The organism is Sphingomonas rhamnosi, from assembly GCF_036663615.1.
Taxonomy (GTDB): Bacteria; Pseudomonadota; Alphaproteobacteria; order Sphingomonadales; family Sphingomonadaceae; genus Sphingomonas.
In genome coordinates this window covers 335194-392864 of the sequence record NZ_JAXOJJ010000001.1, presented here as the reverse complement: position 1 = coordinate 392864, position 57671 = coordinate 335194, and the positions used below count along the sequence as shown (strand labels likewise).

Genomic DNA, 57671 nt, shown 5'->3' with positions numbered 1-57671 from the left:
CCAGGCGCCGTAATTGTCGTGATGCGTCGCGTCCTTTCCCCCATCGCTGAACGCGAGCGGCGCGCGCGCCGGGCCGAGCGCCTCGTAGAACCGGATGCTCGCCGCGTTGAGGTCGATCACCGGCACCTGCTCCTCCGCGCCGACCACGCGGACCGCGGCGGCATAGTCGGCGAGCGTCGGCTTGATCTTGATGCCGGTCCACATCCGCCGCTCGGGCGAACTGACCAGGATCGGCGTCGCCCCGCGGCGGCGGAATTCGGCGATGAAGGTGCGCAGATAATCGCGATAGGTGCTCTCGGCCGCGGCATAGGTCTGCGGCCACTGCGCCTTCTGGTCGTTATGACCGAACTGGATCAGCGCGACATCGCCCGGCTTCACGAGTTCCAGCACCTTGGCAAAGCGCAATTCGGTCATGAACGACTTCATCGTTTCGCCGCTCTCGGCATGGTTGGCGACCGCGATGTCGGGCTTGAAGAAGCCGGTGAGCATCTGCCCCCAGCTCGCACCCGGCTCGGTCGGCTGATCGGTCACCGTCGAATCGCCGAGCAGGAACACGGTCGGCACCGTGACAGGTTCGATCGTGATGGTGGTAACGCCCGCGTTCGCGCCGAGGATCTCGAGCGTGAGCTTGTCGTCCCAGGTAAACGCGGCCTTCTCGCGCGGTTTCAGCGCCACGCTGGAGCCACCCGGCGCGTTGAGCGGCGGCGGGACGAGCGTCGCATCGCGGATGTTGACGATGAAACTGCGCGTGACGTGGCGTCCGGCCGGAACCGTGACAGCATCGAGCATCAACCGGCGGTTTTCCGCCTTGATACTGGTCTCGGTCGCGGTCTTGGGAAGCCCGAGTGTGACGGTGACGCGGTAGTTGCCGGGTGCGGCCGCGACCGAGAACAGCGTCGGACGACCGGGCTCGAAGCCATAGCCGTCGGCATAGACATGGTCGGGCGACACGCGGGCCGCGCCCGCCTTGCCCGAGTCGAACGCGAACGTGCGGACCCGCGCCACGGCCGGCGTCGCGATCAGTGAGGCTAGGGCGAACCCCGATAATGCCCGCCTCACGATGCCGCTCTCATCACCCTGCTCCGCGACGCTATGCCGTATTGTGTAACGTCATCCTATAAAACGAAACATTCGTCGAGGGGTATCTGTCTATCGCGCGACCTGCTCGGTCCGCTTGCGACCGTCCGCCAGGATCGCTTGGTGATAGGCGACGCGCGCTGCGCCGCTTTTGCCCTGCGCGCCGTCCGCGATGGCGAGCCACGCCAGCGCCTCCGCCAGCCGCGACGCCGGCTCGAGCGGAATGCGCGCGAGCTCGGTGTCGAACGGCGCGAAATAGGCGGGTTCGCCAAGCCATTCCGTGAACCGCACACGCGCGTCGACCAGCGACCAGCCGTGTAGATGAATGCCGATATCGACCAGCGCGCGGGCGATGCGGAACAGCAGCCAATGGACATGGCCGAGCTCCGCGCGCGGGTCGGCATAGGCCTCGGCGGCCAACTGTTCGGCATAGATGCCCCAGCCCTCGACGAACGCGGCAGCGTAGTCCGCGCGCAGCGGGTGCGGGGGGCGGATGCCCTCCAGCCCGAGCTGGATCATGTGCCCGGGCAGCAATTCGTGCGCGACCACGCTCGGCAACGTCCAGCTCGGACGGCGCCGGATGTCCTTCAGGTCGACGATATAGGCGCCAGGCCGCGTCGGCGTCGGCACTTCGCGAAACCCTTGGCGACCCGCGGCGATCTCCTGCGGCGTCAGCGGCCGCGTGGTCACGTCGAGCGTCCAGGCCGGGACGGCGCCGACCAGCGCAGGGACGCGGGACCGCAGCGTGGCGAGCGTCACGGTCATGTCGGCGATCGCGCTCGCCCGACCGGCATCGCTGTCAGGATAGAGATAGCGTTCGTCACGCCACAACGCCGTGTAACGCTCGGCCACGCTGCCCTGCGTCATCCCGATCCGCGCGAACAGCGTTGCGGCGCGCGCCTGTTGGCGGTCGAGTTCGGCCAACAGTCGGCGCTCTGCCGCAGCAGGGCTATGGCCGTCGCCGAGCCCCCGGTTCAGCAGCAGCGTATACCACGACTCCCCGTCGCGGAGCCGCCCGATACCAGGGTGCGACGGTGCGGTATCGCGCATGCCGGTCAGCCGCTGGATCTGCCGGTCGATCGCGGCGGCGATGTCGGGGCGGGCGGCAGCACGCGCGCCGCCCAGCGCGGTCACGGTGCGGTCGAGCGAGGCAAGCGGAAGCCGGAGTCCGGCCTCCGCATCGGCCATTAGCCCGGCGGTTTCCGCGTCGATCGCCGCGGCGTCCGGCTTGGCCGCTCGCCACGCACCTGCCAGCGGGGTGACGCGGTACGGACTGCGCCTGCCGAAATCGCGCATCAGCATCGCGTCGATCGCGAGCCCCGCACGCGCTGCGGTCAGGTCGAGCCGGTCGGCGCCGTGCAGCGTGTCCGCATCGAACCCGCCGAGCGTCCGCAACGCGGTTTCGGGCGCTTCCCCGGCGGCACGGTCGAGCGCATCGCGCAGCGGATCGGGCGCCGCGCGCGCCAGAGTCGGCGACAGCAGCGCGGCACCGATGCCGCCCAGCACCGCGCGCCGATGCGGCGTCATGGCCGCACGGGAACGCTGTTGTTCAGTCGGGTCACCTCCGCCGCGTCACCCGGCAGCGCGACGCGCACCGACAGACCCGAGGCGCGGGCCGGCATCGCCAGCGTCACGCGTGTTGTGCGCGGCCGCAGGTCGATCGGCGCGGTCATCGCCGGGATCGCCGCCTGGGCGACGATCGCGCCGCTCGCGTCGACCAGGCTGGCGGTGCCGCCCGCCGTGTCGCGCGCGCCGAGGCTGTGCACGGTGACGGTCACCGAACGTCCCTTCACCACGACGTCGTCGGTACCGATGCCCAAATCGGGTCGCGCGTCGACGGGCGTGCCCGGCGTCACCAGCGCAAAGTCGAGCACCGTCGTCGTTCCCGGCGCGAAGGTGACCGGCGTGCTCGCGCTACGCTCAAGCGTCACGGTCTGCGCGGCGCCGGTCGGGACCAAAGTCTTGCCCTCGTCGACGCTCGTCGCGGCGCGCATCGACCAGCTGCCGGCGGTGACGTTCCAGGTCGACATGATCGCGCGCTGCGCCCTGGCAGTCATGTTGTAGCCGATGATGCGGAAACGCTCCCGCGTCGCGCCGGGCACCAGGATCGCGACACTCTGCGCACCCTCGGGATCGTCGAAGCGCCAGCTGACCGTGTTGCCGGGCCAGGTCTGGTTGCGGCGCAGCGCGATCCCGCCCAGCCGCTCGCGTTGCAGGATCTCGTTGGGCTGCTCGACCCGGTCGGACCACCAATGGCCCTCGGTATACATGTATTCGTGCTGCGCCTTGTCGGCGATCGCGTCCGCGTGGAGTGCCGCGAGCGGTGCGGTATCACCTGACGCGGCCCAGGCGGCGTAGCGCGCGAACGGATCGTCGGACTTGCCCTTGGCCAGCTTCGCGCGCGCCGCGTCGCCGCCAGGCATCAGGTCGAACGCGTTCTCGTTGAATTCGGCGAGCCCGTTCGGCGCCTTGGCGACGCGACCCTGGATCGCCCGCAGATAGCGTTCGTCCCCGGTAAACCGCCACGACGCCCATGCACCCTGCAGCGGAGTCGACACCCCGCCGCCGTCGCCGGCACGCGTTGCGTCGGTGCGCCAGTTGATCTCGTTGGGATAGCTCCAGCTGCCGTCCGCGGCCTGTTTGCCATGCGCCATCCAGCCATCGGTCACGCCGGTCACCAGCCCGCGCGCCGCCGGGTTGGCATTGTACAGCCCCATCAGGATCGGCGCGTGCAGCACGGTGAAGGAATAGGGTTTCTGCCACTCCCACGCGCCCTCGCGGTACATTTTTCGCGCACCGTACCAGTTGCTGGCGAAATGCATGTGCCCGGCCGGATTCTTCAGGATCACGCCCTGCAACGCCCGCGTCGTGTCCATCAGCCGCTCGACGCTGCGCGGTTCGCCCCAGTTGAGATACAGCCGCTCGGCGTTCGAATTGAGCCCCTCCTCATAGGCATGGAGCTCGTCGGTCGTGATGTAGCCGAGGCCGTTCACGATCATGCCGTTCTTGTAGGCAGCATCCGACAGCGCACGCAGCGACGCATTGATCTTGTCCGGGTCGACGCCCATCAGCGCGAGGCCGGGCCATTGCTGGGTCAGGTCGGTATCGTCGGAAATGCCGCCGCCGAAATCGCCGTACGGCACCTGCCGCTCGTCGATCCACCAGTTCACGAAATGGCGGACGCGCTTCAGATCCTCGATCTGGCGGAACGCCCAGAGCGGCACGCCCGGCGGCGCCACCGGCTGCACGAACGCGGGCATGTTCTCGGGTCGATAGTTGATGTCGGCCCAGTATGCGCGCGCTTCCGTATTGTCGGGATCGACGCGGAGCAGGTCGGAGACATCGGCGAACACGCGGCGATACAGGCCGGCGCGCTTCGATGCGGTATGCTCTTCGACCAGGAAGCCCCAATTGTCCTTCACCTGCGCGAAACGGTCGGCGACATGCTCGGGCAACGCTTGCGCGCGCGGCTTGAAGACGAGGCGGATCTTCGCACCATCCAGGCTCTGCGCGGCGAAGTCCGGCGCGGCGCTGGCGACGCTCAGGTACAGGCTGGCGTTGGGCAGGATGCGGTCGCGCAGGTCGAGCCACAGCGTGCGCCCCTGGTTCGGGCGCACCGACACCGACAGGTCGATCATGTCGCGGCCGGGCCAGAGGGGATCCTTGACCTTGATGTTGAGCGGGATCAGTCCCGCGGCGTTGGGCTTCAGCGTTAGCGCCGGGATGTCGATTGCAATCCCGTCCAGCCCGTCATGGACGTTCTGCCAGCCAAAATCGAATGCGCGCGCCAGCGGCCGGTCGGGCAGCGCGTCGCCGAAGCTCGACGGGATCAGCACATGCACGATCGGTGCGGCATCGGCACGCCGAGCAGCGACCGCCCCCGTCCCGCCGGTACCCGCCCCGACAGCAGCCTTGAGCCCGGAGGCGGGCATCGCGACGACGGTGCTGCGCTCGTCGGGCGCAAACCGCCCGGCGATATAGGCGTTCAGGTCGCCCAGCGCGGCGAGGTCGGTCGCGGTGGCGGCATTGACGACGTAGGACAGCTTGAAGCTGCCCGCCGGTTCCGCGCCCGCGCCGACATCATAGGCCCAGATCTCCTGGATCGGCTGTTCCTGCATCACGTTGGTAAAGCGCAGCCGCCCACCGATACGCGGCGCGATCGCATCGACGCTGCGCACCACGCCCTGCGCGCGCTTGGCCAGCGGCACCGCCTTCGCGCCGTCGCTCCAGTCGAGGCTGCCATAGGCGGCGCCGCGGATTTCCACGCGATTGACGCGCTCGCCCGGCGGGATCGTCAGGTCGTAACGCTTGCCGCCTTCGACATAGGTGTTCCAGTCGGGCAGCTCGAAATAATCGTCGCGGCCGGGCAGGCGCGATCGGTTGTAGACGCCGGGCCAGGTCGTCTCGGCGATGCCGTCGACGCCCTTCCACATCCATTCCTTCAGGTCCTTCGCATCGGCGAACTCGACCTTCCGCACGCGCGTCGCCGCGGCGTCGAGTACCGGCGGCGATCCGTGGTCCCAGCCATAGCGGTGCAGCCAGGCCTTGCGCTGCGCCACGTCGTCGACCGGAGCGGTCGAGGCGGGATCGCGCTTGCCTGCGAGCGCCGCGACGTCGGGCGCGGCGAGCATGTGATCATAGACGCGGATCTCGTCGAAATCGGACCCGCGCATGAAATTGTAGCGGCTCTGCACCTGGTGCGGCGACATGACGCGGCCGGCGAGCCCGAACTGGTCGAGCCCGCTGTCGAGATCGGCGACCTGGTCCTTTCGCGCGACTTCGCGACCGTCGACGTACAGCCGCACGCCCGTCGTCTCGTCCCACGCGAACGCCATGTGCCGCCACGCGTCCGCTGCGGGCAACTGGTCGATCCTCCACGACACGCGGATCCTCGACAGGTTCGCGTCGGTGACGAAGGCGTCGAAGCCGTGGCCGTTCCAGTCGATCCGCAGGAACGCCATGTCCCAGCTCGAATGATCGGCGAAGCCGACGCGGAACAGCACGAACGGCGCTTCGCCGACCGGCTGGCGCGGCCGCCAGAAGAACGACAACGTACCGCGTTGCGCGCGGATGTTGCCGGGCGCGTTCCACGCGACATAGCCGTCGTCCGCCCACTTCGCGGCACCCCCGATCGCGCCATCGGGCACGACATCGACGTTGCTGCGGAAATTCGGCACCGGATCGCCCGCCGCGACATCAGCGGTCAGGCTCGTGTCCGCCGACATCCGGAACAACAAGCCGGTCGCGTCCTGTGCGACCGCCGGGGTCGCGGTGGCAATCGCCAGCGCGATCATCGACGTCATGCGCTTCACGGTCATTCTCCCCTGGACCTTATCCGTCACCCCGGGCTCGACCCGGGGTCCCGCTTCTTGGCGGTCGATAGCGGGACCCCGGCTCAAAGCCGGGGCGACGGGCACTTTATCGTGCCTCGACCCGCGCCAATCGCGGCGACAACAGATGCACGACGGCGATCGCGATCAGATACGTACTCCCCGCGACCGCGAAGATCAGCGTGTAGCTGCCCGTGGTCTGCAGAATGTACCCGGTGAACTTGGCCATCATCATGCCCCCGATCGCGCCCACCGTACCGCCGATCCCCACCACGGAGCCGACGGCGCCGCGCGGGAACATGTCCGAAGGGATCGTGTACAGGTTCGCCGAGAACGCCTGGTGCGCCGCGGTCGCGAGCCCGACGATGCCGACCGCCAGCCACAGATTGTCGACATATTGCGCGAAGAAGATCGGCATCACCAGGAACGCGCAGGCCAGCATCACCATCTTGCGCGCGAAATTGGCGCTATACCCGCGCCGCATCAGCTTCGACGATGACCACCCGCCGGCCACGCTGCCGATGTCGGAAATCAGGTAGATCGCGACCAGCGGCGGCCCGAAGCTCTTCAGGTCGAGATGGTACGTCTTGGCCAGGAAATCGGGCGTCCAGAACAGGAACAGCCACCAGATCGGATCGATCAGGAACTTGCCCAGCGCGAACGCCCAGGTCTCGCGATAGCCGAGCAGCTTCAGCCAGCCGATCTTCTCCGCCGGGTCCGCGGGATCGCTCTCGATATAGGCGAGCTCTTCCGCGGACACCTTGGTGCTCTCGCGCGGACGGCGGTACATCGCGATCCAGAATACCAGCCAGATCAGGCTGAACGCGCCGGTAATGACGAACGCCATCCGCCACCCAAGCCCCAGCGTGACGACAATAAACGGCACCACCAACGGCGTGATGATCGCGCCGATATTGGCACCCGCGTTGAACACGCCGGTCGCGAACGCGCGTTCGCGTGCCGGAAACCATTCGGAGACCGCCTTCAGCCCGGCAGGAAAATTCCCCGACTCGCCGATGCCGAGCACCGCGCGCGCCGCGGAAAACTGGAATGCGTTGCCGGCAAAGCCGCACAGCGTGTGGCCCAGCGTCCAGATCACGAACGCCACCGAATAGCCGATCCGAGCGCCCAGCACGTCGACGATTTTGCCGAAACTCAGATAACCGATCGCATAGGCCGCCTGGAACCAGAAGATGACGTCGGCATAAGTGGTCTCGTCCCATCCGAGATCGGCGGAAATGATCGGCTTCAGCACCCCGATCATCTGCCGGTCGACATAGTTGAGCGCGGTCGCCGCGAACAACAGGCTGCATATCACCCAGCGGTATCGCCCGACCCGCCCGGCCGCGCCGGCGACCTCCGGCATGTCCATCGTTGCCATTGGTCTTCTCTCCTATGCGGCCTCTAGCGGGCCTTGATCGTGCAGGTGACGGCGAACCGACCGTCGAACTTTGCTTCGACCCGGTCGCCGATCGCAACCTGGTGGACGCCGGTGACGGCACCGCTTGATATCCATTGCCCGGCTCGCAGCACAATCCCGCGCGCCGCCATATGCTCGAACAGATAGCGCGCCGCACCGAACGGCCCGTCGAGCATCGTCGCTGACGTCGCCGCGCCGATACGGGTGTCGTTGATCCAGAGCTCGATCGGCCACGCGTTGATGTCGCCGTCGCGCCAGCCCTCGGCTTCCGCACCGACGACCAGCCCGTTGTTGTTGCCGAAATCGGAGATCGTCGCGGTCGCGCCGTTGCTGTTGATGCCGGGGAAGGGCGAGCTGGCGATCTCGATGCCGACATGCACCGCGTCGATCAGCGCGGTCGCCTCCTCCAACGTGTAGCGCGTCTTGGCGGGGTCGGGCGCGGTGCCGATCTTCAGCAGGAATTCGGCTTCGGCTGCGGCGAACCCATCCGCGAACACTGGCATCGCAACCGGCGGTTCGGCTTGGTCATGCACGGAACCCGCGAAGATCGGGCCGCTCAACCGGTCGATGCCGTCTATCGGCGGGTTGATCCGGCCGACCTTCCAGCCGACGACCTCGCCGTCGGCGAGCGCCAGCGCATCGTCCTGCACCGCATAGGCTTCCGCGAGCGAGGTCGGCAGCGTGCCCGGATAGTCGGGCACTGCGATACCGTCGCGCCGCGCGTCCACGAAGGCGCGCGCGATCCGCATGCTGTTGTCGGTCGTATTCGGCCGTTCGCCCAAGAACCCCTCCTCTATTCTCTTTTGCCGGGGCGTAATGGAAACCGGTGTCACTGACAAGGATCAGCCGAACAGTCGGGTCCAGTTTCCGTCATGCGCATCCGTTGCGGCCGCCTGCAGCACGGTGACGAGTGCGGCGTCCCCGGCAACCGAGGCGGGGATACCCAGGCCCTGGCGGATCAGGTTGGTCACGACCTCGGCGGCGCTGCCTTCGGCGGCGATCGATGCCAGCGTCGCGCCGGCGGGGTCCACGATCGCGGCGCCGGCGCGCGCCTGGCGAATCAGGAACGCCACCCAGCACCCGATCGCCGCGACGACATGTGCCGGCATCCGGCCCGCCTGCCGGTTCGCGATCAGCGTGTCGCCCAGGCGATAGGGCAGCTTCTGCGACCCATCCTGCGCGATCTGGTCGAGCCGGTGGACGATCACAGGGTTGCGGAACCGCTGCAGCACTGCGGCGCGATACGCATCGATGTCGAGCCCGCGCACGCTGGGCAGCATCGGCGCGATATCGCGCTTGATCATCGTGTCGACGAAGCCCGCCAGCGCGTCGTCGCGCATCGCGTCGGCTACGCTGGTCGCGCCGCGCAGGAGCCCGGCATAGGCGAGCGTCGAATGCGCACCGTTCAGGATGCGCAGCTTGGCCTTTTCGTAGCCGCCGACATCGTCGGTGATCGTCGCGCCCGCGCCGCCGAGATCGGGCCCGAGCGGCTGGCCGATATCCTCGATCACCCATTGCGCGAACGATTCGCGCTGCACTGCAGCCTCGTCGGTCAGCCCGATCGTGGCCGCGACATCGGCATAGAGAGCGGCGTCGCTGGCCGGCGTGATCGAATCGACCATCGTCGACGGCACGCGCACCTCGCCCGCGATCCAGTCGGCGAGTTCGGCATCATTTGCCCGCGCAAACGCGACCAGCGCCGCGTGCAGCTTGGCGCCGTTGCTGGCGAGGTTGTCGCACGGCATCGGCACGAACGGCGCGTTGCCTGCGGCTTTGCGCGTGCCGAGACCCGCGACCAGCCAGCCGATCAGGCTGCGCGGGGTCTGCGCGCCGCCCAGGTCGTGGACGATATCGGCATGGTCCATGTCCAGCGTGCCGTCGCCGGCCAGGCAATAGCCCTTCTCTGTCACGGTCGAGGTCACGAGCTCGACCGACGGGTCCGCCAGCAGCGCGTGGATGCGCGCGGCATCCTCGGGCCCCAGGAATTCACGGTGCGCGCCGATCACGCGCATCGACGATTCCGCGTCGCGAATCGCCAGCGTGTAGAGTCCGTCCTGCGCCGCCAGTGCCTCGATCGTACCGCGCGATCGCATCGACACCGCGGCGATGCCCCAGCGCGGGTCGTCCGCCAGCACCGCGTCGATATAGGCCGCCTGATGCGCGCGGTGGAACGCGCCGGGGCCGAAATGGACGATCCCGACATGCGGCTCGGTGCGGCCGATCGGGCTCGCGACGGTCACCCGGTCAAGCGTCGCCATGGTCAGTCGATTCACAGGGTTACGCCTCGTTTCCAGATTGCGATTTCGCGTTCGCCGTTGCGCTCTGCCGCCGTCTCGGCGCCCGATGCAATCGCCATGATCCGCGCCAGCAGCGCAGCCTCGGTTGCCGGCAGCCCGTCGTCGAGCGCCGCGCCCGCATCGAAATCGATCCAGCCCGGCTTGCGCTGCGCCAGGTCGCTGTTCGACGCGATCTTGATCGTCGGCACCGGGAAGCCGAGCGGCGTGCCTCGGCCCGTGGTGAACAGGATCGCGGTCGCGCCCGCCGCCGCCAGCGCGGTCGACGAGACCGCGTCGTTGCCCGGCCCCTCCAGCATCGTCAGCCCGTCCCGGGTAATGCGCGCGCCATAGGCGATCACGTCGGAAACCCGCGCGCGCCCGGCCTTCTGCACCGCGCCCAGCGACTTTTCCTCGAGCGTGGTGATCCCCCCCGCGACGTTGCCGGGGGACGGGTTCTCCGACACCGGCTCGCCGTGATCGAGGAAATATTGCTTGAAGTCGTTCACCACGCCGACGATCCGGTCGAAGATTGCGGCATCCGCGGCGCGGTTCATCAGCAGCTGTTCGGCGCCGAACACCTCGGGGATTTCGGTGAACACCGCGCGCCCGCCCGCCGCGGTGACGCGGTCGCTGATCCGCCCGACCAGCGGGTTGGCGGTCAGCCCGGACAGCCCGTCCGACCCGCCGCATTTGACGCCCAGCACGAGCCGGTCGAGCCCGACGCGCTGCCGCGGTGTCGCCGCCAGCGCCGCCAGTTCGGCAACCAGCGCGCAGCCTTCCGCAACCTCGTCGCCGCTCAGCTGCGTGGTCAGCGTCCGGATCATGGCATGGCGCTCGGGCGGGATCGCCGCCATCAGCGCCTTGATCTGGTTCTCCTCGCACCCCAGCCCGACGATCAGGACGCCGCCGGCATTGGGGTGGCACGCCAGACTCGCCATGATGCTGCGCGTGCCGTCCAGATCGTGGCTGAGCTGCGAACAGCCATGCGGGTGCGTGAAGGCATGGACGCCGTCGACCGCGTCGCCGACCAGCGCACTGGCCCTGGCGGCGATCCGGTCGGCGGTGCGCGCGACGCAGCCGACCGTCGACAGGATCCAGATCTCGTTGCGCGTCCCGACCCGGCCATCCGCACGGACATAGCCGTCGAATGTCGCCGTCGACCCGGCAACCGGCGGCGCCGCCGGGGTCGGATCGAACCGATAGGCGAGCGTGCCGGCGAGTCCGGTCTGCAGATTGTGCGCATGGACATGGTCGCCGACCGCGATCGCCATCGTCGCCCGGCCGATCGGAAAACCGTATTTCACCACCGGCGCCAGCGCATCGATTGCGAGGATCGCGATCTTGTGCCCGCGCGGAATGTCTGCGGCGGCGGTCACCGCCGCATCGCCGACCTGCACCGTTTCGCCGCGACGGACATCGTCCAGCAGCGTCGCCACGCTGTCGCGGGGGTCGACCCTGAGCGCTCTTGCCATCGCATCCTCGATTATCGGTAAGCGGTGTCAGGTCATGCCGAGCCGGCCCGCCCAGCGCAAGGCTGTTCGTCGGCGTGGGACGCCGCTATGCCTTGGCACCATGCAGAAGACCGGCCAGCCCACGATCAACGATGTCGCCCGCCTCGCCGGGGTGTCGAAGAAGACGGTCAGCCGCGTCATCAACCGCTCCCCGCTGCTCAGCGGCGACACCCGCAAGCGGGTCGAGGACGTGATCGGCGAGATCGGCTACATCCCCAACCCGCAGGCGCGCGGGCTCGCGCTGCGGCGCAATTTCCTGATCGGGCTGGTCCACGACAACCCGAATGCGCAGACCGTGATGAACGTGCAGCAGGGCATGCTCGAGGCGTTGCGCGGCAGCGAATTCGAAATGGTGGTGCGGCCGCTCGATCGCGGCTCGGCGACGATGCTGCAGGATCTGCGGCATTTCCTCGAACGCCAGCGGTTGTTCGGCGTGCTGCTGATGCCGCCGATCAGCGAGAATGATTCGGTCGCGGCGCTGTGCGATTCGATCGGCTGTCGCTACGTCCGGATGGGCTCGGTCGCGCTCGACGATACCGAACATATGGTCGCGTCGAACGACCGCGAGGCGGTCTGCGCGGCGACCGAATATCTCATCGCGCAAGGGCATCGCCGGATCGGCCTGATCAGCGGGCCGCACGGCTTCCGTTCGGCGCGCGAACGGCGGCAGGGGTTCGAGGATGCGCTGGCGAACGCCGGCATCGCGCTGCCGCGCAGCATGATCGCCGACGGCAATTACACGTTCGATTCGGGGCTGGTCGCCGCCGAACGGCTGCTCGACCTGACCCCGCGCCCCACCGCGATCTTCTCGTCCAACGATGAAATGGCGGCGGGCGTGATCCACGCCGCGCGGCAACGCGGGCTCGACATCCCGCGCGATCTGTCGATCATCGGCTTCGACGACACCCCGATCGCCGCGCATGTCTGGCCGCCGCTGACCACGGTACGCTGGCCGATCGCCTCCATGGCCCGCTCCGCCGCGCTGAAACTCATCGCCGGCGAAGACGGAATGCACACCGAAGTTGAAGAACCCTCCCTATTCCTCTCCACCCTCATCCGGCGCGGGTCGGTCGCGCCACCGGCCGAATAATCGCGTGGGCCGCGGGTTGCGCGAACGACTGACACCGCTTACCAACGACCCCGCTGAAGACGCTGGCGATGCGCGCGGCACGAGAGGACGAGTGATGGCACGGCGACTGGAACTGCACCCGGACCGATTGTTTCCGGCCGATCCGACGACGCGCGAGATCGCCCGCGCGCTCTATGCCGACATCGCCGACCAGCCGATCGTCAGCCCGCACGGTCATGTCGACCCGGTCTGGTTCGCGGACAACGCCGCCTGGACCGACGCGACCTCGCTGCTGCTGGCGCCCGACCATTATCTGTTCCGTATGCTCTACAGCCAGGGAATCGCGCTCGACGATATGGCGATCCCGCGCGCGAACGGCGTCCCCGCGACCGATCCGCGCGCCGCGTGGCGGGTGCTGGCCGAGCATTACACGCTGTTCCGCGGCACGCCGTCGCGGATGTGGCTCGATCACGTGTTCGCCGAGGTGTTCGGGTTCGACGTCGCGCTCGACCCCTCCACCGCCGATCTCTATTTCGACACGATCGCCGAGAAGCTCGCGACCCCGGCGTTCCGCCCCCGCGCGCTGTTCGATCGGTTCCGCATCGATTTCCTCGCCACCACCGAGGGCGCGCAAGACGATCTTGCCGCGCACGCCCGGATCCGCGAGTCGGGCTGGCAAGGCCGCGTGGTCACGACCTATCGCCCCGACGGCGTCATCGATGTCGAGCACGAGGCGTTCGGCCCGGCGATGGCGCGCTTCGCCGAACTGACCGGCGAGGACGTCTATAGCTGGACCGGCTATCTCGCCGCGCACCGCAAGCGCCGCGCCGCCTTCCGTGCCGCCGGCGCCACCGCAACCGATCACGGCCATCCGACCGCCGCGACGGCGAACCTCTCAGCAGTCGAAGCCGAAGCGCTATTCGCCAAGGTCACGCGCGGCGACTGGACCCCCGCTGATGCCGAGCTGTTCCGCGCGCAGATGCTGACCGAGATGGCAGCAATGTCCGTCGAGGACGGCATGGTCATGCAGATCCATCCGGGATCGTCGCGCAATCACAATGCCGGGTTGTTCGCGAGCCACGGCCGCGACAAGGGCGCCGACATTCCGACGCGCACCGATTACGTCCACGCGCTGAAGCCGCTGCTCGACCGGTTCGGCACGAGCACGACGTTGTCGATCATCCTCTTCACGCTCGACGAAAGCACCTACGCGCGAGAGCTGGCACCCTTGGCTGGCCATTATCCGTGCCTGAAGCTCGGGCCCGCCTGGTGGTTCCACGATAGCCCCGAGGGCATGCTCCGCTTCCGCGAGCAGACCACCGAGACCGCCGGCTTCTACAACACCGTCGGCTTCAACGACGATACCCGCGCCTTCCTGTCGATCCCGGCGCGGCACGATGTCGCGCGTCGGGTCGATTGCGGGTTCCTGTCGCGCCTCGTCGCCGAGCATCGCCTCGCCGATTGGGAGGCCGCCGAGCTCGCGCATGATCTCACCACCGGACTCGTCCGGCGTGCCTATCGGATCGACGAAAAGACGGTGGGATAGCGTCCCATTATATGTAATTCAGTGCTTACTTCTTTCCCGGACGCCCCCCTTACGGCGCGTCGCATCGACCGGAGCCAACCCATGTACGACCGCACATACTACGCCACGCACCCCGACATGATGGAATGCGTCTCCAACGAGGAACTGCGCGACCGCTATCTGATCCAGGACCTGTTCCGCGACGGAGAGGTCGTGCTTAACTACACCCACGCCGATCGCATGGTGATCGGCGGCGTCGCGGTGGCGAGCGGTAGCGTCGCGCTGCCGCATCAGACCGAACCGGCGTCGGCGGCAGGCCATCCGTTCCTCGAGCGTCGCGAACTCGCGGTCGTCAATGTCGGCAAGGTTGAAGGCATTGTGACCGTCGATGGCGAGACTTTCGCGCTCGGCAACAAGGACTGCCTGTACGTCACGATGGGCGCGACCGACGTGTCGTTCTCGGGCGATGGCGCGCGCTTCTATCTGGCGTCGTGCCCCGCGCATAAGGCGTTCACCACGCGCGTCGTCTCGGTCGCGCAGTCGACCACGCTCGAGCGCGGCAGCCTCGAGGAATCGAACGAGCGCACGATCCACCAGATGGTCATCCCCGGCATCTGCGACAGCGCGCAGCTGGTGATGGGCCTGACCGTGCTGAAGCCCGGTTCGGTGTGGAACACGATGCCCCCGCACATTCATGAGCGGCGCTCGGAAATCTATTTCTACTTCGAACTGGACGATCTCGAGAAGGATCGCGTGTTCCATTACATGGGCGAGGGCGAAGCCACCCGCCACATCGTCATGGGCAACGAGGAAGCGGTGATCAGCCCTCCCTGGTCGATCCACATGGGCAGCGGCACCAAGTCCTACGCCTTCATCTGGGCGATGGCCGGCGAGAACCAGGACTATACCGACATGAACGTCCTCGACATCTGCCAGCTGGCGTAAGTCGAACGTCGAACCCCCTCCCGCTAGCGGGAGGGGGCAGGGGGTGGGCGCGCTCACCCCACTCCGCTGCGCTGGAGGAAAGCGCGAGCCCACCCCCGTCCCCTCCCGCGGGCGGGAGGGGAGGAGAAGTAAATGACCAATCCCTTCGATCTGACCGGCAAGGTCGCCATCGTCACCGGCGCGAACACCGGCATCGGCCAGGCGATTGCCGTGGCACTAGCGGAAGCCGGCGCCGACGTCGCCTGTGTCGGCCGCACGCCTGCCGAAGACACCGTCGCCAAGATCCGCGCGCTCGGCCGTAAGGCCGAGATCGTCTCCGCCGACCTCTCGACCATCGAACCCGTGCAGCGCGTCGTCGACGAGACGGTGGCGAAGCTCGATGGGCTCGACATCCTGATTAACAATGCAGGGATCATCCGCCGCGCCGATACGGTCGACTTCACCGAAGCGGATTGGGACGCGGTCGTCGACACCAACCTGAAGTCGGTCTTCTTCCTCTGCCAGGCGGCCGGGCGGCACATGATCGCGAACGGGGGCGGCAAGATCGTCAACATTGCGTCGATGCTGACTTTCCAGGGCGGCATCCGCGTGCCGAGCTACACCGCGTCCAAATCGGGCATCGGCGGCCTGACCAAGCTGCTCGCCAACGAATGGGCGAACAAGGGGATCAACGTCAACGCGATCGCGCCCGGCTATATCGCGACCAACAACACGGCCGCGTTGCAGGCGGACGAAACTCGCAACAAGGCGATCCTCGATCGCATCCCGGCAGGCAAATGGGGCGACGCGAGCGACCTCGGCGGTGCCGCGGTGTTCCTGTCGTCGGCCGCCGCAAACTATGTGCAGGGCCATATCCTCGCCGTCGACGGCGGCTGGCTGGCACGCTGATGGGCAAGTTGCTCGCGTTCGGGGAGATCATGCTCCGCCTGTCGCCGCCGGGGCGCGAGCTGTTGCTGCAGACGCCCAAATTCGACGTGTGGGTCGCAGGCGCCGAAGCCAACGTCGCGACCCAGCTCGCCAAGCTCGGCCACGACGTCGGCTTTGCCAGCATGGTGCCCGACAATGACCTCGGCCGGTCGGCGGTGACGACGCTGCGCGGCCACGGCGTCGAAACGCGCGGCATCGCGTTCGGCGGCGATCGGATGGGGCTGTATTTCGTGACTTCGGGCGCGGGCATGCGCGCCACCGAAGTGATCTACGACCGCGCCTATTCCGCGTTCGCGCAGGCGCCGGTCAGCGCCTGGGATTGGGACATGCTGCTGGACGGCGTCGATCGGCTGCACCTGTCGGGGATAACGCCGGCGCTGGGCCCGGTGCCGGCGGAAAGCGCGCTGGCAGCGGTCCGTGCCGCCAGCGACCGTGGCATCGCGGTGTCGTTCGACGGCAACTGGCGCGGCAAATTGTGGGAACGCTGGGACGCCGACCCGCGCGCGATCCTGACCGGCCTCGTCGAGCATGCCGACCTGATGTTCGGCAACCACCGCGACATCGCGCTTCTGCTCGGTCGCGAATTCCCGAGCGGTGCGGAGGATCGCCGGCGCGAGGCTGCTGAGGCCGCGTTCGAAGCGTTCCCGAGGCTGCAGACGATCGCGTCGACCGCGCGGCATGTCGAACATGTCGATCTGCACCGGCTGTCCGCACGGATCGACACGCGCGACGGCTGCGCGCAGACCGACGAGGTGATGTTGTCGGGGATCGTCGACCGGATCGGTGGGGGCGATGCGTTTGCCAGCGGGGTCTTACACGGTCTGCGTTCGGGCGGGGATATTGCCGGCGCGGCGCGAACCGGACTCGCGCTCGCGGCGCTCAAACATTCGCTGCCAGGCGACGCCTCGCTGTTTCGGCAGGCTGACATCGATGCCTATCTCGAAGGCAGTCTCGATGTCCGCCGCTGACGGCTGGACCCGCCGCGCCGCGCTCGGCGGCGTCGGCGCGACGCTGATCGCAACGCGCGCCGCCGCGGCTTCGGGGCCGGCAACGGTGCGAACGGCGGCGGGCGATTTCGCCGGTCTGCGTGAGGGCAGCGTCACCCGCTTCCTCGGCATCCGCTACGGACGCGCGCAGCGCTTCAAAGTGCCGGTCGCCGAACCCCGCGCCGCCGGAGTCGTGCAGACCACCGCCTTCGGCCCTGTCTGCCCGCAGTCCGGATCCTACACGCCGCAGTCCGAGGACTGCCTGTTCCTCAACATCTGGACCGCCGAGCCCGATGCGCGCGCGAAGAAGCCAGTGCTGCTCTACATCCATGGCGGCGCCTATTCGAACGGCAGCGTCACCGATCCGCTAAACGACGGCCAAGCGCTGGCCGCGCGCGGCGATTGCGTCGTCGTCACGGTCAACCACCGTCTGAACGCTCTCGGCTATCTCTATCTGGCGCGGCTGTCGGCGGCGTTTCCCGATAGCGGCAATGTCGGACAACTCGACCTGATCCTCGCGCTCAAATGGGTGCGCGACAATATTGCCGCCTTCGGCGGCGACCCCAACCGCGTCATGGTGTTCGGCCAGTCGGGCGGCGGCGCCAAGATCGCGACGATGATGGGCATGCCCGCCGCCGCCGGCCTGTTCCAGCGCGCCGCGACGATGAGCGGGCAGCAGGTCACCGCCTCGGGTCCTATCAACGCGACCGCCCGCGCGCGCGCTTATCTGGCGAAGCTCGGCGTCGACGAGCGGAACCTCGCGCCGCTGCTCGCCATGCCCGTCGAACGGCTGGTCGAGGGGCTGTCGGCCACCGATCCGATCCTCGGCGGCGGGGTGTATTTCGGCCCCGTGCTCGACATGACATGGCTCACCCGCCACCCGTTCTGGCCCGACGCCAACCCGCAATCGCTGCGCATTCCGATGATGCTCGGCAACACGCACCGCGAGACCGGCGGCTTTTTGAGCCCCGACACCTCGAAGGTGAAGGGGCTCGACTGGAGCAACCTCGCCGATCGGATGGCGCCCGAACTCAAGATCGATATCCTGCCCGAATGGGTCGTCGCGCAATATCGTGTGCGCTACCCCGACTGGTCTCCGACCGACGTCTTCTACGACGCGACCACCGCGGGGCGCAGCTGGCGCGGGCAGGTGATCGAGGCGGAGGCACGCGCCGCCGCGAACGCGCCCGCCTGGGTCTATCAGGTCGATTTCGCCTCGCGCACCGATCCGCGCCGCGGTGCCTTCCATACCATGGACATCCCGCTGGTGTTCGGAACGCTGGGCGCGGCGGGATCGCAGACCGGTGCGGCCGCCGACGCACGCACGGCATCCGCGGCGATGCAGGACAGCTTCGTCGCGTTCGCCGCCACCGGCGACCCCAACCATGCCGGCCTGCCGCGCTGGCCGCGCTACGATCTGCAGACTCGCGCGACGATGGTGTTCGACACGCGCACGCATCTGGAAAACGACCCACGCCGCTGGCAGCGCGAACTGTTCGCGCGCGTGCCGTACATCCAGCCCGGCAGTTAGCGCAGCGGCAACGGATAACTCACGATCAGCGCGAGCGGGGCTTTGCCGACCTGGCGGATGCCTACCGTCTCGCCCGCGTAGAGATAGGCCGCCATGCCCGGCTCGAGCGGCGCGCGGCGGTCGCCCGACGACACTTCGCCTTCGCCCTACAGCACGTAATAGACCTCGTCGTGCGCGATGACGTGCGCGCCGATCGCGGCGCCGACATGCAGCACGCGCTTGCGGAACTCCATCGTCCGGCCAGGGATCGCGTCGCTGATCCGATAGGCGGTGCTCATGCCGATCGCCGTGCGGCGGCGGTTCGTCGCGCACCGTCTGGCGTTCGTCGACGACGATCATCGCCCGGCTCTCTCGCGCGATTCCGGGCGCTGATGCCGTCGTCAGCGCCAGAAGCGCGACTGCGGTCCATGGCGTCATTGCGTGCTCCTCCAAAATCTCTGTCGATACCGGCATGTTGACACGCGCCCGATCTCGAAGCATGTGTCTGACACCGGTTACCTGCTTCGGCAAGGATCGGGAGGCCAGATCGGGAAAACCGACCGCCTGGAGAGGATGAACTGCGGGAATTCGTCGCGCAGGCTGTTCTCTTCGACACGCAAGGTCCGGTTCGACGCTCTGATGGAGATATCAGAGTAATCGGTGTCAATAAACGGTTTCGGCCGACGGGGAGTGGATGATGAAAGACTTTGCAACGGCTTCGCGGCGTCTGTCGCGCAACGTTTCGGGCGTTTCCGGCGCGGCGCTCGCGCTTTCGCTGGTGGTCCCCACCGCCGCGTTCGCGCAGGCGGCCGCGACTCCGCGAACGGTGACGCCGGGTACGCCCGCGCAGACCGCGATCGCGCCGGTCCAAGCGAACGATCCCGCCGCCGCCACCGCCCCGCAGTCGTCTGATACGGTCGCCCCGACCGAGGGTGACGCCGAGATCATCGTCACGGGTTTCCGCCGCTCGCTCGACGCCGCGCTCAACGTAAAGCGCGAATCGGTGTCCGCGGTCGACGCGATCGTCGCCGAAGACATCGCCAAATTCCCCGACCAGAACCTCGCCGAGTCGCTGCAGCGCATCCCCGGCATCTCGATCCAGCGCGACGCCGGCGAAGGCCGCGCGATTACCGTCCGCGGGCTTGGCGCGCAGTTCACCCGCGTCCGCGTCAATGGGCTGGAGACCGTCGCCACCTCGACCGACGGCGCGAGCTCGAACCGCGACCGCGCGTTCGATTTTAACGTGTTCGCCTCCGAACTCTTCAACTCGATCGTCGTCCACAAGACCGCCGAGGCGTCGCTCGACGAAGGCTCGCTCGGCGCGGTGGTCGATCTCAACACCGGCAATCCGCTCGGCGGCAAGACCGGCTTCACCGCGGTCGGCTCCGCGCAGGCCAGCTACAACGACCTCAGCAAGAATTTCGGCCCGCGCCTTGCCGGGCTGCTGTCGTGGAAGAACGACGCGGGTACCTTCGGCGTCTCGGCGTCCGCCGCCTACTCGAAAACCAACAATTTCGAACTCGGCAACAATTCCGTCCGCTGGGCACAGGGCGTGTTCGACTCGGTTGACGGGACGCGCTGCTTCACCGCGCCGAACCGCGGTGGCACCTATCTCAACAGCGCGAACTGCAACGCCGCCGCGCTCGCCTTCCACCCGCGGATCCCGCGCTACGGCTCGATCCGCCACGATCGCGAGCGACTCGGCATCACCGGCAGCATCCAATGGTCGCCAAGCGATGCGACCAAGGTCTCGATCGACGGCCTCTATTCGCGCTTCAAGGAAATCCGCGAGGAGAAATGGGGCGAGGTGCTGCTGCGCTCCAACGAGCGCTCGATCGACGTGAGCAACTACACGATCGATGCGAACAACAACCTGGTCAAGGCTACGCTCAACGACGCCTGGGTGCGCACCGAACATTATCTGCGCGAATCGAAGACCGAATTCTACCAGGTCGGCGGTAGCTGGAATCAGGACGTCTCCGACACCTTGCGCTTCACGCTGATGGGCGGGATGTCGAAATCCGATGCGACCATCCCCGTCGAGACGACCTTCGTCTTCGATGATCGCGACGCGCAGGGCTATAGCTACGACTATACCGACATGAAGCGGCCGACGCTGACCTTCGGCACCAGCGTCACCGATCCGGCGAACTTCCAGCTCGCGGAAATCCGCGATCGCCCGTCCGAAACCGTCAACAAGTTCCGCACCGCGCAACTCCGCACCGAATGGGACGTGGCCGAGGGGTTCCAGATCAAGACCGGCGGTCTCTACCGGCGCTTCACGTTCGATACGAAGGGCTTTTCGCGCGATGCGGTGGTCTGCCCAAATGCGGGCGGGCGCGACGTCGTGCTGGGCACGCTGGCCTGTTCGCCGAACACATTGTTCGGTCCGACCGCGGTGTACGGCTTCCCCGCGACGGGGCTCGGCGAGACCTTCAATCTGGGTAACGCAGGGCAGTCGTCGGCGACGACGTCCAGCTTCCTGGTCCCAAATATCGACGCGTCCGCCGCCTTTACCGGTCTGTACGGCCGTCCCGCCACCGTACTGGTCGGTGATACGCGCAGCGTGTCGGAGGAAGTGACCGGCGGATACCTCGAATTCGACGTGAAGGGCGATCTGCTCGGCCTGCGCTACGCCGCGAACGCAGGCATGCGCTATGTCCACACCGCGCAGAAATCCACCGGGCTGTCGTCCGCGACGGTCGCCGGCGTCACGGTCAACACCCCGGCGACGGTCGGCCGCAGCTATGACGATTGGCTGCCCGCGATCAACGTCGCGCTGTTCCCGGCAGAGGACGTCATCATCCGCGGCGCGATCTCCAAGGTGCTGACGCGGCCCAGCCTGGGAAGCCTGACCCCGGGCGGGTCGGTCGACGGGTTCAACTACCGCGTGACCTTCGGCAACCCGCAGCTCGACCCGTTCCGCGCCACCGCGTTCGATCTCTCGGCGGAATGGTATTTCGCGCCCCAGTCGATCTTCTCGGTCGCGCTGTTCAAGAAGAATGTCGAAAGCTTCCCGGTCTCGGCGACGCGCAGCGGGACGTTCGCGTCGACCGGCCTGCCGCTGTCGGTGATCCCGGCAAGCTCGCCCGCGGCGGGCGCGCCCGAAGGTCAGTTGTGGCAGATCACCTCGCCGATCAACGGTACGGGCGCGTCGCTCAAGGGCGCGGAAATCTCGCTGCAGACCAGCTTCCGGTTCCTGCCCGGTTTCCTCAAGAATTTCGGCGCGATCGCCAACGCGACCTTCGTCGATTCGAGCGCAAGCTATTCGCAGGGCGGACCCGCGACGACCATCACCGCCGCGGGAGCGCTCGGCGCGTTGCCGAACACCGTCCGGGACGCGACTCTCTTCGGCCTGTCGAAGCGTGCCTATAACGGCACGCTCTATTACGAGGATGCCAAGTTCAGCGCGCGCGGATCGGTCAGCTATCGCAGCCCGTACATCGACGGGGCGTCGGCGACGGGGAATTTGTTTGAGGGGTATAATTCGACGCTAAACGTTGACGCGTCGATGCGGTACAAGCTGACGCCCGCGCTGGAACTGTCGGTCGAGGGCACGAACCTGACCGACAATTACCGCAGCCGCTACACCGATCTCGATGCCAACCGGAACTACGAATATAATCACTTCGGCCGCACCTTCCTGGTCGGCGCGCGCTTCAAGATGTAGGCGAGACGATGATCACCCGCCGCCACGCAATACTGGGTACCGTGGCGGCGGGGGTCGCTGCACAGGTCGGGGCGTCGGCCGGGGCGGCCGATCCGACCGAGACGATCGATCTGTGGCCGGGCGACGCGCCGGGCATGCCCGCCGTCCGCCCGGTCGAGATCGTCGACGAACGCAGTACCGATCGCACCCGGTCCGACCGCGCGATGCGGGGAATCGCCCGGCCTCGGCTGGTCGTCTTCAGACCGGCGACCGCCAATGGCGCCGCGCTGCTGGTCGCACCCGGCGGCGGCTATCAACGCGTGGTGATCGACAAGGAAGGCTATGAGATCGGTCGCTGGCTCGCCGCGCGCGGCTGGACGGTGTTCGTGCTCTTCTATCGGCTGCCCGGCGACGGGTGGAAGGCCGGCCCCGATGTCGCGCTGTCCGATGCGCAGCGCGCGATGCGGCTGATCCGTACGCGGGCGGGGGACTATGGCGTCCGACCGGACCGTGTCGGGATGATGGGGTTTTCGGCGGGCGGTCATGTCTGCGGCGATCTGGCGACGCGCTTCGCCGCGGTGACCTATGCCACGGTCGATGCCGCCGATCGATTGAGCGCCCGGCCCGACATCGCCGCGCCGCTCTACGCCGTGCAGTCGATGAGCCTGCCCTCGGCGCATGCCGGTTCGCGCGATCGGCTGCTCGGCCCTTCGCCGTCGCCTGCGCTGGAACGTGCGCATTCGACCGCGTCGAACGTCACCGCGCACACGCCGCCCTGTTTCCTCGCGCATGCCGAGGATGATGCGACCGTCGATGTCGAGAACAGCCTGGTGTTCCGGGCGGCGCTGCGGCGTGCCGGGATCCCCGTCGAAACGCATTTGTTCGAACGCGGTGGCCACGGCTTCGGGCTGCGCGGTGCAGTGGGAACGCCCGCCGAGAGCTGGCCGCTGATGTTCGACGCCTGGGCGCGATCGCACGGCTTTGGTTGAAGGCCGGGATAAGGATCGCCTTTGGATGCGATCAATTGATCGCGCGATATCGATAGACTAGCCTTGTCGATATGGCCGGTATCGACTGCTCCTTTCGTACAATTTCAGATCTGGAGGGCATGCGATGATACCGATGCTGTCGCTGCAAAGCTTTGCCGCTGCGGTCGGCGAAGAATTCGCGATGCAGATCGGCACCGCGTCCATGCCGCTCGCGCTGGTCGAGGCCAAACCGCTCTCCCACGCTACCGGCGGATACCGGCAACCCTTTTCGCTGATGTTCCGATCGGCATCGCCCGTCGTTCTGCCGCAAAAAACCTATCCGTTGACCAACGCGACGATGGGCAACCATGCGATCTTTCTGGTGCCCGTCGGCCGCGACGCTGTCGGTGTCCTTTATCAGGCGGTGTTCAACTGACCCGCCACAGCATGGGGCGGTGCGTCGCGGTGTGGCTGTCCGCGTCGCCCTCGACGGCGACGAACCCGTGGCGGGAATAAAGCGCCGCCGCCCGTATGTTGGTGACGACGACATGAAGGTCGATTCCGCACGCGGAATCGTCGCGCGCGGATCGCTGTAGCCAGTCGACCAACGCGCTGCCGACGCCGCGCCCGCGCGCGGCCGGGCAGAGCGCGATCTCGAGCAGACGCCAAAGCGGCCGACCGCGATTCACGTACAGCCGCCCCGCCGCTGTGCCGTCAAGCTCGACGATCAAGCGATCGGTGGCGACACCCGCGGTGGTGAAATGACGGTGTTGCAGCGCGAACTGGCTTGCGACGAAGGCGTCTTTAGCGGCCGCGGTCCAGGGTAGCGGCGCCAATTCGGAGCCCCGAAGCTCGGCGTAGAGGCGGTGAAGGAATGACAGATCGTCGCTGCTTGCCGCCCGCAACACGATCCCCCGCGCAACCAACTGCGGGTCGCACGGACCCGGAACCGCGGCAATCACCCGAATTGCGGAAACACGCCACTCAGCGCGACGCAATAACTCAGCCCCAGATAGGGCTGGCTGTTCTGGTGGAGCGCGCCGGTACCCGTCGTGCCGACCGCATTGGGGTTGAGCGCGACCGTCGTGCCCGGCACGCCAAAGGCGTTGAAAGTCCCCCCGGCTGCGTATGCGATCGCCGAATTCGCGGTCGGCGTCGCGGACAGCGACTCGGTCGGCTGGTAATCGGAGAAGATGTGATTGTGCATCGGGATCTCGGCGCTGGTGAGCCCGATGCCATAGGCACCGAAGGGTTCGCCGATCGAGCGTTGCTGCAGGCCAGGCCCCTGGCCCATGCTGCACGCCTGTCGTCCGGCGATATTGGGCAACTGGAAGGTGCTGGTGCCGTTGCCACCGAAATTGACGCCGTACAGCGAAAAGAGGGCCGTATATTGCCGTAGGGGGAGCGTCTGCCCACCCGCCAACGCCCAGTTCACCGGCGCGAAGGAAAAGCCGAAAACCTGGATTTCACCGATAAAGGGTTCGGTCATCGCGGTGTCCTTATAGGGCCGAAGGGGCCGAGGGGGGCGCGTCCGGTCACGACTGGGACGGGTAGATCCCGGCGGTGGCGATGCAATATTGCACCGTCAGCGTCGGGGCGGTGTTGTCGTGCGCTTGGTTGCCGCCCGCGGGCCGGACCGTCGATGCCGGAAACGGCACGGTCGGCGCGCCCGCGGGTGATCCGGCGTAAAAGGCCTCGCCGGTGCTCGACGGCACCGTGGCGAGCACCAGATTGGCGGGAGCCAGCGACGTGCCGACGTCGGTCGACGCCAACAGGAAATGCGCGTGTGCGCCCATCTGCTGCATCGTCAGCGTGACCGATTCGCTGCCCCCGACTTCGCCGATCGTTCGCGGGGTCAGGCCGCGTCCGCTTCCCTGCTGCAGCGGCACGCGGCCGCGAAGATCGGGAACCGCGAACGTCGACTGGCCGTCGCCACCATAGGTCGTGCCGATCAGCTGGAACAGGACCTCATGCTCGCTGATCGACAACAGCGATCCGTCGCAGGCCTGCCATCCCGATGGAGCGCCGCGCGAATAGGGGAGGATCCGGATTTCACCCAAATAGCATTCGCTCATCGTCGATCCTTTCCCGTCGGCGCATGGCCGATGCTCGATTGCCGGTTGCTGTTGCGGTTCGCGTGACCCCGGCTGGCAGCGGGTCACCGCGGCAGAATTAGGTGCGCGACGGATAGATTCCGTACATCGCGATGTTGAAGTTGATCACCGCATAGGGCTGCATGTTCGCATGCGGTGCGCTGGCGCCCGCGATCGAGCTCCCGCCGCCGCCGAGCGGGATCAGATTGGCGGCGGCGCCATAGATCGTCACGCCGCCCGTCGCCTGCGCCAGGAGCATGTTGCCCTCGATATAGGGGCTGGTTCCGTCTTCCTGCGTTGCGGCGAAGCCATGCGTATGCGGCCCGTTCTGATCCGGCGTCAGCGCCACCGTCTCGACCCCGCCGACGACCCCGATCGGCAGCGTCGGGGGCTGCCAGCCCGGATCGTACGAACTGAACCCGCCGATCGGGCTACGTCCGCGCAGATCGGGCAGCATGAATGTCCTTACGCCGTCGCCACCGTAAACCGTCCCCAGCAGCGAGAAGAGCGCGGAGTTCTGTTGGATTGGCAGCAGCGCGCCGTTGCATCCCGCGAAGTTCTTCTGCGCGAACGGGAATCCGGTCATCATGACCTGACCCATGAAATAGTCCGACATCGGCATCTCCCCCCCCTACACGGTAGAGTCCTGGTCCGTGGCAGCGACTATATCGTGTGGTCTAATCTCTACTGATGACGATAACTGTCAAGCTGGCAAAACACGAAATGATGCAAGAGGCAGGAGATCCGCCGATTAGAGTGAGGCGCAAAGAAAAAATGCTTCGATATTAGAACATGATGAATAACACGAAGGCAGAGTAAGGTCTCCAAGTGGATCGGATACCGACTATTACGGTGGATTAGCGGCAAACCCGGGGCTAAGACTTGGAGGTCGCGACGTTTTGGTGGGGCGGGTCGCGGCCGTGGGGGAGCAACGCGTGGGGATCGGATCGGCGGCCCGGAAGTCGCAGGATTGCGCATGGAAAGGGGGCTGGGCGGTGATCCGTTGGATCGCGGCACGGCTTGCTTTCGCGTGGCTGCTGATCGCCGCCGCGACGGTCGCGCAGGCGCAGTCGGTCTGCACCATCACCGCCTCCGCGTCCCGCAACGACGTCAACGTCCAGGGCTCGGGCCAGTTGGCGCATCTGCGCGTGCGCGCGACCGGCGGCGAGGTCGACATCTTCGACGCGCCCGGGATCAACGTGGAGACCAATCCGAATTCGGCCGCCTATGCCTGCGCCTCGTCGACCTTGGCTTCGGTGCCGCGGTTTACGGGCAGTCTCCCCAACCCCTCCAACACCAACAACCGTGCCATCTTGGGGAACAACTGGACCTTCACCTACGCGGACGGATCGCGGCTCACCCGGGTGTCGACGATCTTGTATTTCCGCCCCGGTTCGACGTCGGGAGCCCGGTCGCTGTCCGGCCCCGGAACGCTCGTCACCACCACCGCGCAAAGCCAATATGCGCCGGGGACCTATTCGGGCACGATCGATTTTGGCCAGGGTCCGTTTTTGCCCGCCGGCCGCGATACGAACAATACCTACGACATGATCGTGACGGTGGTGCCGGCGCCGACCATCAGCGGGATCTCGCCGACCAGCGGCCCGACGACGGGCGGATCGGTGACGATCAGCGGTACCGGATTCGTCGCCAACAACGCCGTGACCTTCGGCGGTACGCTGGGCACCATCACCGCGCAGTCGGCGACGTCGATCACGGTGACCCCCCCAAACCATGCGCCGGGCAGCGTCGCTGTCGTGGTCACGACGTCGCAAGGCGATTCGGTGACCAGCGGCACCAACTACACCTATGTCGCGGCGCCGACCGTGACGGCGGCGGCGCCGACCTCAGGGCCGGCGGCGGGTCAAAACACTGTCGTCCTCACCGGGACCGGCTTCACCGGCGCGACATCGGTTCTGTTCGGCGCAACGCCCGCGGTCGGTTTCACCGTCAACGCGGCGACCCAGATCACCGCGGTCGCGCCGACGGGCACCGGGACCGTCGGGATCAGCGTCGTCGCGCCCGGTGGCACGGGGACGCTGGCGGCCGCCTATAGCTATATCAATCCGCCGACGATCAGCACGGTCGCGCCCGCGGTGGGCCCCACCGGGGGGGCGACCAGCGTCGTCATCACCGGTACGAAACTGACCGGGGCCACCGCGGTGACGGTCGGCGGAACGGCGGCCGCCGGTTTCACGGTCAACAGCGCGACCCAGATCACCGCCACCACGCCGGCCGGCACAGCAGGGGCGGTGGCGGTCGCGGTGACGACGCCGGGCGGCACGGTGACTCTCGCGAACGGCTATACCTATACCGCCGCGCCGACCGTCACCGCGGTCGCCCCGACTACGGGTCCGGTCGCGGGGGGCACCGCGGTCACGATCACCGGCACCGACTTTACCGGCGCGACCGCGGTCACGTTCGGGGGCATCGCGGGGACCGGCATCGTCGTGACCGATTCGACCCATATCGCCGCGACGACGCCGAGCGCCCCTGGCAACGCCGCGGGCGCGGTCGCGGTTGCGGTCACCACGCCGGGGGGCACGGGCTCGCTGGCTGGCGGCTTCACCTATGTGGCGGCGCCGACCGTCGCCGCGCGGAGCGTCTCGACCGGCTATGGCCAATCCGCCACCGTGGATCTGTCGGCGTCGATCACCGGCGGCTTTACCGGGGTCAATCTGGTGTCGGGGCCGACGCACGGCACGCTGACGCCGACCAGCCCGGGCAACTACCAGAGCGCGGTCTATCAGCCGACAGCGGGCTATGCCGGCCCCGACAGCTATAGCTACACCGCGACCGGGCCGGGCGGCACGTCGGCGGCGGCAACCGTCTCGATCACCGTCGGCAACCCGACGATCGCGATCGCCCCGCCCACCCTCCCGGCCGGGCAGATAGGAGCCGGCTATAGCGAGACGCTGACCGCGAGCGGCGGCACGGCGCCATACAGCTTTTCCGCGACCGGCCTGCCGAGCGGTCTGACGCTGGCGCCGAACGGCACGCTTGCGGGTACGCCGACAGCCAGCGGCAGCTTCACCGTGGACGTGAGCGTGCAGGACGCATCGACCGGCGCCGGGCCGTTCACGGGCTCGCAGTCCTATTCGCTCGAGATTGTCGCCCCGAGCGTGACGCTGGCGCCGACCAGCCTGCCGGCGGGATCGTCGGGGGTCGTGTATGGCCAGGCGCTGGTCGCGAGCGGCGGGACCGCACCGTACAGCTATGCGGTGACCGCAGGGGCGCTCCCCGCCGGGGTGACGCTGTCGGCTGCGGGCACGCTAGCGGGCACGCCTACCGCGAGCGGCAGCTTCGCGTTTAGCGTGACCGCGACCGACAGCTCGGGCGGCAGCGGTCCCTATACGGCGACGCGCAGCTACACGCTGGTGGTCGCGGCGCCGACGCTGGCGCTCGCCCCGGCGACGCTGGCGGGGGCCACCGTCGGTACGGCGTATAGCGCGAGCGTCGTCGCCAGCGGCGGGACCGCGCCCTATTCCTATGCAGTGACATCGGGTGCGCTGCCGGCCGGCGTTACGCTTTCGGCTACGGGCGCGCTGTCCGGCACGCCGACCGCAGGCGGCAGCTTCGCGTTCACGGTGACCGCGACCGACGCGACGGTGGTCGGCAGTGGCGGGCCCTACACCGCGAGCCGCGCCTACAGCCTGACGGTGGCGGCCCCCAGCGTGACGCTGGCGCCGACCAGCCTGCCGGCGGGATCGTCGGGGGTTGCGTACAGCCAGGCGCTGGTCGCGAGCGGTGGCACCGCACCGTACAGCTATGCGGTGACCGCGGGCGCGCTGCCTGCCGGGGTCACGCTGTCGGCTGCGGGCACGCTGGCGGGCACGCCCACCGCGAGCGGCAGCTTCGCGTTCAGCGTCACCGCGACCGACAGCTCGAGCGGCAGCGGGCCTTATGCCGGTACGCGCAGCTACACGCTGGTGGTCGCGGCGCCGACGCTGGCGCTTGCCCCGGCGACGCTGGCGGGGGCCACCGTCGGTACGGCATACAGCGCGAGCGTAGTCGCCAGCGGCGGCACCGCGCCCTATTCCTACGCGGTGACGGCGGGTGCGCTACCCGCTGGCGTTACGCTGTCTGCTACGGGCGCGCTGACCGGCACGCCGACCGCGGGCGGCAACTTTGCCTTTACGGTAACCGCGACCGACGCGACCGCGGCCGGCAGCGGTGGTCCCTACACCGCGAGCCGCGCCTACAGCCTGACGGTGGCGGCCCCCAGCGTGACGCTGGCGCCGACCAGCCTGCCGGCGGGGGCGTCGGGAGGCGCGTACAGCCAGGGGCTGGTCGCGAGCGGCGGGACCGCGCCGTACAGCTATGCCGTTACCGCAGGCGCGCTGCCCGCCGGGGTGACGCTGTCGGCTGCGGGCACGCTAGCGGGCACGCCTACCGCGAGCGGTAGCTTCGCGTTCAGCGTGACCGCGACCGACAGCTCGGGCGGCAGCGGGCCTTATGCGGCGACGCGCAGCTACACGCTGGTGGTCGCCGCGCCGACGCTGGCGCTCGCCCCGTCGACGCTGGCGGGCGGCACCGTCGGTACGGCGTACAGCGACACCATCGTCGCGAGTGGCGGCACCGCGCCGCACTCTTACGCGGTGACATCGGGTGCGCTGCCGGCCGGCGTTACGCTTTCGGCTACGGGCACGCTGGCGGGCACGCCGACCGCAGGCGGCAGCTTCGCGTTCACGGTGACCGCAACCGACGCGACCGCGGTCGGCAGCGGCGGGCCCTACACCGCGAGCCGCGCCTACAGCCTGACGGTGGCGGCCCCCAGCGTGACGCTGACGCCGACCAGCCTGCCGGCGGGCTCGTCGGGTGTCGCGTACAGCCAGGCGCTGGTCGCGAGCGGCGGCACCGCGCCGTACAGCTATGCGGTGACCGCAGGGGCACTGCCCGCGGGTGTGACGCTGTCGGCGAGCGGCACGCTGGCGGGCACGCCTACCGCGAGCGGCAGCTTCGCGTTCAGCGTCACCGCGACCGACAGCTCGGGCGGCAGCGGGCCTTATGCCGGTACGCGCAGCTACACGCTGGTGGTCGCGGCGCCGACGCTGGCGCTGGCTCCGGCGACGCTGGCGGGGGCCACCGTCGGTACGGCGTATAGCGCGAGTGTCGTCGCCAGCGGCGGGACCGCCCTATTCCTACGCGGTGACATCGGGTGCGCTACCCGCGGGCGTTACGCTTTCGGCTACCGGCGCGCTGTCCGGCATACCCACCGCAGGCGGCAGCTTCGCATTCACGGTAACCGCGACCGACGCGACCGTGGCGGGTAGCGGCGGGCCCTACACCGCGAGCCGCGCCTACAGCCTGACGGTGGCGGCCCCCAGCGTGACGCTGGCGCCGACCAGCCTGCCCGCGGGGGCGTCGGCGGTCGCGTACAGCCAGGCGCTGGTCGCGAGCGGCGGCACCGCGCCGTACAGCTATGCCGTGACCGCGGGCGCGCTGCCTGCCGGGGTGACGCTGTCGGCGAGCGGCACGCTGGCGGGCACGCCCACCGCGAGCGGCAGCTTCGCGTTCAGCGTGACCGCGACCGACAGCTCGGGCGGCAGCGGGCCTTATGCGGCGACGCGCAGCTACACGCTGGTGATCGCGGCGCCGACGCCGCCGGTTGCCACCGATACGAGCCTGACGGTCGCATACGGCGCTAGTGCCACGCCGGTGCCTTTGCTGATCAGTGGCCCGCCCGCCACCAGCGTCGCGGTCGCTAGCGGGCCTGCGCATGGCAGCGCCGTCGCGTCGGGACTGTCGATCACCTACGCACCCGCTGCGGGCTATGCCGGGGCCGACAGCTTCACCTATACCGCGACCAACCCGGGCGGGACGTCGGCGGCTGCGACGGTCACGATCAGCGTGACCCCGCCGCCCGCGCCGGTCAGCGCCGACCGTTCGGTGACGACCGCATACGGGACCGCGGCAAGCATCGATCTGTCGGGGGCGATCACCGGGGTGCGCACGACGATCGCGATCGGGAGCGCCGCCACGCATGGAACGACGAGCGTCAGCGGCGAGGTGGTGACCTATACGCCAGCGGCGGGCTATTACGGGCAGGACAGTTTCACCTATGGCGCGAGCGGCCCGGGCGGCGCGTCGGCACCGGCGACGGTGACGATTACCGTCGCTGCACCGGTCATCGCGATTGCCCCGGCGACGCTACCGGCGGGACAGCAGGGAGTTGCGTACACCGCGGTCCTCTCCGCTAGTGGCGGCGCCGCGCCCTATCGGTTTGCGGTCACGGCTGGAGCCTTGCCCGCCGGGCTCGACCTGTCGACGGCCGGGCAGCTCGCGGGAACGCCGACGCAAAGCGGCACCTTCGCCGTGACCATCACCGTGACCGACAGTTCGAGCGGCGCGACGCCCGCCACCGCGGCGCAAAGCTATACGCTGCTCGTTGCGGCACCCGCGCCACCGATCGCGACCGGTACGGCGGTCACGGTCACCTCGCCCGCGGGCGGCACGCGGCCCGTCGACATCGTGCTGTCGACCCTCGTCACCGGGGAGTGGACGAGCATCGATGCCGCCAATGCGCCCGCGCACGGCACCGTGACGTTCGCAGCGACGCCGGGCGGCGGTGTCGGCGGGCGACCGCTCGTGATCGCGACCTACACCCCGACCATTGGCTATCGCGGTCCCGACAGCTTCGGCTTCGCCGCGAACGGTCCCGGGGGACGGTCGGCTCCGGCGACGGTGGCGATCACCGTGCTCGGATCGGTGCCGGTCGCGCCGACGCTGACCGCCAGCACGGGACAGAACGTTCCCGTGACGATCGACCTCACAGCGCAGGCGCGCGGGGCGCCGTTCACCGCGGCGGCAATCGTCTCGGTCGGCCCATCGGGGGCCGCGACGGCGTCGTTGATCGAGGGCGGTACCGCCGATGCGCGCACCTATCGGCTGCAGGTGACGCCCGAGCCGCGCTACAGTGGGACGATTGTCGTGACCTATACGCTGAGCAACGCGGTGGGCGCGTCGGCGGCCGCGACCGCGACGGTGACGGTGGCGGCGCGCGCGGACCCCGCCGCGGATCCGACCGTGAGCGGGCTGGTCGGTGCGCAGGCCGAGGCGACACGCAGCTTCGCCGCCACGCAGCTCGGCAATTTCGCACGGCGCAACGAGAGTTTGCATGGCGGCGGCGGGGGCAGCGCCGGCCGGCCGTTCGGAGTTCGCATCACCAACGCCCTCGGCATCTTCGGCAATGTCGGTGGTTACCAGCCGAGCGGGGTCGACCGCGAGACCGCGCTCAAGATGGAACATGCGACCGAAGTTGCCGGCGCGGAATCCCTTTATGGCTCGGACGGGCTGATCCGTACCGGACTGATGGGCGGTGGATTGGCGGGCAATGGACTGGCCGATGTTGCAGCCCGCAACGTGGGTCCGACGCAGGATCGCGCAGCATCGGGTTCGGGTTCGGGTGAGGCGTCGTCCGGCACGACCGGGGGATCCAATGCGACGGCCGGGTCGGGCGGCGAGCGCGCCATCGGATCGGTCGCGATCTGGAGCGGGGGCGCGGTCACGGTCGGCTCGCGCGACGCGACGACCGGGCGCGTCCATCTCGACGTGACCAGCGGAGGGCTGAGCGCGGGGAGCGACGTCAAGCTGAGCGACTCGCTGACCATCGGGATCGGCGGCGGCTATGGCAATCAGCGGACGCGGATCGGCAACGGCGCTGCACGGCTCGACGGCGATAATTGGGTCGGCGCGCTTTATGGCAGCCTGGCGCCGGTGGCGGGTGCGTTCGTCGACGGCGTGATCGGCTATGGCGAGGTCGGCTTCGACAGCCGGCGGCGTGCGCCCAACGGCGCGGTCGGCGTCGGCCACCGTGACGGAACGATGCGGTTCGGTTCGCTTGCCGCCGGTCTCGATCGCCAGGGCCAGAACGGCATGATCTCGGCCTATGGGCGGATGGAGTATCTGTCGGCGACGCTGGACGGGTACCGTGAGACGGGTGCCGGGCTATACGATCTGGCTTATGGTCGCCGCGAGCTCGACTCGCTGTCGAGCGTGTTGGGCGGACGCGGCGCGCTGTACCGGCCGATCGACTTCGGCATCCTCACGCCGCGGATCCGGTTCGAATGGCGGCACGAATATCGCGGGCAAGGGAGCCAGCTGCTCGATTATGCCGATCTGGGCGGTCTGACCCGGGTGGTCGAAGGCGACCGTTGGCTGCGCGACGAATATAGTCTCGAATTGGGGGTAGGGCTGGAGACCGATACCGGCTGGACCTTCGGGCTTGATTTCGGTGGCCGGCTCGGCAGCGACAGCCAGGTGGGTACCGCGCGCGCAACTGTCGCGAAGAAGTTCTGACGGCTGTCGCTGGCGGCGACGCGACGACCAAGGGTCATGACTGTGGGACTTCCACGCTCTACGATTGCATTTTCTGCAAGCGTGATCGGACGCATTGCAATTGCGTCATTCGGTGCTGCGCTGCAAAAGGAGTGTGCCTTTCAGGCATCCTCTCCTAAAAACTTTCATGGCCGGTCTCGTACCGGCCTTTTTTTTTGTCCGGAACTGCGGCATGTCGGTGGGGCTGTCGCTAGCCGTGATAAAAAAAGAAACGTGCAGGAGTGGTGCCGCCGGTAAAACCGGCAACGGCCGGACGACTGCGCGGGGGATGAGCGACACGCTCTCCCCCGCTTTCGCCAACACAACCGCTAGAGCGCGAATGCCATTGCACAGGCCTCGCCGATCGCCGCGTGGACGTGGTCGAGATCGGCGTCGGTGATGCAATAGGGCGGCATCACGTACACGGTGTTGCCGAGCGGGCGCAGCAACAGGTCGCGATCGCGGAAGAAGCGGAGCAGGCGGGGGCCGAGCGCCGAGAGATAGGCCGCCGATCCGCCGACCTCGAGCGCGATGATCGTCCCGAACGCGCGTGCGTCGGTCACGCCGGGCAGAGTCGCGAGTGTTGCCAGCCCTGCCGCTTGCCGCGCAGCCAGATCCGCGACCCGGCCGAGGACCGGCTCGTCGCGCCATATGCCAAGATTGGCGTTCGCCGCGGAACAGGCGAGCGGGTTGGCGGTGTAGCTCGACGAGTGGAAGAACATCCGTGCGCGATCGGTGCTCCAATGCGCCGCGAAGATCGGCTCGGTCGCCATCGTCACCGCCAGCGGCACCGCGCCGCCCGTCAATCCCTTCGACAGGCACAGGATATCGGGCACGATTGCGGCCTGCTCGCAGGCCAGCAAAGTCCCGGTGCGGCCCCAGCCGGTCATCACCTCGTCGGCGATGAACAGCACGCCGGCGCGTTGGCAGATCGCGTGCATCTCGGCGAGGACGGACGCCGGGTAGAACAGCATTCCGCCGGCACCCAGCACGAGCGGTTCGACGATGAACGCCGCCGCACCCGCGGCGCAGGCGCGCTCGAGCGCGTCGAGCGTCGCCTGTTCGCGGCCCGGCGCGGGGAACGGGATCGTGCCGACATCGAACAACAGCGGTGCATAGGCCTGGTTGTAGACCCCGCGTGCGCCGACCGACATCGCACCGATCGTATCGCCGTGGTAACTATGTTCCAGAACAAGGATTTTGTGGCGCGGTTCGCCGCGCGCGCTCCAATAACCGAGCGCCATCTTCAGCGCGACCTCGACGCTGGTCGAGCCGGAATCGGAGAAAAACACGCGTGTCAGCGCAGGCGGCATGATCGCGCACAACCCGCGCGCAAGCTCTTCGGCGGGCTCGTGAGTCCAGCCAGCGAAGATGATCTGGTCGAGCCGCTCGGCCTGATCGCGCATCGCGGCGACGATGCGCGGATGGCAATGGCCGTGCGTCGTCACCCACCACGACGAGATCGCATCGACGATCCGCCGCCCGTCGACGGTGTGCAGGATCGCACCTTCGGCATGCGTGACCTGCGGGATCGGCTCGCCCAGCCCGTGCTGCGTGAACGGATGCCAGACCGCGCTCATGCAAACGCGCCGAGGTCGAAGGCGCCGGCGAACGCGGCCGCAAGCGTGGTCGCATCGAGCGGGTCGAGCCTAGGCAGTCGCCCCAACCGGGGCACGCCGCCGATCGCCGCAATCATCGCCTCGCTATCCTCGACCGCATCACCGACAAAGGCGATGCCGAGGATCGGCACGTTTCGCGCGCGCAGCGCCTCGATCGACAAAAGGCTGTGGTTGATCGTGCCGAGCCCGGTCCGTGCGACCAGCACGACGGGCTGCTGCCAGCGCGCGAACAGGTCGGCGAACAGCAGGTCGCGCGTGACCGGGACCAGCACACCGCCCGCGCCCTCGACGATCAGCGGGCCATCGACCGCGTGCAGCGCCAGCCGGTCGGTGTCGATCGTCACGCCGTCCAGCTCGGCGGCGCGGTGCGGCGAGCAGGGGGTGTGGAGCACATAGGCACTGGGCACGATCCGCGCCGCCGCGACGCCGAGCCGCACCGCCGCGGCGGCGTCCCCACCTTCGTCGAGCCCGGCCTGGACCGGCTTCCAGTAATAGGCGCCGAGCGCGGCGGCGAGCCCGCCGGCGAACACGGTCTTGCCGATATCGGTGTCGGTGCCGGTGACGACGATCGTACGGTTCATTGCAGATCCTCCAATACCCGCGCCAGCGCGACGATGTCGGCCTCGGTCACGTTGAGCGTCAGCGAAATCCGCAGCCGCGACGTGCCCTGCGGCACCGTCGGCGGGCGGATGCCGCGCACGTCGAACCCCGCCGCCTGCACCGCGCCCGCCAGCCGCATCGTCGCGGCATCGTCGCCGACCACCAGCGGCAGGATCTGCGACCCGCTGGGCGTCACGCCGCACCCCCACAAGGCGTCTTCGGCGAACGCGACCAGCGCCGTCAGCCGGTCGCGACGTTCGGGTTCGTCGGCGACGATACGCAGGCTTTCGCGCACCGCGCTCGCCATCAACGGCGACGGCGCGGTCGAGAAGATGAAGCCGCGACCGCGATTGACCAGGAAGTCGCGCATCACCGCCGGGCCGCACAGCAACGCGCCCTCGCAGCCGAGCGCCTTGCCCGCGGTGTGCAGCGTGATGACGAAGTCGCGGTTGCCGAGTTCCGCGGTCAGGCCGCGACCACCGGGGCCGAGCACGCCGGTCGCGTGCGCTTCGTCGACCAGCAGGATCGCGTCGTGGCGGTCGGCGACGGTAGCCAAATCGGCGAGCGGCGCGCGATCGCCGTCCATGCTGTACAGGCTCTCGACCGCGATCCACGGCGTGCCGATGCCGCCCGCGGTACGCCAGTCGCGGATCGCATCCGCCACCGCGTCGGCATCGTTATGCAGCGCCGACACGCACGTCGCGCGGCCGAGCCGCATCCCCTCATGCGCGCTGGCATGGATCAGCGCGTCGTGGACGACCAGGTCGCCGGTCTGCGGCAGGGTGGCGAACAGAGTCGTGTTGGCGGCGAAGCCGCTGGCGAAGACCAACGCCGCCTCGCTGCCGAAGAACCTTGCCGCTTCGTCCTCCAGCGCCTCGTGCTCGTCGCCATTGCCGCGCAGCAACCGCGAGCCACCCGACCCGACCGCCACGCCGCGCGCGAGCGCATCGGCCACCGCCGCCCGCAGCCGCGGCGAGTCGGCGAGCCCGAGATAGTCGTTTGACGAGAAATCGACGCCCCGCCTGGGGCGCAGCGCGCGAAGCCGGTCGCGGCTGCGGAGTGCAATCAGATCGGTGCGGTGCGGGTCGAATCTCGCCATGCCCGTTCCCTAACCGCAATCCGCGGCGTTATGCGACCGGGAATGATCGTCCCAGCCGGACCCCATGCACGTCCGATTAACCCCGTACGTGTAGTATCCCCTGATGAAGAAAGCGGTCCGGTCGACAGGTCAAACGGCGGTCATCGTCGCGCTCTACTTCGCCAGCGCGGTCATCGCGATCGGGACGACGCGGTTCGGCGGCGGAGTCGCCTGCGTATGGGTCGCGACCGCGGTGCTGGTCGCGGCGCTGACCACCAGCGCGCGCCGCAGCTGGCCGAGGCTGTGCGGCGGTTGCTTCGTCGCCAGCGTGGTCGTGACGGCCACGTCGGGCCTGGGACCCGTCGCCGCGCTGCCGCTAGGCGTCATCAACGTGGTCGAGGCATTGATCGGCGCGGAAATCCTCGGTCGGTTTCAGGGGCGGGACGACGCACGCGATCCGATCGGACGACTTGCCGTCCTCGTCTTCGGCACCGCGATCGTTGCGCCCGCGATCGCCGCCACCGGGGGGGCGGCGGTCGCCGCCTGGTTGGGGGCCGGGGGCTATGGGATGAACTGGACGCGCTGGTACGCCGGCCATGCGCTCGGCACGCTGACGTTCATGCCGATCATCGCCATGTTCCTGTCGGGCGACGCCCGGCGGGCGCTCGCCGCAGCGACGCGCGGGCAGGCGATCGAGAGCGCTGCGCTGCTCACGCTGGTGGCGCTGACCACGACCGCCGTTTTCCTGCAGACGACGATGCCATTGTCGTTCCTGCCGATACTGCCGGTCATCCTGGCGACATTCCGGCTAGGGCAACTGGGCGCTGCGATATCGGTCGTCGGGGTCGCGGTGATCGGCGGTACGCTGACCCTCCAGGGTCTTGGCCCCATCACGCTGATGGGCGCCGATGCGAGCGCGCACGTCCAGTTCTTTCAATTCTATCTGGCGGCAACGGTGATGACCGCGCTTCCGGTCTCGGCCGATCTGGCGCGGCGCGACTGGATCTACAACCGCTTGCGCGACAGCGAGGCGCGCTACCGGCTGCTAACCGACAATTCGACCGATATCGTCATGAGCCTGCATGTCGACGGCACGATCCGCTACGCGTCGCCGTCGATCACGCAGCTCGGCGGCTACGCGCCCGAACGCGTGGTCGGGCGCAACGCGATCGATCTGGTCCTCGATGCCGATCGGCCTGCCGTCGCCGCTGCGCACCGGGCGGCACTGGCCAGTGCCGATGCCACCCAGATCGTCGAGTTCCGCGGACAGATCGGCGATGGCACGGTGCGCTGGTTCGAGGCGCATTCGCGCAGCGTGCGCGATGCGAACGGGGCGGCGATCGGGCTGGTCAATACGGTCCGCGACGTGTCGCATCGCAAATCGCTGGAGGCCGAATTGAAGACCGCGGCGCTGACCGACCCGCTGACGGGCTTGGCCAACCGCCGCCGCTTCGACTTGCGGCTCGCCGACGTACAGCGTGGCGGCAGGGGCGGCTGCGTCGCGATCTTCGACCTCGATCATTTCAAGGAGGTCAACGATCTACACGGTCATCTGGGCGGTGACCGCGTGCTGCAGACCTTTGCGACGATTGCGCGCGGGTGTGTCCGTGACGACGATCTGGTCGCGCGGTTGGGCGGCGAGGAGTTCGGGATCCTCTTGCCCGGCGCGAGTATCGATCAGGCGCGCATCGTCTGCGATCGGCTCCGTACGATGGTCGCGGGCACGGTCATCGCGGTCGGCGATGGCCATGCGCGGATCACGGTGAGCGCAGGGATCGCGATGCTCGGCACCGATGCGGACGCGGGGCTGAAATCGGCCGACGCTGCGCTGTATCAGGCCAAACACGAAGGTCGGAACCGCCTGAGCCTGGCCGCGTGACAGTCCTGTTGCGGTAACCTGGCGTGGAAGGCCGCGCGCGACGGCAGGTGCGCGAACGCGACTGAGCCGCTAAGGGCTCCGCGCATGACCGCGTCCGACCTCCAATCCCTGTTGCTCACCATGCTCGTCCGCGACCAGGGTGGTGACCGGCGACGCTGGCGGCTCGTGCTGGGAGAGGTGAAGGTCTATAGCCTGTCGACCCATCCGCATTGCAACTGGTCGGTCACCCCGTCGGGTGCGTTCGCCGACATCGATGCGGTGGAGACGCTGGTCGATACGGTGCGCGCGCAGCACCCGATCGTCACGCCGCGCTGATCGACCGCTGACGGACCGGCTTGGCAAATCCCCCTCCGCGCGGCAGGGCGGGGCAAAAGGAGCGACATATGGCAAAGCAGTTCTGGGCGCAGCTGATCGAGCTGGACGAAGAGATCGAGGCCGCGAGCATTTCCGGCGCGACCGATCATGAGGAGGCCGCCGAATCGCTGGTCGCCGATTTCGTCGGGCAGATGGGCGGCGAGATCACCAAAGGCGCGGTCCGCGTCTGGGTCGAGGGCGGCGCCGAGAAGGTCTACGACTGGCAAGCCGACTTCACGATCCCGGACGATGCCGGCGACGACGAAGACGAAATCGAGGTCGAAGGCGAAATCGAACTGCGCGAGCGGCTCTGATCGGCATCGGATTGCGCTCGCATCGGCGCAGGCGGGTTGACCTAGGTGAGGAATGCAGGATCAGCATCGCGCATCCCGCTACGTCCTGGCGCAGCCTATCCGAGTATCCTCTTCGATGCGATTTCCCCGCCTGTTCGGCCTGCCCTCCAATGACATGGCGATCGACCTCGGCACCGTGAACACCGTGGTCTATCTGCGCGGGCAGGGGATCGTGCTCAACGAACCGTCGGTGGTCGCGATCGAGACGCGCGACGGAGTCGAGCGCGTCCGCGCGGTGGGCGCCGAGGCCAAGTTGATGATGGGCAAGACGCCCGAGGGCATCAAGACGATCCGGCCGATGCGCGACGGGGTGATCGCCGACCTCGACGTCGCCGAACAGATGATCAAGGTCTTCATCGAAAAGGCGCATGGCGGCCCCAGCCGGTTGCCGCGCCATCCCGAGATCGCGATCTGCATCCCGTCGGGCGCCACCCCCGTCGAGCGCCGCGCGATCCGCCAGGCGGCGACCAGCGCCGGCGCGCGCAAAGTGTATCTGATCGAGGAGCCGATGGCGGCGGCGATCGGGGCCGGCCTTCCCGTGACCGAACCGGTCGGCGCGATGGTCGTCGACATCGGCGGCGGTACCACCGAGGTCGCGATCCTGTCGCTGCGCGGGCTCGCCTACAGCACGTCCGCCCGCGTCGGCGGCGACAAGATGGACGACGCGATCGCGTCGGCGATCCGCCGCAAGTATAATCTGATGATCGGCGAGGCGACCGCGGAGCGGATCAAGCTGGAGATCGGCACCGCGAAGATGCCCGAGGATGGCGTTGGTCGGACGATGCGCGTCAAGGGCCGCGACCTGCGCGCCGGCGTGCCGACCGAGATCGAGATCAGCCAGGCCGACATCGCCGCGTCGCTCGCCGATCTGGTCGGGCAGATCGTCGAGACCGTGCTGAACGCACTCGAGATGACCGAACCCGAACTCGCCGCCGATATCTGCGACCAGGGCATCGTCATGACCGGCGGCGGCGCGTTGCTGTCGCGCATCGACGAAGTGCTATCGGCGGCGACCGGGTTGCCCGTGATCGTCGCCGAGAACGCGCTGACCTGCGTCGCGGTGGGCGCAGGCCGGGCGATGGAAGAGCCGATCTTCCAGGGTGTTATGGCCGAGATCTAGACGTTCGGCCCAGCCGCCGCCCAAATTATCGGACGCCCCGATTACCCTACAAACGCGCGCTCGATCACGAAGTCGCCGGGGTTGGCGTTCGATCCTTCGGTGAACCCGGTCGCCTCGAGGAGCTTGGCGAAATCGTGGATCATCGCGTTGCTGCCGCACAGCATGACGCGATCGGTGGCGGGGTCGAGTTTGGCCGGGCCCTTCAGCGGCTCGGCGAACACCGTGCCATTGTCGATCAGCGTGCCGATGCGGCCATGGTTGCGGAACGGCTCCTGCGTGACCGTCGGGATATAGACGAACTGCGCCTTGGCCTCGTCGGCGATCAGCGGATCGTCGGCGAGCAGCGATTCGAGCTCGTCATGATAGGCAAGGTCGCTGACGCGGCGGACGCTGTGCACCAGCACGATCTGGTCGAACCGCGCATAGACGTCGGGGTCGCGCAGCAGGCTGAGGAACGGCGCGAGGCCGGTGCCGGTGGCGAGCAGGAACAGCCGGCTGCCGGGCAGCAGCGCGTCGCACACCAGCGTGCCGGTCGGCTTCTTGCCCAGATACACCTGGTCGCCGGTCTGGATCTGCTGCAGCCGCGAGGTCAGCGGACCATCGGCGACCTTGATCGACAGGAATTCGAGCTCGTCGGCATAGGCGGGGCTGGCGATCGAATAGGCGCGCATGAGCGGCTTGGTGTCGCCGGGCAGGCCGATCATCACGAACTCGCCCGAGCGGAACCGCACCGACGCGGGCCGCTCGATCGCGAAGCTGAACAGATGCTCGTTCCAGTGCCGCACCCAGGTGACGGCCGCCGACATGAACGCGGCGTTTTCGGGGATCAGCACGGGCGGGCGGGTCTGCACGGTCATGAACGAGTGTTTCCGAAAAATGGTGACGGCCGGCGGCGTGCCGACAAGGATAGCGGGGCGCTATATCGACGCACGCGCGGGTGCGCACGACAAAATAACGCGCGGGCGCGATGGCTCAGCTTGTCGCATCGGGGTGGAGCAGCGCAATCCGCGAGAGGACGGTGTGACCCGCGGCCGCCCCTCGACAATCGAGCCGGGCGGTTCGACACTCCACGATCACGACAGAGAGTCCGCCCATGCCCCATTACGGCGATTACCAGAACCTCCTCTACGGCGCCGCGCTAAGCGGTGTGCTGCCGAAAGTCCCGGTCGACTTCGCGACTCTGGAGGCGCGCGCCTGCGCGGCGATGGCGCCGTCGGTCCGGACTTATGTCCAGGGCGGGTGCGGGGACGAACACACCCAGCGGCATAATGCCGATGCGTTCGCGCATTGGGGGCTGACGCCGCGGATGATGGTCGATTGCCGCGTGCGCGACCTGTCGATCGACCTGTTCGGGATGCGGCTGCCGAGCCCGGTGTTCATGGCGCCGATCGGGGTTACGGGGCTGTGCACGCCGGACGGGCATGGCGATCTGGCTGCGGCGCGCGCATCGGCGACGACGGGCGTGCCGCTGATGGCGTCAACGCTGTCGAACGACCCGCTCGAGGTGGTGGCGGAGGCGTGCGGCGACACGCCGGGCTTCTTCCAGCTCTACACGCCCAAGGACGAGAAACTGACTGAAAGCCTGGTCCACCGCGCCGAGGCGGCGGGGTACAAGGGCATCGTCGTGACTCTCGACACCTGGGTGACCGGCTGGCGCCCGCGCGACCTGAACACCGGCAATTTCCCGCAGCTGCGCGGGCATGTGCTGACGAACTATTTCAGCGATCCGGTGTTTCGCGGGCTGCTCGACCGGCCGCCCGCACAGGACGGGCCGGCGGCGGTGGGGACATGGGCGAGCCTGTTCGGCCGCGTGCTGACCTGGGACGACATGCCGTGGCTGCGCGGGCTGACCAATCTTCCGTTGATCCTGAAGGGGATCTGCCACCCCGACGATGCGCGCCGCGCGATCGATGCGGGGGCGGACGCGGTCTATTGTTCGAACCATGGCGGGCGGCAGGCGAATGGCGGGATCGCCGCGATCGACCTGTTGCCGGGCGTGGTCGCGGCGTCGGGGACCACGCCGGTGCTGTTCGATTCGGGCGTGCGGTCGGGCACCGACGTCGTCAAGGCGCTGGCGATGGGCGCGACCGCGGTCGGGATCGGCCGGCCCTATAGCTATGGGCTGGCGCTCGATGGCGAGGCGGGGGCGGCGCATGTGCTGCGGTGCATCCTGGCCGAGGCGGACCTGCTGATGGCGGTGAACGGCTATCCGACGATCGCCGCGGTGCACGCAGCGGGGGTGACGCGGCAGGGTTAGGGGAGCGCGGCGACGATCTCGGCGGCGATTGCCGCGGGCGGGCGCGACGCGCCGTCCTTGACCGTGGAGACCCGCAACCATGCGCCCAGCACTCGCGCATCTACCATCGCCGCATAGTTCGCGCGGACGCGGTCCTGCAGCCCGGTATCCGCCTCATACGCGTCGAACGCGTCGTCGGTGTAGGAGCGTTTGCGCTTCTTCAGGATCAGCCCGCGCGCGATATCCGCGGGTGTGTCGAGATAGACCGACAGGGCGGGCGCGGGGAGCGCGAACGCGCCAGTCTCCAACGCGGCGATCCACTCCATCATCGCCGCCGCTTCGTCGGCGGGCACCTGCGCCGCCTGATACGCCATGTTCGACGCGATATAGCGGTCGAACACGACGATTTCGTGCGCCGCCAGCGCATCCATCAGCACGTCGCGCGACTCCATCCGGTCGAGCGCATAGAGCGTCGCCGCCGCCCTGGGCGACACGGGGCGGGGGAGGGTGCCGGCCAGCATCGCGCCGAGCGCCCAGCCGCCGACCGTGTCGGTATAGCGCGGGAACGAGATGACGACCGCGCTGCGCCCGGCGGCCAGCAGCTGTTCGACGACGAGCGCAGAGGCGGTCGCCTTGCCGGCGCCGTCGGCGCCTTCGATCGCGAGGAGAAAGCCCATCAGGTCCTCAGTTTCTCATGGTGGCGAATCACCTCGTCGATGATGAAGCGCAGGAATTTTTCGGAGAATTCGGGGTCGAGCTGCGCGTCGGCGGCGAGCTGGCGGAGGCGCGCGATCTGGCGCTCCTCGCGACCGGGATCGGCGGGGGGCAGGCCGTGCGACGCCTTGTGACGGCCGACCGCCTGGGTCACCTTGAAACGCTCGGCGAGCATGTGGATCAGCGCCGCGTCGATATTGTCGATGCTCTGGCGGTATCCGCGCAGCAGGTCGTCGGTCATGCGAAGCCCCCTTGTCCGGTTCGCGCGCCTTTTGCGGGCGTCCGCCGCGCCCGGCAAGACTTGCTTTGCAAGGGCGATACGGCCACAGGCTCCGGGCAGATGAGCGCAACGATCCACCGCCTCGATTCCGCCCGGCCGAATCCCTCGCTGGACCCGATGGTCAAGCTGGTCGCCGGCGACATGAACCTGGTCAACGCGGTCATCCTCGGCCGCATGCAGTCCGATATTCCGCTGATCCCCGAACTTGCGGGTCATCTGATCGCGGGTGGCGGCAAGCGGATGCGGCCGATGCTGACGCTCGCGAGCGCGCGGCTGATCGGCTATACCGGATCGCGCCACCACCGCCTCGCCGCGGCGGTCGAATTCATCCACACCGCGACGCTACTGCATGACGACGTCGTCGACGGCAGCGACATGCGCCGCGGCAAGCGTGCGGCGAACCTGATCTGGGGGAACCCGGCGAGCGTGCTGGTCGGCGATTTCCTGTTCAGCCGCAGCTTCGAACTGATGGTCGAGGACGGCAGCCTCAAGGTGCTGAAGATCCTGTCGTCGACCAGCGCGACGATCGCGGAGGGCGAGGTCAACCAGCTGACCGCCGCGCGCCGAGTCGACCTGGCCGAAGAACGCTATCTCGATATCATCATCGCCAAGACCGCCGCGCTGTTCGCCGCCGCCTGCCGGATTTCCGCAGTCGTCGCCGAGCGTCCGGAAGCCGAGGAAGCCGCACTGGACGCGTACGGCCGCAATCTGGGCATCGCGTTCCAGCTGGTTGACGACGCAATCGACTATGTCTCGGACGCGGGCACGATGGGCAAGGATGCCGGCGACGATTTCCGCGAGGGCAAGATGACGCTGCCCGTCATCCTCGCCTATGCGCGCGGCGACGCCGAAGACCGCAAATTCTGGAAGGACGCGGTCGAGGGTCGGCGCGACAGCGACGCCGACCTGGCGCATGCGACCGACCTGATCCGATCGACCCGCGCGGTCGACGATACGCTTGCGCGCGCACGGCATTACGGCCAGCGCGCGATCGATGCGATCGGGGGCTTCGCGAACGGCGCCGCCAAGGATGCGATGATCGAAGCCGTCGAGTTCGCGGTCGCACGCGCCTATTAAAACGGCGACCGGGTCGCCCCGATCGCCGCTTTCGTATTGCTGTAACCCCGGGCGCTAGCCCGGGATGACGTCAGATCAGCGGCACTTCACATTGCCGCGATCGACCGAGCGGCCGAGCAGCGCGCCGCCGCCTGCACCCACCAGCGTGCCGAGCGTACCGCCGCCGATCAGGTTGCCGAGCACGCCGCCACCGAGTGCGCCGATCACTAGGCCCGTCGAGCCGTCGCTGCGCTTGCAATAGGCCCGGCCGTCACGGCCGCGATAGATGCGGTCGTTGCGGCTGAGACGACGCTCACGATAATTGCCCTGGCGATAGCTCGACGCCGGGTTCCAGTCGCGATTGTTGCTGTCGCCCTGCCAGCGGTTATCGCCGCCGCGGTTGCGATCACGATCACGATCACGGTTGTCGTAGCGCTGCGCGGTCGCTTCGACGGGGATCATGGCGGGCGCCACGACGGCCACCGACATCAGGGCTGCGATGATCTGCTTCTTCATAGGTGTTACTCCCGAAAACATGTCAGGGTAACGGATACCCGCCGGTAAAGTTCAAACGACGTCCGGCCCCGCCATCGCGCAGTCCTGACCGGTTTCGACCTGCAGCGTCGCATGGCCGATCCCGAACCGCGTGTGCAGCATCGTGCGCGCGTCGGACAGGAACGAGTCGCCCGGTTGGCCGGCGGGCATCACCAGATGCGCGGTCAGTACCGGTTCGGTCGTGCTCATCGGCCAGATGTGCAGATCGTGGATGCGGACGACTCCGGGCAGACCACAGAGCGCGGTCTCGACCTGATCGAACTCGATCCCGCGCGGTACCGCGGACAGCGACATCTCGACGGTCTCACGCAGCAGGCCCCAGGTCTGCCAGAAGATCAGCACCGCGATGACGATGCTGACCGCGGGGTCGATCCAGGTGATGCCGGTGCGCCAGATGATCAGCCCGGCGATCACCACGCCCGCCGACACCGCCGCGTCCGCCGCCATATGCAGATAGGCGCCGCGGATGTTGACGTCGCCCTTCCGCCCGCGCGCGAACAGCAAGGCGGTCGACACGTTCACGGCGATGCCGATCGCCGCAACCATCGACACCGTCAGCCCGGCGACGGGGGCAGGATCGGCGAACCGCTGCGACGCTTCCAGTACGATCGCGCCGAGCGCTACCAACAGCAGCAGTGCGTTGGTCAGCGCGGCGAGGATCGTCGAGCCCTTCAGCCCGTAGGTGAAGCGCTTGGTCGGCGCGCTGCGCGCCAGCGTCGCGCCGCCCCAGGCGACCGCGAGGCCGAGCACGTCGGACAGATTGTGCCCCGCATCGGCGACCAGCGCGACGGAATCGATGCGCAGGCCGACCACCGCCTCGATGACGACGAACGCGATGTTGAGCGCGATGCCGATCGCGAAGGCGCGGTCGAACGAGGCCGGGGCGTGGCTGTGGCCGTGGCCGGCGTGGGAATGGCCCGCGTGGGAATGCCCGTGGCCGTGGTCATGGCCGTGATGATGTCCGCTCAAGGTCGATGCTCCGATGATCGGGGTCCGCCTAGCATCGCCGGGCCGTGAGATACTAGGACGCGGGCCGGCGATATCGCTCGGCTTGCTCCCCTCCCTGGAAGGGAGGGGCTGGGGGTGGGTGGGTTGGTAAGGTGACGGTGCGGGCGCCCCAGGCCAACCCACCCCGACCCCTCCCTTCCAAGGAGGGGAGAGCGTCCATTCTTGTCGCGTCAGGTTCAAGTTTCGCCCGCCAGCCCCTTCAACCGGTACAGCGCCTCCAGCGCCTCGCGCGGGCTCATCGCGTCGACGTCCAGCGCCGCCAGATCGTCGCGCAGCGTATCGCGCGCCTCGACCTCGACCTGTGCGGCGGCGGCGAACAGCGGCAGGTCGTCGAGCCCCGCGGCCAGCCCGCCGGTCTTGGCGCGGCCCGCCTCGAGCTTCGCCAACACCGATTTCGCGCGCGCGACCGTCGCCGGCGGCATCCCCGCGAGCCGCGCGACGGCCAGACCGTAGCTGCGATCCGCCGGCCCGTCGGCGAGTTCGTGGAGGAGCACAAGCTCGCCCTTCCATTCGCGCGCGCGGACATGGTGCAGCGACAGCGCGTCGCAGCGTTCCGCCAGTCGCGTCAGCTCATGGTAATGCGTCGCGAACAGGCAGCGGCAGCGATTGTCCTCGTGGATCGCCTCGACCACCGCCCAGGCGATCGCGAGCCCGTCATAGGTCGAGGTGCCGCGCCCGACTTCGTCGAGGATCACGAAGCTCCGCGGCGTCGCCTGTGCGAGGATCGCTGCGGTCTCGACCATCTCGACCATGAAGGTCGAGCGGCCGCGCGCGAGATTGTCCGACGCGCCGACGCGGCTGAACAGGCGGTCGACGAGGCCGAGCGTCGCCTTGGTCGCGGGCACGTACGACCCGGCCTGCGCCAGCACCGCGATCAGCGCGTTCTGGCGCAGGAAGGTCGATTTGCCGCCCATGTTCGGCCCGGTGACGAGCCATAGCCGCGACGATTCGGACAGATTGCAGTCGTTGGCGACGAACCGGTCGCCCGATTTCGCGACCGCTGCCTCGACCACCGGATGCCGACCGCCCTCGATCTCGAAACACGCGTGGTCGACCAGCGCCGGCCGCGCCCATGCACCTTCGGCCGCGCGTTCGGCGAGTCCGGCGGCGACATCCAGCCGAGCGAGCGCGTCGGCGGTCGCCGCGATCGCCTCGCGGTCCGCCAGCGTGGCGGCCGTCAGTTCCTCGAGATGCGCCGCCTCGGCCGCCAACGCGTGCGCACCCGACTGGCTGACCCGCGCCGCGACCTCGTGGAGCGCCGGGGTGTTGAAGCGCACTACGCCCGCCAGCGTCTGGCGGTGCGTGAAGCCGCTGTCGGCGGCCATCAGCGCGTCGGCCGCCTTGGCCGGCACCTCGACGTGATAGCCGAGCACGCCATTGTGGCGGATCTTCAGCGCGGTGATGCCGGTCTGGGTGCGGAATCCGGCTTCAAGCGCGGCGATCGCACGGCGACCACCAGCGCCTGCATCGCGCAGATCGTCGAGCGCGGCGTCATAACCGGCCGCAATGTAGCCGCCGTCGGATGCCTCGATCGGCGGCGAGGGGACCAGCGCGCGTTTGAGCAGATCGATCAGGCTGCCATGGCCGCGCAGTCGCGGCGCGAGGCTCGCCAGCAGCACCGGCGGTTGGGCGGTCTCGTCCAGTCGCTCGCCGAGATGCCAGGCGCCATCGAGCCCGTCGCGCAATTGCCCCAGGTCGCGTGGGCCACCACGGCCCGCCGCGAGCCGCCCCAGCGCGCGGCCGATATCGGGCAACGCGCGCAGCGTGCCGCGCAACCGCTCGCGCGCGGCCTGATCGTCGTGGAACAGCCGGACGAGGTCGAGCCGCGCCTCGACCTGCGCGCGGTCCATCAACGGCGCGCCCAGATCCGCCGCGAGCAGTCGCGCGCCCGCGCCGGTCACCGTCCGGTCGACCGCATCCAGCAAGCTGCCTTTGCGCACACCGCCAGCGGCGCAGGTCAGTTCCAGGCTTTCGCGTGTCGCCGCGTCGATCGCCATCGCTTCCGCCGCGCGCGCGATCCGCGGCGGGCGCAGGAAGGGCATCGCGCCCTTGGCATTATGCTCCAGATACGCGACCAGCCCGCCGGCCGCGGCGAGGCCCGCGCGCCCGAACTGACCGAAGCCGTCCAACGTCGCGACGCCGTAGATCCGTTTCAGCCGAGTCTCGCCCGCATGGCTGTCGAAATCACCGCGTGGCCGGAGCGTCGTCGCGGCCTCGGTAAAGGCGCTGGTTTCCGCCGCGACCACTTCGGCCGCGCCCAGGCGGGCGAGTTCGGCGCCGACCGCGTCGGCGGCAACCTCGACGATCTCGAACCGGCCGGTCGACACGTCGGCGGCCGCGATCGCCACGCCGCCGGCCGCCTCCCCGATCGCCACGCACCAATTGTCGCTGCGCGAATCGAGCAACGCTTCCTCGGTCAGCGTACCCGCGGTGACGACGCGGACGATCGCGCGCGCGACCAGCGTCTTGCCGCCGCGCGCCTTGGCGTCGGCGGGACTTTCGACCTGTTCGGCGATCGCGACGCGGTGTCCGGCCTTGATCAGCCGCTGCAGATAGGCGGTGGCGGCGTGGACCGGTACGCCGCACATCGGGATCGGCTTGCCGTCATGCTCGCCGCGCGCGGTGAGCGCGATGTCGAGGCAGGCGGCGGCGGCGCGTGCATCGTCGAAGAACAATTCGAAGAAATCACCCATCCGATAGAACAGCAGGCAATCATCGGCTTCCGCCTTCAGGCCGAGATATTGCGCCATCATCGGCGTCGGAGCGGGGGTCGTCATGCCCGCCCGGTTAGCGAAACTTTGGGCCTGCGTCATGCCCGCCCGGATTTGATCCTCCCCCCGCGGCAGGATAGGAATGACAGCCATGTCATGTCCGGGGTGACGAAGCGCGAAGGCTTCCGTAAAGGCAGGGGCAATCCGATCCGCCCAGACATTGCCGAGGTTCCCCGCATGGCCGACGAAAACACGCTCCAGTTCTCCGAACGCGAAGCGCTGCTGTTCCATTCGGAAGGCCGGCCGGGCAAGATCGAGATCATCGCGTCGAAACCGATGGCGACGCAGCGCGACCTGGCGCTGGCCTATTCTCCGGGCGTCGCGATTCCGGTGAAGGCGATCTACGACGATCCCGCCACCGCCTATGATTACACCGCCAAGGGCAACCTCGTCGCGGTGATCTCCAACGGCACCGCGATCCTCGGCATGGGCAATCTAGGCGCGCTCGCGTCGAAGCCGGTGATGGAGGGCAAGGCGGTGCTGTTCAAGCGCTTCGCCGACGTCGATTCGATCGATATCGAGCTGAAGACCGAGGACGTCACCCGCTTCATCGACGCGGTCGAGCTGATGGAGCCGACCTTCGGCGGGATCAACCTCGAGGACATCAAGGCGCCCGAGTGCTTCATCATCGAGCAGACTCTCCGGGAACGCATGAACATCCCGGTGTTCCATGACGACCAGCACGGCACCGCGATCATCGTCGCGGCGGGGCTCATCAACGCCTGCCTGCTGACCGGGCGGAAACTCGGCGACATCAAGATGGTCGTCAACGGCGCGGGCGCCGCGGCGATCGCGTGCACCGAGCTGATCAAGGCGATGGGCGTGCGGCCCGACAACGTCGTGATGTGCGACAAGACCGGCGTGATCTACCAGGGCCGCGACGACGTGAACCAGTGGCAGTCGGCGCATGCGACGACCAGCGCCGCCCGTACGCTGACCGAGGCGCTGGAGGGCGCGGACGTGTTCCTCGGTCTCTCCGCCGCGGGCGCGCTGAAGCCCGAGATGGTCAAGGACATGGCCAAGGCGCCGATCATCTTCGCGATGGCCAACCCCGAGCCGGAAATCCGCCCCGAACTGGCGATGGCCGCGCGGCCCGATGCGATCGTCGCGACCGGGCGGTCGGACTATCCGAACCAGGTCAACAACGTGCTGTGCTTCCCGTTCATCTTCCGCGGTGCGCTCGACGTCCGCGCGACGGGGATCAACGACCAGATGAAGATCGCTGCCGCCAACGCGATCGCCGAACTCGCCCGCCAGCGCGTGCCCGAGGAGGTCGCGCTCGCTTATGGCGTCAGCCACAGCTTCGGCCCTGCGTACATCATCCCGGCGCCGTTCGATCCGCGGCTGATGGAGGTCGTGTCCAGCGCGGTCGCCAAGGCGGCGATGGATTCGGGCGTCGCGACCAAGCCGATCCTCGACATGGAGGCGTATCGCCAGTCGCTGCGTGCCCGCCTCAACCCGACCACCTCGGTGCTGTCGATGGCCTATGAGGGCGCGCGCGCGCATCCCAAGCGGGTGATCTTCGCCGAGGGCGAGGAGGAGGTCGTGCTGCGCGCGGCGATCCAATTCCGCGAGGGCGGTTACGGCACGCCGGTGCTGGTCGGTCGCGACGACGTGCCGGATCGCCTGCGTGCGCTGGGCGTCACGGACCCTGAGAGCTTCGAACTGCACAACAGCCGTCGCTCGCCGCTGGTCCCCAAGATGGTCGACCTGCTCTACGCGCGGCTCCAGCGCCGCGGCTATCTGCGCCGCGATTGCGAGCGGATGGTGAACCAGGACCGCAACATCTTCGGCGCGCTGCTGCTGCAGCTCGGCGAGGGCGACGCGATGATCACCGGCATCACGCGCACATACGGCGAGACGATGCGCCAGGTGTACCGCGTGATCGATCCCGCAGCGGGCAAGACGCCGTTCGGCATCCACCTGGTCGTCGGGCAGAGCCACACCGTCTTCATCGCCGACACCGCGATCAACGAGCGGCCGACCGCCGAACAGCTCGCCGATTTCGCCGAACAGACCGCCGCGGTCGCGCGCCGCATGGGCCACGAGCCGCGCGTCGCGTTCCTGAGCTATTCGAACTTCGGCAACCCGCGCGGTGAATGGGTGGACAACATCCGCGACGCGGTCGGCGTGCTCGACGGCCGCCAGGTCGGGTTCGAATATGAGGGCGAGATGGCGCCCGACGTCGCGCTGAACCCGAAGCAGCTGGCGAACTATCCGTTCGCGCGGCTGTCGGGTCCGGCCAACGTGCTGATCATGCCGGGGCTGCAGTCCGCGCACATTTCGGCGAAGCTGCTGCGCGAGCTGGGTGGCGATTCGGTGATCGGGCCGATGCTGATCGGCATGGAGAAGCCGGTGCAGGTGGCACCGATGACGTCGACGGCCGGGGAATTGGTGACGCTGGCGGTGCTCGCGGCGGGGGGTATCGCGCGGTAATCTGGGCTTGCGCCTGGGCGATAGGTGGACCCTGAAACGAGTTCAGGGTGACGAAGGAAGGCCTCCGTCATGCTGAACTTGTTTCAGCATCCACGGTACGGCAGACTTGCCGGATGCCGCGGACTCGCCAACCTTGCGTCTATATTCTCGCCAGCGGCGTACGCGGGACGCTGTACATCGGCGTGACCTCGGATCTCGGCGCGCGGCTGTACCAGCATCGGCACGGCGTCACCGGCGGTTTGTCGGCCAGTACGGGGTCTACCGGCTCGTGCGGTACGAGATGTTCGACGACATGGACGCGGCGATACGGCGCGAGAAGCAGTTGAAGAGGTGGCATCGCGACTGGAAGATCAACCTGATCGAGTCGCAGAACCCGGAATGGGCCGATCTGGCGCCAGGGCTCGGCCTCGCCGAGCCGCTGACGCCAAGGGGTTAGGTGGACCCTGAAACGAGTTCAGGGTGACGATGATTATCCTGTCATGCTGAACTCGTTTCAGCATCCATCTATCCGCCGGGGATCACGCGTCGATCGACGTCCCCAGGCTTGCGTGCACCAGCCCGCCATCCACCGTGATCGTCTCCCCCACCACATAATCCCCCGCCCGACTTGCGAGGTAGATCGCGGCGCCGGCCATGTCCTCGTCGACGCCGACGCGCTTGGCCGGAATGCCCTGCGCCACTGCGTCGCCGTGGTCGCGTGCGGCCTTGTTCATGTCGCTGGCGAACGCGCCGGGGGCGATCGAGGTGACGTTGATGCCGTCGCGCACCAGCCGCGCCGCCATCCGCTTGGTCAGATAGATCAGCGCCGATTTCGACGCGTGATAGCTGTACGTTTCCCACGCATTGAGCCGCTGGCCGTCGATCGAGGTGATGTTGATCACCTTGGCGGGGCGCGCGTGGGAGCCCGACGCCTTCAGCGCGGCGTACAGCGCCTGGGTCAGGAAGAAGGGCGACTTGACGTTCAGGTCCATCACCTTGTCCCAGCCCGCTTCCGAAAACTCCTCGAACGGCACGCCCCAGGCGGCACCGGCATTGTTGACCAGGATGTCGAGCTTGCCCTCGACCGCGGCGAACTGTTCGGCGAGCGCCTTGCACCCGGCGACGGTCGATACGTCTTGCGGCAGCGCGAAGCAGTTCGGCCCCAGCTCTGCCGCCGCCGCTTCGCACATATCGGCCTTGCGCGACGAGATATAGACCTTCGCCCCCTGCGCGATGAAACCGGCGGCGATCATCTTGCCGATCCCGCGGCTGCCGCCGGTGATCAGCGCGACGCGGCCGTCGAGCCGGAACAGGGTCGTGGTATCCATCGGGCATCCTCCATTTTTATGCCCGCTTGCTATCCTTGGTCCGCGGCGCTGGCAAATCCGCCGCGTCGATCGCCGGTTCAGGGGGTTCGTCGGCGCCGTAACACGCTTCATCGGATATGGTTCCGCGGCGACTTTCAATTAATTTCGGCCCCGTCTAGCCAGACTGCGACGAGTGGGTTTCGACCAGGGGCTTCCGATGAATTTGAAGGCATTAGCAGCGCGTTTTGCGCTGGTGGTAACGTGCGGCCTGATGACGGCGACCCCAGCGGCCGCGCAGTTCTGGCAGTGCGTCACCTTCGCACGGTCGGTCTCGGGCATCGAGATCCGCGGCAATGCGAACACCTGGTGGGGCCAGGCCGAGGGTCGCTACGAGCGCGGCCACACCCCGAAGGCTGGTTCGGTCCTCGCCTTCTCGCCGACGTCGCGGATGCGCGTCGGCCATGTCGCGATGGTCAGCCGCGTCGTCGGCGACCGCGAAGTGCTGCTGACCCACGCCAACTGGTCACGCCCCGGCGGCATCGAGACCAACGTCCGCGCGGTCGACGTCTCAGCTGCCGGCGACTGGAGCATGGTCAAGGTGTGGTACGGCCCGCAGGGTGGCCTCGGTACCTCGGCCTATCCGACCAAGGGCTTCATCTATTCGGGTCACGCACCCAAGTCCGACACCCCCAAGACCGACCTGTTCGACGCGCCGACCCAACCGTCCTACCAGATGGCGGCCCTCCAGCATGGCCCAACCGATCCGCGCGGCATCTTCACGTTGGTGAACGACACCAAGTAAATCCCGACGTCATGCCGGCGATCCCGGCATCACATTGCAGACGGCGGCTCGGGGCCTGGATCGCGCATCAAGCTCCGGACAACGGTATCGGTACGGCGATCACGCCGCCTTGAACGTCAGCGCCACGCCGTTCATGCAGTAGCGCTTGCCCGTCGGCTTCGGGCCGTCATCGAACACATGGCCCAGATGCCCGCCGCAGCGCCGGCAATGCACTTCGGTCCGCGCCATCCCCATCGTCGAATCGACCCGCGTCCGTACCGCGTTCGGCAACGGCGCCCAGAAGCTCGGCCAACCGGTCCCGCTCTCGAACTTGGTCTTCGACGAGAAGGCCGGCAGCGCGCATCCACCACAGGCGAAGATCCCCGCGCGATGTTCGCCGTTGAGCGGGCTCGAATAAGGGACTTCGGTCCCTTCCTTGCGCAGCACGGCATAGGCCGCCGGTTTCAGCCGCGCGCGCCACTGCGCATCGGTATAGGTCACCGCGAAGCGTTCGGCCGCCTGCGCGCGCTCCGAACTACAGCCCCATAGCGCCGCGCCGGCGATGGTAGTCCCGGCGAGGGTCAGGAATGTGCGGCGGTCTGCATGTGTCATGGTCATGATGTAGGAACGACCGGCCGCGACGCCAGGATGCGCGCTTCGATCGTCCCGGACGCGGGCGTCGTCAGTACCGGCTGATCTCGACGGGCAGCGTCTTGTAGCCGTGGACGAAGCACGCCGCGATCCGGGTCGGCTCGGCGAGCACGTTCACGCGCATCCGACGCGCGGCCATTTCCTCGAGCAGGATGCCGATCTGCAGTTCGGCAAGCCTGGCGCCGACGCAGCGGTGGATGCCATGGCCGAACGCCAAGTGCCGCCGCGCGTTCGGCCGGTCGACGCGGATCGTATCGGCATCGTCGCCGAACACCGTCTCGTCGCGGTTGGCGGACAGATACCAGAGCGCGAGCTTGTCGCCGGCCTTGATCGGCTGCCCCATCAACATGGTGTCGCGCGTCGCGGTGCGCCGCATGTGCGCGAGCGGCGTCTGCCAGCGAAAGATCTCGCTCGCCGCGTTGGGGATCAGGCTCGGATCCGCCTCGAGCCGCGCGCGGGCATCCGGAAACCGGTCGAGTCCATAGGCGAGCGCGGTCATCGAATTGCGCGTGGTGTCGTTGCCGCCGACGATCAGCAGGATCAGGTTCCCGATGAACTCGTACGTGTCCATATGCGCCATCGCGTCCGAATGGATCATCATCGATATCAGGTCGGGCGTCGGCTCTTGGCCCAGCTTCGCGTTCCACAGCTGTTGGAAATAGGCGCCGCATTCGAACATATGGGCCAGCCGTTCCTTGCGCGTCGTCTCGTTCTTCACCGCCTCGATATCGCCGGCCCAGTCGGACCAGAAGGTAAGTTTTCGGCGGTCTTCCCAGGGAAAATCGAACAGCGTCGCCAGCATCTGCGTGGTCAGTTCGATCGACACCGTGTCGACCCAGTCGAACCGCGTGTTCCACGGCAGGCTGTCGAGGATCGCGGCGGTGCGGCGGCGGATGTCCTCGGTCATTCGTGCCATCTCGCTCGGCGTGAAAGCCGGAGCGACGGTACGCCGCTGCGCGGTGTGGACCGGGCGGTCGCGCGCGATGAACATCGGCATCCTGATGCCGCCGTCGTTGATGATCTCGGCGAGCGTGATGCCGCCGGCTTCCGACGAATAGAGATCGGGCAGCGACTCGACCTCGACGATGCCGCGGTACGTCGAGACCGACCAATAGGGCCCGTAATCGGACTGCGGGACGAAATGCACCGGCGCCTCGGCGCGCAGCCGGCGGAACGGCGCCTGCCAGATATCGTCGCGGTACAAGCTGCCCCGGCTCACGTCGAGCGGGTCGGGGTCCGGATACCGCGCCAGCGTCGCCATCGACTCTCTCCTGCGTTTTGCCTGCAGAAGAAGCCCGGGCGGTTTCTAAGTCAACTCGCCCGGGCGCGCTTCCAGAAGGGCTTGGCGCTGCCGGATTGCAGCACGCCGCGGCGGAACAGCCGCGCGCCGACGCTGATGAAGATCGTCACCCACAGCGCCTGCCAGGCGAGCGCTGCCACATGCGGCCACAGATCCGGCGAATTCGCGGCATGCCCGGCCATGGCGAAGGGCGACGAGAGCGGGAACACCTCGGCGAAGGTCGCGACCCAGCTGCCCGGGCGTGCGGCGGCGGCGGAGGACAGCGCGAACATCGCGACCTGCAGGATCGTGATCGGCAGCGACAGCATCTGGATCTCGCGCATCGTCGAGGCTTGCGCGCCGACGCCCAGGAACACCGCACCGAGCAGCAGATACGCCATCGTGAAATAGCCGGCGAACAGGAGTGCGAACATCGGCGTGCCGACCGCGGGCACCAGATCGCCGAAGCCGGCGGCCATCGCGGGCGGCAGGAACGATCCGATCTGCCCGACCACCGTGCCCCAGAACGCGACGAACAGCACGGCGACGCCGAACATGCCGAGCAGCTTGCCCAGGAACACCGATTCGAGCGGCACCGCGGCGGCCAGCACCTCGATCACCTTGCTGTTGCGCTCCTCCGCCATCGTACCGACGACCTGCCCCGACAGGAACAGCGTGAGGAAGAAGATGCCGAACACCGCGAAGAAGGCGGATTGGTGCTGCCCGCCGATCGAGCTGCCCTGGCGCTTGATCGCGGTTTTGGTGACCACGACGGCGGGCAGGGTGCCGCCGAGCCGTTGCGCGGCGAGCGTCGTGCCGCTGAGTAACGCCAGATAATCCGCCGCGCGACGGCCGCGCGTGGCGTACAGGATTTGCGGGCGGTCGAGCGGGCCATAGAGCACGGCAGATGCGTCGATGTCCTTGCGCGCGAACGCGGCGCGCGCCTGGGCCGCAACGTCGGCCGCAGGGGCGATGGTCATCAGCGTCGGTGGCGCTTCGTCGGGGCGGAAGACCGCGCGTAGGCGCTTGTCGGCGGCGGCGGTCGGGCCGGCGAGCGGGGCGGGCACGATCGCGACGATCCGCGCCTTGTCCTGCGCGCCGTCGGCGACGTTGGCGGCGCCCATCCCGCCGATTGCGCCGAACGATCCCATGATCACCGGCGCGAACAGGAACAGCAGGAAGATCGGCGTGAAGACGGTGGCGATGAAGTCGCGCCGCGCGATCGTCAGCGTCTGGCGCAGCGTGCGGCGGAACCGGCTCTGCGGCGCGCTCATACCCGTGCCTCCTGCTCGCCGACGATGCGGACGAAGGCCTCGTGCAAACCGGGGCGTTCGATCGACAGCCCGGATATGCCGTAGCCCGCCTCGATCAGGCGGCTCAGCAGCCGTTCGATGCCCTCGCGCGGCAGCTCGAACCGCCAGCTGTCGCCATCGGGTTGCGCATCGGCGGGCAGAACGCCGGCGATCGCCGGGTCGGGGCGGTGCGGGGTGTAGTGGACGCGTTGCGGCAGGATTCCGCGCGCGTCGGCGACGGTGCCCTCGAACCGGCGCTTGCCGCCGGCGATGATCGCCAGGCGATCGCACAGCCGCTCGGCATGGCTCATGATATGCGTCGAGAACAGGATCGTCGCGCCGCGATCGCGCTCGGCGAGGATCAAGGCTTCGAGCTGTTCCTGGTTGACCGGGTCGAGCCCGGAAAAGGGTTCGTCGAGCACGAGCAGGTCGGGCTGATGCACCACCGACCCCAACAGCTGGACGAGCTGCGCCATGCCCTTCGACAATTTGCGGATCTTCTCGTCAACCGCGTGGCCGAGCCCTGCCTTCTCCATCAGCGCGGTGGCGCGCGTGCGCCCCGTCTTCCAGTCGAGCCCGCGCAATGCGCCCATGAACGCGATCGCTTCGCGCGCCTTCATGCCGGGATAGAGTCCGCGTTCCTCGGGGAGATAGCCGACGCGGTCGCTGGCGTCGCGCGGGGCGTCGTAGCCGAACAGCGTGCGGCTGCCCTCGTCGGGCT

43 protein-coding genes, 1 tRNA gene and 3 pseudogenes (2 of these 47 only partly in view) are annotated in these 57671 nt (G+C 68.2%); 21 read left to right on the top strand and 26 right to left on the bottom strand.

Features of this window, described 5'->3' with window-relative positions:
- The 7 genes from U1701_RS01935 to U1701_RS01905 all read right to left on the bottom strand — a co-directional run.
- Window positions 1–1059, bottom strand: the 5' portion of a protein-coding gene (locus U1701_RS01935; protein ID WP_332780840.1) for a rhamnogalacturonan acetylesterase. It extends 168 nt beyond the left edge of the window; the window shows 1059 of its 1227 coding nt (coding positions 1–1059); it begins with the start codon at window positions 1057–1059; the stop codon falls past the left edge of the window.
- 90 nt (window positions 1060–1149) lie between these two features.
- Window positions 1150–2604, bottom strand: a complete 1455-nt coding sequence (locus U1701_RS01930) for a DUF885 family protein (RefSeq protein WP_332780839.1) — start codon at window positions 2602–2604, stop codon at window positions 1150–1152.
- On the bottom strand, window positions 2601–6395 hold the full coding sequence (locus U1701_RS01925) for a LamG-like jellyroll fold domain-containing protein (RefSeq protein ID WP_332780838.1): 3795 nt from the start codon (window positions 6393–6395) through the stop codon (window positions 2601–2603). Before U1701_RS01925 ends, U1701_RS01930 begins: the two co-directional genes overlap by 4 nt.
- Before the next feature lie 100 nt (window positions 6396–6495).
- Window positions 6496–7788 carry an MFS transporter gene (locus U1701_RS01920; protein WP_332780837.1) on the bottom strand — a complete coding sequence of 431 codons (1293 nt, stop codon included), beginning with the start codon at window positions 7786–7788 and terminating at the stop codon, window positions 6496–6498.
- A gap of 23 nt (window positions 7789–7811) precedes the next feature.
- The gene (locus tag U1701_RS01915; RefSeq protein WP_332781426.1) at window positions 7812–8576 is read right to left on the bottom strand and encodes a 2-keto-4-pentenoate hydratase; all 765 of its coding nucleotides are present in this window, start codon (window positions 8574–8576) and stop codon (window positions 7812–7814) included.
- A 93-nt stretch (window positions 8577–8669) separates the two neighbouring features.
- Window positions 8670–10100: a mannitol dehydrogenase family protein gene (locus tag U1701_RS01910; protein WP_332780836.1), complete on the bottom strand. Its 1431-nt coding sequence runs from the start codon at window positions 10098–10100 to the stop codon at window positions 8670–8672.
- Entirely contained in the window at window positions 10097–11575 is a 1479-nt protein-coding gene (locus U1701_RS01905; protein WP_332780835.1) for a UxaA family hydrolase, read from the bottom strand. The genes U1701_RS01910 and U1701_RS01905 overlap by 4 nt, the downstream gene beginning before the upstream one ends.
- Window positions 11576–11675: 100 nt before the next feature.
- Here U1701_RS01905 and U1701_RS01900 point away from each other — a divergent pair, with 100 nt between their 5' ends.
- The 6 genes from U1701_RS01900 to U1701_RS01875 all read left to right on the top strand — a co-directional run bounded on the left by U1701_RS01900 (window position 11676) and on the right by U1701_RS01875 (window position 18597).
- Window positions 11676–12704 (top strand): LacI family DNA-binding transcriptional regulator, encoded by a 1029-nt coding sequence (locus U1701_RS01900; protein ID WP_332780834.1) that lies wholly within the window; start codon window positions 11676–11678, stop codon window positions 12702–12704.
- 94 nt (window positions 12705–12798) lie between these two features.
- On the top strand, window positions 12799–14229 hold the full coding sequence (uxaC, locus tag U1701_RS01895) for a glucuronate isomerase (protein ID WP_332780833.1): 1431 nt from the start codon (window positions 12799–12801) through the stop codon (window positions 14227–14229).
- Between the two features lie 81 nt (window positions 14230–14310).
- Window positions 14311–15153: a 5-dehydro-4-deoxy-D-glucuronate isomerase gene (gene kduI, locus U1701_RS01890; protein WP_332780832.1), complete on the top strand. Its 843-nt coding sequence runs from the start codon at window positions 14311–14313 to the stop codon at window positions 15151–15153.
- A gap of 132 nt (window positions 15154–15285) precedes the next feature.
- Window positions 15286–16041 carry a 2-dehydro-3-deoxy-D-gluconate 5-dehydrogenase KduD gene (gene kduD, locus U1701_RS01885; RefSeq protein ID WP_332780831.1) on the top strand — a complete coding sequence of 252 codons (756 nt, stop codon included), beginning with the start codon at window positions 15286–15288 and terminating at the stop codon, window positions 16039–16041.
- A complete protein-coding gene (locus tag U1701_RS01880; RefSeq protein ID WP_332780830.1) occupies window positions 16041–17048 on the top strand; it encodes a sugar kinase in 1008 nt (335 codons plus the stop codon). The genes kduD and U1701_RS01880 overlap by 1 nt, the downstream gene beginning before the upstream one ends.
- Window positions 17035–18597: a carboxylesterase/lipase family protein gene (locus U1701_RS01875; protein ID WP_332780829.1), complete on the top strand. Its 1563-nt coding sequence runs from the start codon at window positions 17035–17037 to the stop codon at window positions 18595–18597. Before U1701_RS01880 ends, U1701_RS01875 begins: the two co-directional genes overlap by 14 nt.
- Here the strand turns inward: U1701_RS01875 and U1701_RS01870 are convergent.
- Window positions 18594–19014, bottom strand: a pseudogene (locus U1701_RS01870) (cupin domain-containing protein). The gene U1701_RS01875 and the pseudogene U1701_RS01870 sit on opposite strands and share 4 nt — an antisense overlap.
- A 259-nt stretch (window positions 19015–19273) precedes the next feature.
- Here U1701_RS01870 and U1701_RS01865 point away from each other — a divergent pair.
- From U1701_RS01865 to U1701_RS01855, 3 genes are all read left to right on the top strand, one after another.
- Window positions 19274–22246 carry a TonB-dependent receptor gene (locus U1701_RS01865; RefSeq protein WP_332780828.1) on the top strand — a complete coding sequence of 991 codons (2973 nt, stop codon included), beginning with the start codon at window positions 19274–19276 and terminating at the stop codon, window positions 22244–22246.
- Between the two features lie 8 nt (window positions 22247–22254).
- Window positions 22255–23214, top strand: a complete 960-nt coding sequence (locus U1701_RS01860) for an alpha/beta hydrolase (RefSeq protein WP_332780827.1) — start codon at window positions 22255–22257, stop codon at window positions 23212–23214.
- A gap of 124 nt (window positions 23215–23338) precedes the next feature.
- Entirely contained in the window at window positions 23339–23629 is a 291-nt protein-coding gene (locus tag U1701_RS01855) for a DUF6916 family protein (RefSeq protein ID WP_332780826.1), read from the top strand.
- Here U1701_RS01855 and U1701_RS01850 read toward each other — a convergent pair.
- The 4 genes from U1701_RS01850 to U1701_RS01835 all read right to left on the bottom strand — a co-directional run bounded on the left by U1701_RS01850 (window position 23622) and on the right by U1701_RS01835 (window position 25902).
- Window positions 23622–24029, bottom strand: coding sequence for a GNAT family N-acetyltransferase (locus tag U1701_RS01850; RefSeq protein WP_332780825.1), 408 nt, complete (start codon window positions 24027–24029; stop codon window positions 23622–23624). The genes U1701_RS01855 and U1701_RS01850 overlap by 8 nt on opposite strands.
- 122 nt (window positions 24030–24151) lie before the next feature.
- Complete coding sequence (locus U1701_RS01845) at window positions 24152–24682, bottom strand: phage tail protein (RefSeq protein WP_332780824.1); 531 nt, start codon at window positions 24680–24682, stop codon at window positions 24152–24154.
- 46 nt (window positions 24683–24728) lie between these two features.
- Window positions 24729–25268, bottom strand: coding sequence for a phage tail protein (locus tag U1701_RS01840; protein WP_332780823.1), 540 nt, complete (start codon window positions 25266–25268; stop codon window positions 24729–24731).
- A 97-nt stretch (window positions 25269–25365) separates the two neighbouring features.
- Window positions 25366–25902 (bottom strand): phage tail protein, encoded by a 537-nt coding sequence (locus tag U1701_RS01835; RefSeq protein WP_332780822.1) that lies wholly within the window; start codon window positions 25900–25902, stop codon window positions 25366–25368.
- A 931-nt stretch (window positions 25903–26833) separates the two neighbouring features.
- On the opposite strand from U1701_RS01835, the pseudogene U1701_RS01830 reads away from it, so the two are divergent.
- Together U1701_RS01830 and U1701_RS01825 are read left to right on the top strand one after the other, a co-directional pair.
- Window positions 26834–30313, top strand: a pseudogene (locus U1701_RS01830) (beta strand repeat-containing protein); the annotation flags it as partial.
- Window positions 30314–30434: 121 nt separating this feature from the next.
- Window positions 30435–33584: an Ig-like domain-containing protein gene (locus U1701_RS01825; protein ID WP_332780821.1), complete on the top strand. Its 3150-nt coding sequence runs from the start codon at window positions 30435–30437 to the stop codon at window positions 33582–33584.
- A gap of 347 nt (window positions 33585–33931) precedes the next feature.
- Here the strand turns inward: U1701_RS01825 and U1701_RS01820 are convergent, their stop codons facing one another.
- From U1701_RS01820 to U1701_RS01810, 3 genes are read right to left on the bottom strand one after another with little or no spacing between them, the layout of a single operon-like run.
- Window positions 33932–35182, bottom strand: coding sequence for an adenosylmethionine--8-amino-7-oxononanoate transaminase (locus U1701_RS01820; protein ID WP_332780820.1), 1251 nt, complete (start codon window positions 35180–35182; stop codon window positions 33932–33934).
- Entirely contained in the window at window positions 35179–35802 is a 624-nt protein-coding gene (bioD, locus tag U1701_RS01815; protein WP_332780819.1) for a dethiobiotin synthase, read from the bottom strand. Before bioD ends, U1701_RS01820 begins: the two co-directional genes overlap by 4 nt.
- Entirely contained in the window at window positions 35799–36920 is a 1122-nt protein-coding gene (locus U1701_RS01810; protein WP_332780818.1) for an 8-amino-7-oxononanoate synthase, read from the bottom strand. Before U1701_RS01810 ends, bioD begins: the two co-directional genes overlap by 4 nt.
- A 103-nt stretch (window positions 36921–37023) precedes the next feature.
- Between U1701_RS01810 and U1701_RS01805 the strand changes: the two genes are divergently transcribed.
- The 4 genes from U1701_RS01805 (at window position 37024) to U1701_RS01790 (ending at window position 40605) form a co-directional block, all read left to right on the top strand.
- The gene (locus U1701_RS01805) at window positions 37024–38778 is read left to right on the top strand and encodes a sensor domain-containing diguanylate cyclase (RefSeq protein ID WP_332780817.1); all 1755 of its coding nucleotides are present in this window, start codon (window positions 37024–37026) and stop codon (window positions 38776–38778) included.
- Window positions 38779–38862: 84 nt separating this feature from the next.
- Complete coding sequence (locus tag U1701_RS01800) at window positions 38863–39093, top strand: hypothetical protein (protein ID WP_332780816.1); 231 nt, start codon at window positions 38863–38865, stop codon at window positions 39091–39093.
- A 68-nt stretch (window positions 39094–39161) separates the two neighbouring features.
- Window positions 39162–39446 carry a hypothetical protein gene (locus tag U1701_RS01795; RefSeq protein ID WP_332780815.1) on the top strand — a complete coding sequence of 95 codons (285 nt, stop codon included), beginning with the start codon at window positions 39162–39164 and terminating at the stop codon, window positions 39444–39446.
- Window positions 39447–39561: 115 nt separating this feature from the next.
- Window positions 39562–40605, top strand: a complete 1044-nt coding sequence (locus U1701_RS01790; protein ID WP_332780814.1) for a rod shape-determining protein — start codon at window positions 39562–39564, stop codon at window positions 40603–40605.
- Window positions 40606–40646: 41 nt separating this feature from the next.
- On the opposite strand, the gene U1701_RS01785 is transcribed toward U1701_RS01790, so the two are convergent.
- Window positions 40647–41411 carry a ferredoxin--NADP reductase gene (locus U1701_RS01785; RefSeq protein WP_332781425.1) on the bottom strand — a complete coding sequence of 255 codons (765 nt, stop codon included), beginning with the start codon at window positions 41409–41411 and terminating at the stop codon, window positions 40647–40649.
- Window positions 41412–41698: 287 nt separating this feature from the next.
- Between U1701_RS01785 and U1701_RS01780 the strand changes: the two genes are divergently transcribed.
- Window positions 41699–42862: an alpha-hydroxy-acid oxidizing protein gene (locus U1701_RS01780; RefSeq protein WP_332780813.1), complete on the top strand. Its 1164-nt coding sequence runs from the start codon at window positions 41699–41701 to the stop codon at window positions 42860–42862.
- Here the strand turns inward: U1701_RS01780 and U1701_RS01775 are convergent.
- On the bottom strand, window positions 42859–43518 hold the full coding sequence (locus tag U1701_RS01775; RefSeq protein WP_332780812.1) for a nucleoside/nucleotide kinase family protein: 660 nt from the start codon (window positions 43516–43518) through the stop codon (window positions 42859–42861). The genes U1701_RS01780 and U1701_RS01775 overlap by 4 nt on opposite strands.
- Complete coding sequence (locus tag U1701_RS01770) at window positions 43518–43796, bottom strand: chorismate mutase (RefSeq protein ID WP_332780811.1); 279 nt, start codon at window positions 43794–43796, stop codon at window positions 43518–43520. The genes U1701_RS01775 and U1701_RS01770 overlap by 1 nt, the downstream gene beginning before the upstream one ends.
- Before the next feature lie 99 nt (window positions 43797–43895).
- Here U1701_RS01770 and U1701_RS01765 point away from each other — a divergent pair, with 99 nt between their 5' ends.
- Window positions 43896–44912 carry a polyprenyl synthetase family protein gene (locus tag U1701_RS01765; RefSeq protein ID WP_332780810.1) on the top strand — a complete coding sequence of 339 codons (1017 nt, stop codon included), beginning with the start codon at window positions 43896–43898 and terminating at the stop codon, window positions 44910–44912.
- Window positions 44913–44987: 75 nt separating this feature from the next.
- Here U1701_RS01765 and U1701_RS01760 read toward each other — a convergent pair whose 3' ends face one another.
- Window positions 44988–45407: a glycine zipper 2TM domain-containing protein gene (locus tag U1701_RS01760; protein ID WP_332780809.1), complete on the bottom strand. Its 420-nt coding sequence runs from the start codon at window positions 45405–45407 to the stop codon at window positions 44988–44990.
- Window positions 45408–45458: 51 nt separating this feature from the next.
- Complete coding sequence (locus U1701_RS01755) at window positions 45459–46415, bottom strand: cation diffusion facilitator family transporter (protein WP_332780808.1); 957 nt, start codon at window positions 46413–46415, stop codon at window positions 45459–45461.
- Window positions 46416–46519: 104 nt separating this feature from the next.
- Here U1701_RS01755 and U1701_RS01750 point away from each other — a divergent pair.
- Window positions 46520–46653, top strand: a tRNA-Gly gene (locus U1701_RS01750).
- On the opposite strand, the gene mutS is transcribed toward U1701_RS01750, so the two are convergent.
- Complete coding sequence (mutS, locus tag U1701_RS01745) at window positions 46631–49207, bottom strand: DNA mismatch repair protein MutS (protein WP_332781424.1); 2577 nt, start codon at window positions 49205–49207, stop codon at window positions 46631–46633. The two genes, U1701_RS01750 and mutS, sit on opposite strands and share 23 nt — an antisense overlap.
- Window positions 49208–49402: 195 nt before the next feature.
- On the opposite strand from mutS, the gene U1701_RS01740 reads away from it, so the two are divergent.
- Together U1701_RS01740 and U1701_RS01735 are read left to right on the top strand one after the other, a co-directional pair.
- Window positions 49403–51661 (top strand): NADP-dependent malic enzyme, encoded by a 2259-nt coding sequence (locus U1701_RS01740; RefSeq protein WP_332780807.1) that lies wholly within the window; start codon window positions 49403–49405, stop codon window positions 51659–51661.
- Between the two features lie 113 nt (window positions 51662–51774).
- Window positions 51775–52097 (top strand): annotated as a pseudogene (locus tag U1701_RS01735) (GIY-YIG nuclease family protein).
- Between the two features lie 82 nt (window positions 52098–52179).
- Here the strand turns inward: U1701_RS01735 and U1701_RS01730 are convergent.
- Entirely contained in the window at window positions 52180–52968 is a 789-nt protein-coding gene (locus tag U1701_RS01730) for an SDR family oxidoreductase (protein WP_332780806.1), read from the bottom strand.
- A 196-nt stretch (window positions 52969–53164) separates the two neighbouring features.
- Between U1701_RS01730 and U1701_RS01725 the strand changes: the two genes are divergently transcribed.
- Window positions 53165–53749, top strand: coding sequence for a CHAP domain-containing protein (locus tag U1701_RS01725; protein ID WP_332780805.1), 585 nt, complete (start codon window positions 53165–53167; stop codon window positions 53747–53749).
- Window positions 53750–53848: 99 nt separating this feature from the next.
- On the opposite strand, the gene msrB is transcribed toward U1701_RS01725, so the two are convergent.
- The 4 genes from msrB to U1701_RS01705 all read right to left on the bottom strand — a co-directional run.
- The gene (gene msrB / locus U1701_RS01720) at window positions 53849–54340 is read right to left on the bottom strand and encodes a peptide-methionine (R)-S-oxide reductase MsrB (RefSeq protein ID WP_332780804.1); all 492 of its coding nucleotides are present in this window, start codon (window positions 54338–54340) and stop codon (window positions 53849–53851) included.
- 70 nt (window positions 54341–54410) lie between these two features.
- Window positions 54411–55640, bottom strand: a complete 1230-nt coding sequence (locus U1701_RS01715; RefSeq protein ID WP_332780803.1) for a cytochrome P450 — start codon at window positions 55638–55640, stop codon at window positions 54411–54413.
- A gap of 50 nt (window positions 55641–55690) precedes the next feature.
- A complete protein-coding gene (locus U1701_RS01710) occupies window positions 55691–56932 on the bottom strand; it encodes an ABC transporter permease (protein WP_332780802.1) in 1242 nt (413 codons plus the stop codon).
- Window positions 56929–57671 carry the 3' portion of an ABC transporter ATP-binding protein gene (locus U1701_RS01705; RefSeq protein ID WP_332780801.1) on the bottom strand. The gene runs 169 nt beyond the window's last position, so the window shows 743 of its 912 coding nt (coding positions 170–912); its start codon lies off the right edge, out of view; it ends in the stop codon at window positions 56929–56931. The genes U1701_RS01710 and U1701_RS01705 overlap by 4 nt, the downstream gene beginning before the upstream one ends.

Coding starts and splice junctions, on each gene's coding strand:
- U1701_RS01860 (WP_332780827.1), top strand. CDS start 22,255: ATGATCACCCGCCGCCACGCAATACTGGGTACCGTGGCGGCGGGGGTC.
- U1701_RS01740 (WP_332780807.1), top strand. CDS start 49,403: ATGGCCGACGAAAACACGCTCCAGTTCTCCGAACGCGAAGCGCTGCTG.
- U1701_RS01875 (WP_332780829.1), top strand. CDS start 17,035: ATGTCCGCCGCTGACGGCTGGACCCGCCGCGCCGCGCTCGGCGGCGTC.
- U1701_RS01920 (WP_332780837.1), bottom strand. CDS start 7,788: ATGGCAACGATGGACATGCCGGAGGTCGCCGGCGCGGCCGGGCGGGTC.
- U1701_RS01715 (WP_332780803.1), bottom strand. CDS start 55,640: ATGGCGACGCTGGCGCGGTATCCGGACCCCGACCCGCTCGACGTGAGC.
- U1701_RS01905 (WP_332780835.1), bottom strand. CDS start 11,575: ATGGCAAGAGCGCTCAGGGTCGACCCCCGCGACAGCGTGGCGACGCTG.
- U1701_RS01805 (WP_332780817.1), top strand. CDS start 37,024: ATGAAGAAAGCGGTCCGGTCGACAGGTCAAACGGCGGTCATCGTCGCG.
- U1701_RS01930 (WP_332780839.1), bottom strand. CDS start 2,604: ATGACGCCGCATCGGCGCGCGGTGCTGGGCGGCATCGGTGCCGCGCTG.
- mutS (WP_332781424.1), bottom strand. CDS start 49,207: ATGATGGCGCAATATCTCGGCCTGAAGGCGGAAGCCGATGATTGCCTG.
- U1701_RS01915 (WP_332781426.1), bottom strand. CDS start 8,576: ATGCGGATCGCGCGCGCCTTCGTGGACGCGCGGCGCGACGGTATCGCA.
- U1701_RS01820 (WP_332780820.1), bottom strand. CDS start 35,182: ATGAGCGCGGTCTGGCATCCGTTCACGCAGCACGGGCTGGGCGAGCCG.
- U1701_RS01790 (WP_332780814.1), top strand. CDS start 39,562: ATGCGATTTCCCCGCCTGTTCGGCCTGCCCTCCAATGACATGGCGATC.
- U1701_RS01855 (WP_332780826.1), top strand. CDS start 23,339: ATGATACCGATGCTGTCGCTGCAAAGCTTTGCCGCTGCGGTCGGCGAA.
- U1701_RS01725 (WP_332780805.1), top strand. CDS start 53,165: ATGAATTTGAAGGCATTAGCAGCGCGTTTTGCGCTGGTGGTAACGTGC.
- U1701_RS01780 (WP_332780813.1), top strand. CDS start 41,699: ATGCCCCATTACGGCGATTACCAGAACCTCCTCTACGGCGCCGCGCTA.
- U1701_RS01770 (WP_332780811.1), bottom strand. CDS start 43,796: ATGACCGACGACCTGCTGCGCGGATACCGCCAGAGCATCGACAATATC.
- U1701_RS01785 (WP_332781425.1), bottom strand. CDS start 41,411: ATGTCGGCGGCCGTCACCTGGGTGCGGCACTGGAACGAGCATCTGTTC.
- U1701_RS01840 (WP_332780823.1), bottom strand. CDS start 25,268: ATGAGCGAATGCTATTTGGGTGAAATCCGGATCCTCCCCTATTCGCGC.
- U1701_RS01865 (WP_332780828.1), top strand. CDS start 19,274: ATGAAAGACTTTGCAACGGCTTCGCGGCGTCTGTCGCGCAACGTTTCG.
- msrB (WP_332780804.1), bottom strand. CDS start 54,340: ATGACACATGCAGACCGCCGCACATTCCTGACCCTCGCCGGGACTACC.
- U1701_RS01810 (WP_332780818.1), bottom strand. CDS start 36,920: ATGGCGAGATTCGACCCGCACCGCACCGATCTGATTGCACTCCGCAGC.
- bioD (WP_332780819.1), bottom strand. CDS start 35,802: ATGAACCGTACGATCGTCGTCACCGGCACCGACACCGATATCGGCAAG.
- U1701_RS01925 (WP_332780838.1), bottom strand. CDS start 6,395: ATGACCGTGAAGCGCATGACGTCGATGATCGCGCTGGCGATTGCCACC.
- U1701_RS01845 (WP_332780824.1), bottom strand. CDS start 24,682: ATGACCGAACCCTTTATCGGTGAAATCCAGGTTTTCGGCTTTTCCTTC.
- uxaC (WP_332780833.1), top strand. CDS start 12,799: ATGGCACGGCGACTGGAACTGCACCCGGACCGATTGTTTCCGGCCGAT.
- U1701_RS01795 (WP_332780815.1), top strand. CDS start 39,162: ATGGCAAAGCAGTTCTGGGCGCAGCTGATCGAGCTGGACGAAGAGATC.
- U1701_RS01800 (WP_332780816.1), top strand. CDS start 38,863: ATGACCGCGTCCGACCTCCAATCCCTGTTGCTCACCATGCTCGTCCGC.
- U1701_RS01760 (WP_332780809.1), bottom strand. CDS start 45,407: ATGAAGAAGCAGATCATCGCAGCCCTGATGTCGGTGGCCGTCGTGGCG.
- kduI (WP_332780832.1), top strand. CDS start 14,311: ATGTACGACCGCACATACTACGCCACGCACCCCGACATGATGGAATGC.
- U1701_RS01835 (WP_332780822.1), bottom strand. CDS start 25,902: ATGTCGGACTATTTCATGGGTCAGGTCATGATGACCGGATTCCCGTTC.
- kduD (WP_332780831.1), top strand. CDS start 15,286: ATGACCAATCCCTTCGATCTGACCGGCAAGGTCGCCATCGTCACCGGC.
- U1701_RS01730 (WP_332780806.1), bottom strand. CDS start 52,968: ATGGATACCACGACCCTGTTCCGGCTCGACGGCCGCGTCGCGCTGATC.
- U1701_RS01880 (WP_332780830.1), top strand. CDS start 16,041: ATGGGCAAGTTGCTCGCGTTCGGGGAGATCATGCTCCGCCTGTCGCCG.
- U1701_RS01765 (WP_332780810.1), top strand. CDS start 43,896: ATGAGCGCAACGATCCACCGCCTCGATTCCGCCCGGCCGAATCCCTCG.
- U1701_RS01775 (WP_332780812.1), bottom strand. CDS start 43,518: ATGGGCTTTCTCCTCGCGATCGAAGGCGCCGACGGCGCCGGCAAGGCG.
- U1701_RS01900 (WP_332780834.1), top strand. CDS start 11,676: ATGCAGAAGACCGGCCAGCCCACGATCAACGATGTCGCCCGCCTCGCC.
- U1701_RS01710 (WP_332780802.1), bottom strand. CDS start 56,932: ATGAGCGCGCCGCAGAGCCGGTTCCGCCGCACGCTGCGCCAGACGCTG.